Raw genomic sequence first — 57,671 nt, forward strand, 5'->3', positions numbered from 1 at the left:
CCACCCAGCTGGTACCCCTGCTTCTGATAAACATAGGCGATAGCACGGATGTAATTGCCCCAGTGCAGCAATCCATGACGCACCGGTTCGTTAAGATCGATGACTTCACATTCATCCGGATAGTTGATGGAATAGGCTTTAATCAAATTATCGTCACGCAGACGATAGGCAACCCAGGTACGAAACTGCAATGCGCAGGGCAATACCAGCCCTTCGTTGTAATCGGTAAATTCCCCAATCAGATTGACCCGCCCCGGGGCACTGCTGTACCCCTGCGGGGAAGTTGCAAACAGTGTTTCAAACTGTTCAAAAAGTTGCACAGGGATCATGGCCGCGCCTCCTTGGAATAATGTGTTTGGCTGACGTCACGCAGCAGTTTGGCCGCAGTTTCCGCAGTTAAATCTCGCTGGCTTTCAGCCAGCATCTCATAGCCCACCATAAATTTCTTCACTGTGGCCGAACGCAACAGGGGTGGATAAAAATGGGCGTGCAGGCGCCAGTGTTGTTTGTCCTGCAAATCCTGAGGCGCATTGTGCCAGCCCATTGAATAAGGGAAGCGACACTGGAACAGATTGTCATAGCGAATAGTCAGCTCTGACAGAATGGCCGCCAGCGTCTGTTGCTGTGATTCGTCCAGCTGTCCCAGATCTGTCAGCGCGCATTTGTTCAACAGCAGCGTTTCAAATGGCCATTTGGCCCAGTAAGGCACTACAACCAGCCAGTGTTCATTCTGGGCGACAATCCGACTTGTGTCGGCCAATTCCATCTGTACATAATCATCCAGCAAACAGCTCGCCTTCTCACTGAAATATGCCGCCTGGTGCGTATTCTCGGTTTCAATTTCAGATGACCTATGATGATGGGCCCAGATTTGTCCATGGGGATGCGGTTGTGAACATCCCATGACTGCGCCTTTGTTTTCAAAGATATGAATACAGGGATAGATAACTGACAGCTCGCGGTAATGCGTTACCCAGGTATTCACCAACAGCGAGATGGCCTCAGGAGTCATATCCGCCAGAGTTTTGCCGTGATCCGGTGAATAACACACTACCCGGCACTCGCCGCACACCGGCTCAGCCTTGGCCAGTATCCCCCGCTGGGCGGGTAGCTCTGGCGGCATGTGGGGCAATATGGCACCAAAATCATTGGTAAATACAAAGGTACTGTCGTATTCCGGATTGGCTTCGCCGTTGGCTCGTTGATTACCCGGACACAAAGGACAATCCGCGTCATAAGCCGGGATATCGTCCTGTGGCAGAGTCTCTGTCGCGCCCAGCCAGGGGCGGTTATTACGGTGTGGCGACACCAGTACCCACTCGTCCAGTAATGGGTTGTACCGCCGGTGAGGAAATTCAAACGCCTTCATCATCTATCCTTTCAGATACCCATGGGGTAGTTGAGTTGCCAATGCCACACATCGGTGACCATTGCAGTCAAATCTTTGTGGGCCTGCCAGCCCAGTACCTGCTGCGCCAGTTCGCTGTTGGCATAGGAGCACGGCACATCACCCGGACGGCGCTCGACAAATTCACAGGGGATCGCTTTGCCCGATACTTGCCTGAAAGTCTCTATCAACTGGGTCACCGAGTATCCCTGACCAGTCCCCAAATTGCAGGCAAAGTAGCCTTCCAGCCTGGCCTTCAGCGCCATCACATGACCGCTGGCCAAGTCCATCACATGGATATAATCGCGCACCCCAGTGCCATCCGCAGTGGGATAATCGTTACCAAAAACGCTCAGCAAACTGCGTTTACCCACGGCCACCTGTGCTACATAGGGCATCAGATTATTGGGTGTTCCCAATGGGTTCTCTCCCAGCTCACCGGACTCATGCGCCCCCACCGGATTGAAATAGCGCAGCGCCGTTGCCTGCCAGCGACTGTCAGCCTGACAAAGATCCGCCAATACCTGTTCAACCATCACCTTACTCCAGCCATAGGGATTGGTGGCGCGCAGCGGATGATGCTCATCAATCGGAATGTAGTCAGGCTCGCCGTACACAGTCGCCGACGAACTGAATACGATTCGTCTGACACCAGCACTGTCCATCGCCTGCAGCAATGACAGCGTACCGCTGACATTATTGTCGTAGTAATTCAGAGGCTCGACGGTCGACTCACCGACGGCTTTCAGCGCAGCGAAGTGAATCACAGCCTCACAGCCGTAGTGCTCAAGAGTCTGGCGCACCAGTGCGGTATTTCTGATATCCCCTTCAACAAAGGCAGGCGTCACGCCGCTGATTTTATTTATCTGCGTCAGTACAGCCTTGCTGGCGTTGGACAGGTTATCGAAGATCACTGGTTGGAAGCCCGCATCCAGCAGCGCCAGACAAGTGTGACTGCCGATATATCCCATCCCTCCGGTTACCAATACCTTCACCGTGTCCCCCTAAATTTGACCAGAAAATGACAACAGAATTTAATTTATATTATAAATACCATAATAAGCAAGTTCGTTGACAATGTTTTTACATTTCCCGGCAGCCTCTCCCTTTATCCTGCTTTGACCGACGCCGGAAACAACTCCATCCACACGGTAAACGACTCCCCCGGCTCCAGCAGCGCCGTGCCAGAGTCAGTCAAACCGGCCTGCTGTCGGTTGAAGCCATCGATACTCATACTCTGGGGCTCAACACAGAAGTAATCCTCAGCATCTGGGCAATAGACCTGCAGAAACCGACAGCTGTTGGACGTGCGCATATCCAGCTGCACTCCTGCACCAGGCCAGATAATCCGGCAGGGGCTTTTAAAACCGCTGAACAGGTTATCCAGACCGCTGCCCTGCAGCGCCATCCCCTGGTCGGTCTGCAACTGAGGCGATACCGGAATTTTGCCCTCCGGCATCATGTTGTCATCCACCAGCCACTGCTCCTCACAATCGGCGATCAATCTGACATCCGGTGTCATACAAAAATAGGGATGAAAGCCTGCACCCACCGGCATCAGTTCAGTTCCCTGATTGGTGATAACCATCTCAGCCCGCAGACTGCAGCGACTCAAAGAAAAACGTTGAAAGCACAGGTAGGAAAAAGGCCATTGTCCTGGATCGTCCTGATGATGACTTATCAGGATCTGACTGCCGCTGAGGTGCTCAAGCGTCCAGCTCTGCTGCCAGCCAAACCCGTGTATTGCATGTGACTCAGGAGGCAGATTGGCCTGCAGGCTAACTAGGCCTCCCTGCCAGGCAAACTGCGCATCCTGAATACGGTTACAAAACGGCAGCATGGGAAAACAACCCGTTGCCAGCGGCGTGTTGTCTTTATTCCAGCGACGTAAAATGGGTTGCCAATGACCGTCTATCAGCGCATCAAAGGATGCAATGCTGCCCCCCAGCGCAGGCAACACTGACAGCCTGAGAAACTCATTGGAAATACTTACCAGTTCAGACATTCCGCTCCCTCATTTTTATTGCATTATTTATAGTATAATTAATATCAATTAAACGAGTTTGCCCAAAGTGTCAATAACAAACCGATAACATTTGAAGAGTGGAGGTCAGTCAACGGCAGAAAATGAAACCGCGCAGTACCATCGTCGACAAGAAGAAAGGGGCTGACCGCAGCGAAAGTCCTGCGGACAAAGCACCAGTAAAAACCGGGAGTTGGCAGCACATACGGCAATGCCAACAGCAGAAAGAAGCCAAGGAACAACGACAAGGAAAAAACAGATCACGTTACATGAATAAACACTCGGCAAACCAGAAAAACCAGGGGCGATAACCCGACAGAAAACCGGAAGCAATCTCAAGGCGAAAAGCAGTTGCCCGCAAGTCCCCTGGTCCCCTGAACCTGAAAAACCAGCAAGTCGCCGGCCTGAGGTTGGCTTGCCAAGGTCTCGGCATCAAGTCCCGTACTGGCGGAGGAAACAAACAGCAAATCCAGTTTTGCACCACCAAAAGAGACACAGCTGCATTGACTGGTGGGCATGGGAATAATCAGATCTATCTGACCATCAGGGCGATACCGTACAACCCGCGCACCACCCCACTGGGCATTCCACAAACAGCCTTCGCTGTCGATGACAGAGCCATCGGGATGGATCCCCGCTGGCGTCGAGGCAAATACTTCCCCCTCCCCCATACTGCCATCAAACAAGTTGAACGCATGCCTGAATATCAGGTTACGGGCCGAATCAGCACAGTAAATCCAGCGGTTGTCGGGACTCCAGGCCAGACCGTTGAATATCTCAAATCCGCTGAGCATCTCCTGGCACTGGTAGCCGCTCAGGCGATAAAGACTGCCGGATGACTTTACTCTGGTATCCTGCTCTATCATAGAGCCACACCAGAAACGTCCGGCCGCATCGACCCGTCCGTCATTCAGGCGCAATCCAGCGCTTTCTGTTTGCAGCCGGTATAACCAGCTCAGTTTACCGCTATCGACCTCGTACAATGCCACGCCCCGGTCAAAGGCCGCGATCAGAGTACCCGGCTTATCTGTCAGTCCAAAACTGCACAGCCGATAGGGTAAAGAATACTGGGTTAATGCCCGCCTGGACGGGCAAAAGTTTGACAGGGTGCGGGCTTCAATATCGGTCCACCACACCCTTTGCTGCGACGCATCCCAGGTAACGCCCTCTCCCAGCAGATTGCCTGTGGGTACCGAATAGAGAAAACGGACTGAGATGCTCAAGGCATTACCACCAGGCAGAATATTCGGCGATGAGGATCAGCGCCACAGCGACCCCGGCAATGTTATATCCCTTTGAGGTAACGAAATTTACATCTGCCAGCTCAATCGCCTTAGGCTGAACTTTATTCTGCTCAACCAAAGAGACCAGGATGGCGAGCAGACCACAAAGGATAAATACCAGCCCAACCCTATCCATGAATGGCAACTGCGGCCACCATAGCTTGAATCCAAAAGACAGTACCGCCGAGCCAAGCGCTGCGGCAAGACCACCATTGGCGGTGGTTTTATTCCAGAACATACCGAGCAAAAACAGCACCACGATGCCAGGCGTAAAGAAGCCGGTAAATTCCTGAATATACTGGAATGCCTGATCGAAATTACCCAGCAGCGGCTTGGCCGTCACCAGCGCGATCACCAATGACAGCAAACTAACCAAACGGCCTACCTTCACCAGATGAGCAGGATCATGCTGTTTGTTGCCCAGTTTGTTGTAGATATCCATGGTAAAGATGGTCGCAATACTGTTGGTCATCGAGGCCACGGACGACACGATGGCAGCAATAACGGCGGCAAAAATCAACCCTCTGATCCCCTGGGGCATCAGCAACATCAGCTCAGGATAGGCCCGGTCCGGACGTTCAAGCCCGGGCAGCAGCAAATAAGCAGCGATCCCCGGCAACACCACAATGATCGGCATCAGCAGCTTGAGAAACGCCGCAAACGCGATACCTTTTTGCCCCTCTCTCAGACTCTTGGCGGCCAGTGTCCGCTGGATAATGTATTGATTAAAACCCCAGTAAGACAGGTTCATCACCCACATACCGCCCACCAAGACCGACAACCCCGGCAAATCCACGTAATGAGGATGATCGGGCGCCAGAATCATGTCGAACTTTTCCGGAGCGCGGGTCATCAGATTATTCAGACCACTGATAACTCCCTCTCCATCACCCAGCATGCTGAGCGTGGTGAAGGTCAAAAACAGACCACCGAAAATCAACAACACCACCTGGATGATATCGGTGAAGGCCACCGCTTTCAGACCTCCGTAGAGTGAGTATGCGATGGAGAACAGACACAGGAACAGCATGGCATAAAACATATCCACACCAGCCATGGTGTTGACCGCCAGCGCCCCCAGCCACAGCACGGAGGTGAGGTTGACAAACACATACACCCCAAGCCAGAAAATCGCCATGGTCAGCCTGACCCGCCCATCGAAACGATATTCGAGAAACTGTGGCATGGTGTAGATTTTCTTCTTGAGGAAAATGGGCAGAAAATATTTACCCACAATGATCAGCGTAATAGCCGCCATCCATTCATATGACGCAATGGCCAGACCAATCTGGTAACCGGAACCGGACATACCGATAATCTGTTCAGCGGAAATGTTGGCGGCAATCAATGAAGCGCCAATCGCCCACCAGGGAAGGGTATTGCCCGCCAGAAAATAGTCATTGGCGTCTTTCGTATGTCCGGCCTTCTCGCGGGAAACCAGCATGGCGATAGTAAAAAGTGTCACGACATACAGCGCGAACACTGATAAGTCTACTGTGGTCAGTTCCATATACTCCCCCAATGAGCATATTTTTGTTGTTGTGAAGCGCACGTGCCATTGGTCACGCCGCAGGATTAACCATCAGCTCAAGACCGCCCGATAAATCGCGGAATAACCACTGATGCAGGTTTCCTGGTCGTCGATACAGACAACCGGCAAATTTTTAATTTTCATTGTTGTTTCAAAAAGTTCGCATAAGGGACGACGACCTATCAGCACTAACGAATCCAGCTCATCAAGCTGCCATTCTTGCGCCATGATAGCGGCCCTGACATCGCTGCCGATAAGCAGGCCGGACAGATACGAAGTCGCCTGCCAGGGGGTGAGTTTCCCCAGGATCTGCAAGGTTCTGACCCCAAATAAGCCATGCACAAACTGACCGTTTTCACTCTCCAGCGTCAGCCTGGCAGCCATGCTGAACACCTGCTGATCTATCTCGTCACTGCGCTGCTGCACCAACACACTGCGTTCACTCAGCAGCTCAAACAGTTCTCCGGTGATGGCAGTTTTAACCATGCGGATAAGCCCATCTTCAACCAGCACCCATTTGGTATGAGTGCCCGGCAAGCACAGCAGATGTTTGCCTTTGGTATGCTCTTGCGCCAGCTGTAACCAGCCCAGCACGTGGATTTCCTCCCCGCGCATCACATCCAGATGTTGACTGTCGTCGGCGCAGCACACTCCGGGGATCACATATACCCGATGCCCACCGGCAGAAAAACTCACGCTATGACCGGCGACATCCACTGGCGAGACAGGACAATACACATAGGGCGCTTCATGCCAACCAAGATTGGAACCTATGTGGCCGGACATCATCACGGGCAGACAACCATATTCAGCGCGCCAGTGCGCTATCACAGAAGTTAAAATCGCCTCAAACTGACGTTCAGCCTTGGCCACCCCCGGACCAACTGCGGTATCCAATATCTGCAACCGTTGCTGTCCCTGCCTGCATAAATAGGCTCTGAGACAACTGGCTCCCCAATCGACCAGAATGACCTTATCAGCCGCTGTCACTTATATTCTGCCTCCGTCGATCACCATGCACTGGCCGGTGATGAAGCCGCTGTCCTCGGATGCCAGAAACAGAGCCAGCCTGGCGATATCTTCAGGGAGTATGCGCTTTGGCACTGCGACCATTTCCATCAGCTGCTGCTCCTGCTCTGGCGACAACCATTGATTCAACTGGCGCTCAGTCGCCACCCAACCCGGGACAATGGCATTAACCCGTATTCCGTCAGCGCCGAAATCCCGGGCCAGGGCCTTGGTCAATCCGGCAAGGCCTGCTTTGGCGGTGATATAACCAGCCATATTGCGCTCACCTATGTAGGCCAGATTGGAACAGAAGTTCAGGATCACGCCGCCATTGGCCTTCATCAGTGACACTGCAGCCTGCGCAGCGAAAAACGCCGGATGCAGATTGATGCTCATACAGTGCAGCCAGTCTGACTCTGTCAGCGTGGCCGAATCCTGACGGCTGTCGTTACCAACGTTATTAATCAGCACATCCAGTTGTCCAAACTGACCACCTACCAGCGCTATTTCACGCTGCAACGTTTTGGTATCAGTCACATCCACAACTGCAAACCGAAGTTGCCGGTCAGCCGCAGGAGTCAAGGCCTGCGCCAGCGCTTCACCTGCGGCCTGATTCGTGTCCACAAAGGCGACATTGGCGCCCTGCTCAATAAAGGCAGTCACCAGCGCGGCGCCAATCCCGGTTGCGCCGCCCGTTATAAAAACCCCTCGCCCGTCCAACCGATAATCGAGCTGTGAGATGGTCATAAATCTGCTCCTAATCAATAGCCCCAAAAGAAAAGCTGTAACAGCTTAGTCACTTTTGCAACTATTTCAGCCAATTAATCCTGATTGATTAGGTTATTTCTCCACTCATTCCCCTGCGGCAATGTTCAACACCATGGACCGCCCTTCTACTCAACCGTTGTTGTCCCGCTTCCGGGTACAACAGGCAGGATGATTTATCCTGCTCAAATCTATTTATAATATTTATACTACACTTAACATAAAGTCAACATAGCGACTTACCCCACACCAATGGGTGTTTTTTGCCTTGGATGGGATTTTCCGATTGCCACGCGGTTAAAACTGGGTAGGATGAATTACTTGATGAACAGAATTTATGTGCTTTTTTCGCCCCTGGCACATTGGCTATTTACGTGATTAATAAGAAATATGATGAATCTACGTGAGAAACATAATTTAACCCATCAGCTGACCCACGATCTCGGGATTGAGATTGTTAAGGGTAATTATGCGATTGGCAGTGGACTCCCTTCTGAAGCAGAGATCTGTTCTATTTACAGCGTAAGTCGCAGCGCTACCCGTGAAGCAGTAAAAATGTTGTCGGCAAAGGGCCTGATCACCTCTCGCCCCAAACAAGGCATTCGGGTAATGCCTGAACATAACTGGAACTTGTTTGATACTGATGTTTTGAGCTGGATATTAAGTTCCAAACCGTCAATTCAGTTGCTGCATGAGTTCACTCAGATGCGGGTAGCCATCGAACCGCAGGCGTGTGCGCTGGCAGCCCTGCAGGCGAATGCCGAGCAGCTCAGACACATTGAACATGCGCTCAACCGGATGCGTGATGCCGATAACGGCCTGGATGATCCACTGGAAGCGGATATCGCGTTCCATACCGCCATCCTTGAGGCCAGCGGCAATCGGTTCTTCTATCAGCTGACCAATTTCATCGCCACAGCTTTGCAGGTGAGTATTCGCTATACCAACAGAATCAAAGGGGTCCCCGGAGCAGATGTGCTGAAACATCAGCATATTCTGGAAATGATCAAGTCCCGGGATGCCAATGCAGCCTATCAGGCTTCAAAAGAAATTCTGGATGAGGCAATTCTGTTGATTGAATCCCAGTTTGTTGAGCGCACAGCCCCCATGCCGGCAATGTCTGAGTAGAGAGCCTGGCTTGCCTTACACCAATAAAAAGAGCCGCAGTCAGCGGCTCTTTTTATTGGGTTCGGCAGACGCAGTTATTGCTGCTCAGTCTCGATATCTTCATTGCTGAGATCCAGAATCTTCTGCAACTCCTGACGGGCATATCTGTGCTCTACAAAATCATAAATGTTGGTAGCCAGTGCCAGTTTGAAATAGTTGCTCGCCTCGTCAAGGTTTCCTGCAGCGATTTCCCATTTGGCCAGATAGAAATAAGCCTCACACAGACGCTCTGTGTACTCGTTTATATCAATAACCCCATCTGCAGCCGCATCAAACAGCCCGGATTTATCGAGTCTTGCCAGATAAAAATCAACAATCGCGCTGGACCAGGCACCATCCGGCAGATTATTTCGCTGCTCGGCAAGATTTGCCAATGCTGCCTGAGGATGACTCTCGCTGTCCACCAGATATAACCACAGCGCCCGATATCCATCCTGGGGTTGCAGTTGATAGAAGGTGCGTAAATCCCCTACCGCCAAATCCTTGCGGTCACCATAGTAAAGGGCGATACCTCGGTTAAGGAAGGCATAATCGTAATCGGGAGCAAGTTCCAGCACGCCATCAAAAGCCTCGTAGGCACTCTCATACTCTCCTTCCTGAGTGTAATAAATCCCCAGAAAGTTGTAAGCATCGGCCAACTGTGGCTCAAGCTTCAATGCCTGATGAAAATCAATTCTGGCCAACAGGCGCAAACCAACGCTGTCATAAATGACGCCCCGCTCATACAGAAAACGAGCCCTCTGCTCCTGCGACAACTCCATACTGCCCAGAATCTCGTTGAGTTTGGCCAGTGTCACTTCTTTCTTATATTCAGGCATGGGCGGTACTACCACCATCTTGCCCTGCAGATCAGGGCGTTCGGCGGTACTGCTGCAACCTGTACCAAGCAGGCTCAACCCCAGCGTCATGGCAAGCAATGCAAAGGGAAACTTTGATTTCATCCTTAATACCTATATGCGTAAGTCCCGCCAACTCCCCGACCACTGGGTACAGGTTAAGCGGATACTGTATCGCTCCATAATAGCAACCCACTGCTCCAGGCGCCATCGACAAAAGTCACTGTATTGCTTTGTTATTTAACAAAAACAAAAAGGAGACCCGCAGGTCTCCTTTATTAGCAGTATGAATAATTAACTTATTCAGCCGCTGGCGCTTTGGTATTGGCTTCTTTGATAGACAGACGCACACGGCCCTGACGATCTACTTCCATTACCTTAACGTCTACTTCCTGGTTCAGTTGCAGATGGTCAGATACGTTGGTTACACGTTCTTCAGCAATCTGAGAGATGTGAACCAGACCGTCTTTGCCTGGCAGGATGTTAACGAAAGCACCGAAATCTACGATACGGATAACTTTACCCTTGTAGATACGACCGACTTCAACTTCAGAAGTGATCTCTTCGATACGACGGATCGCTTCACGGGTAGCATCACCGTTGGTAGAGGCGATCTTCACAGTACCGTCATCTTCCAGTTCGATAGTGGTACCGGTTTCTTCGGTCAGCGCACGGATTACCGCACCGCCTTTACCGATAACATCACGGATCTTCTCTGGGTTGATCTTGATGGTGGTAATGCGTGGTGCGTGATCAGAGATGTCTGCACGTGGCGCTTCGATAGCCTGATCCATCACATTCAGAATGTGAACACGGGCACCGTAAGCCTGCTGCAGCGCAATTTCCATGATCTCTTTGGTGATACCTTCGATCTTGATGTCCATCTGCAGTGCAGTCACACCTTCACGGGTACCGGCTACTTTGAAGTCCATGTCGCCCAGGTGATCTTCGTCACCCAGAATGTCAGACAGTACGACGAAGTTGTCGCCTTCCTTCACCAGACCCATAGCAATACCGGCTACAGAAGTCTTGATAGGTACACCGGCATCCATCAGCGCCAGAGAAGTACCACACACAGAAGCCATGGAAGAAGAACCATTGGATTCGGTGATTTCAGATACCACACGTACTGAGTATGGGAACTCTTCAGAAGTCGGCATTACCGCGTTAATACCGCGCCATGCCAGCTTGCCGTGACCGATTTCGCGGCGCTTTGGCGAGCCAACCATACCGGTTTCACCCACAGAGTATGGCGGGAAGTTGTAGTGCAGCATAAAGCGATTGGTGCGCTCGCCCATGATAGAGTCGATCTTCTGCGCGTCACGCTCGGTACCCAGAGTACAGGTAACCAGTGCCTGAGTTTCACCACGGGTGAACAGGGCAGAGCCGTGAGTACGTGGCAGCACGCCAGCCATCACAGACAGGGCACGAACCATATCAGGCTCACGACCGTCAATACGTGGCATACCGGCGATGATACGGCTACGAACAACCTGCTTCTCCAGGCTGCCCAGCAGATCAGCGGCTTCACGCACGTCCAGCTCAGGATTGGTTTCCTGCAGCTTTTCGATAGTGGCTTTCTTGATCGCGCCAACCGCTTCGTAACGCTGTTGCTTGGCAATGATCTGGTAAGCCGCAGTCAGATCTTCTTCAGCCAGTTCTTTGATCTGGGCAACCAGAGACTGATCCTTTTGAGGAGCTGACCAGTTCCACAGTGGCTTACCCGCTTCAGCGGCAAACTCTTTAATGGCATTGATAACAACCTGCTGCTGATCGTGACCGTAAACCACAGCGCCCAGCATCACTTCTTCTGGCAGCGCTTTGGCTTCAGATTCAACCATCAGTACCGCAGCCTGAGTACCGGCAACCACCAGATCCAACTGAGAACCAACCAGTTCAGCAGCACCTGGGTTCAGGGTGTATTCACCGTTTACATAACCAACACGGGCAGCACCCAGCGGGCCATTAAATGGAATACCTGAAATCGCCAGCGCAGCAGAGGTACCGATCATGGAGATGATGTCGGGCTCAATCTGTGGGTCAACAGACACTACAGTGATGATTACCTGAACTTCGTTGGTGAAACCATCAGGGAACAGTGGGCGGATTGGACGGTCGATCAGACGTGCAATCAGAGTTTCGTCTTCAGATGGACGGCCTTCACGCTTGAAGAAACCACCAGGGATCTTACCGGCTGCGTAAGTTTTTTCCTGATAGTTTACAGTCAGAGGGAAGAAGTCACGGCCTGGATCGGCTTCTTTCTTGCCAACCACAGTCACCAGAACAGTGGTGTCGCCCATGCTGGCCAGAACGGCGGCATCGGCTTGACGGGCAATAACGCCTGTTTCCAGGGTGACAGTATGCTGACCATACTCAAAACTTTTTACGATAGGATTCACTTGACCCATTCCTTAATTTAATGACCTTAAATACGCGCGTAAGTATACTGCAAGTGCCTGTTACAGATAAAGGGCTCCCGGGGTTCGGGGCACGCTTATTTTTTGTTCCCGCTGCCGTCTGCAACATGGGCATAATCGCAGTTAAGCCAACCGGTCACAGACACCAGCCGGAGCCTTCAGATTGTTCGCGGACACAAAAAAAGCCACCCTGAGGGTGGCTTTGAAATAACAAAAAAGGAGGCAGATGCCTCCCTCTTTTGAGCGAAACGCGATTAGCGACGCAGACCCAGCTTCTGGATCAGTTCTGCATAACGTGCAGCTTCGGTACGCTTCAGGTAAGCCAGCAGCTTACGACGAGCAGAAACCATACGCAGCAGACCACGACGAGAGTGGTGATCGTGGATGTGTTCTTTGAAGTGGTCTTGCAGGTGGTTGATCTGCGCAGTCAGCAGAGCTACCTGAACTTCAGTAGAACCAGTGTCGTTTTCACCGCGGCCGAATTCAGCTACGATTTTTGCTTTCGCTTCAGTACTTAGTGACATGAGTCTCTCCAAAAATATAAGTATGTCTTCAGCCGATCACTAACTCAGCCGAAGGAGCGGTATTTTAGCCACATTCGCCAGTTGGCGCAAGCCGTTATTCCTGTGGGCCTTGGTGCAATACAATCAAGCGTTTGGGAGCAAGCAGACCATCATCGTTCATCTGACCGACGCCCACGAAGCGACGCTCATCCCCCAGAGTAATACGCACCAGGGTGTCAGGTTTAAGCCCGCTGACCTGCACCGGATTACCATTCATCAGATAACCGGCAGCCGCATCGGCCACATTGGCCTCAGGCAGATCCGCAACGGCTGTGTCCATCGGCAGCAGCATAGGGTCGAGCAATTCCTTCGGCGGGATGTCTTGCTCACGGGCCTGCTCCAGCAAGGCTTCCAGCTGTTCCAGCGTCACCATTTTTTCATAGGGGTAACCGGCCACCGCGGTGCGGCGCAGCATCACCACATGGGCGCCACAACCCAGCATCTCACCCAAATCATCAATGATGGTGCGAATATAGGTGCCTTTGGAGCAGTGGATATCCAGTGTCAGCTCATTGCCTTCAAGCTTGATAAAGTTCAGCTCAAATACAGTGATTGGCCGCGCCTCACGGGGTACTTCTTTGCCTTCACGGGCATACTTGTACAGCGGCTGCCCCTGATACTTGAGCGCTGAATACATGGATGGCACCTGCATGGTGTCACCCCGGAAATGCTCCAGCGCATCCAGCAGTTGCTGCTCGGTAAAATTCACCTCACGGGTTTGCACCACTTCACCATCGCTGTCGCTGGTATCAGTACGCTCACCCAATTTGGCCGTCACCAGATAACGCTTATCGGCATCCAGAAGGTGTGAAGAGAACTTGGTCGCCTCCCCCAGACACACGGGCAGCATACCGGTTGCCAGCGGATCCAGCGCACCGGTGTGGCCTGCTTTAGCAGCATTGTAGATGCGCTTGACCCGTTGCAGCACATGATTGGAGCTTTCGCCCGTGGGCTTATCGATCAGCACTATGCCATCGACGAAGCGACCTTTGGGACGACGCGCCATCAGTCCTGCTCCCCCTGGGTATCCTGATCCTGCTCATCCTGGGTGCCAAACTTTTCTGCCTTGGCTTTGTCAGACTGGATCACCTGAGACACCAGGCTGGACATGCGCATACCTTCCACCAGAGAAGCGTCATAGACGAACCTCAGCTCAGGCATCACCCGCAGTTTCATGCGACCGGCAACCAGAGTACGGATATAAGGCGCCGCCACTTCCAGTGCTGCCAGCTTATCTTCAATAGCCTCTGGGTTGTCTTCAAAGAAAGTGACAAACACCTTGGCATAACTGAGATCCCGGGATACGTCCACGTCGTTGACAGTAACCATGCCGACGCGGGGATCTTTCATTTCGCGCATCAACACCATCGCCAGCTCCTGTTGCAGCTGCTGGCCAATACGACGGGTACGACTGAATTCTTTTGCCATAATAATCACCAAAGGGCGGCCACACCGGCCCCGGGAAACAGCGAATGACATTCACTGCAACCCGGTACAGGTATCGACCGCCCTTATCAAATACTAACGATTACAGGGTACGTGCAACTTCAACGGTTTCGAATACTTCGATCTGATCGCCTACGCGAACGTCGTTGTAGTTCTTCACGCCGATACCACATTCCATACCGTTACGAACTTCGTTGACGTCATCCTTGAAGCGACGCAGAGATTCCAGTTCGCCTTCATAGATAACCACGTTGTCACGCAGTACACGGATTGGCGCGCTGCGCTTCACGATACCTTCAATTACCATACAGCCAGCAATAGCGCCCAGCTTAGGTGACTTGAACACATCACGAACTTCTGCCAGACCGATGATCTGCTGCTTAACTTCAGGAGACAGCATGCCGCTCATGGCCGCTCTCACTTCGTCAATCAGGTCGTAGATCACGCTGTAGTAACGCAGATCCACAGCTTCAGCTTCAATGGTCTTACGCGCCTGAGCATCAGCACGGACGTTGAAGCCCAGCATGATAGCGTTGGACGCCGCGGCCAGAGTTGCATCGGTTTCAGTCAGTGCACCAACACCACGGGCGATGATGTTCACTTTCACTTCATCGGTAGACAGCTTGGTCAGAGAGTCTGCAATCGCTTCCAGAGAGCCCTGTACGTCGGCCTTCAGGATGATGTTCAGTTCCTGCACTTCGCCTTCAGTCATGTTGGCGAACATGTTCTCCAGCTTGGCCTTCTGCTGACGTGCCAGTTTCACTTCGCGGAATTTACCCTGACGATACAGAGCAACTTCACGGGCTTTACGCTCGTCGCGAACAACAGTGGCTTCATCACCGGCAGAAGGTACGCCGGACAGACCCAGGATCTCTACCGGAATAGATGGACCGGCTTCAGTAATTGACTTACCGTTTTCATCCTTCATGGCACGGATCTTACCGTACTCCAGACCGCACAGTACGATATCGCCCTGACGCAGAGTACCTTCCTGAACCAGTACAGTGGCCACAGGACCACGGCCCTTGTCCAGCTTGGATTCAATCACCACACCGGCAGCCATACCTTCACGGCGGGCTGTCAGTTCCAGTACTTCAGCCTGCAGCAGAATGGCTTCCAGCAGCTCGTCTACACCGGTACCTGCCTTGGCAGAGACGTAAACGAACATGTTTTCGCCGCCCCACTCTTCAGACATCACGTTGTGCTGAGCCAGTTCGCTCTTCACACGCTCCGGATCGGCTTCTGGTTTGTCCATCTTGTTCACAGCCACAATCAAAGGCACGTTACCGGCCTTGGCGTGCTGAATCGCTTCGATGGTCTGCGGCATTACGCCGTCATCGGCGGCCACAACCAGAATAACGATATCGGTGGCCTTGGCACCACGGGCACGCATTGCGGTAAACGCGGCGTGACCCGGAGTATCAAGGAAAGTCACCATGCCGTTGTCGGTTTCTACATGGTAAGCACCGATGTGCTGGGTAATACCACCGGCTTCGCCAGCGGCAACCTTGGCGCGACGGATGTAGTCCAGCAGCGAGGTCTTACCGTGGTCAACGTGACCCATGATGGTCACAACCGGTGCGCGTGGCTCCAGTTTCTCATCATCATCACGGTCAGCCAGCACCTGATGCTCCAGCTCGTTTTCACGCAGCAGAACAACTTTGTGACCCATTTCCTCGGCAACCAGCTGAGCAGTTTCCTGATCCAGCACCTGGTTGATAGTGACCATGGTGCCCATCTTCATCATCTGCTTGATGATTTCAGTGGCTTTTACGGCCATTCTCTGAGCCAGATCGGCAACAGTCACGGTTTCGCCGATACGAACTTCACGGTTCACGGCAGCCACAGGCTTGTTGAAGCCATGGGCATTGGACTTAGGTGCAGTCTTACCCTTGATGTGACGTTCACGACCTTCACGGGCATCTTTACCGCCACGTTTCTTGGCCTGTACTTTGCCACGACCACGGCGACCACGTTTCTCTTCGTCCATGTCGCTGCGATCTTCAGCAGCCTGGGCAACTTTAGAGGTAGTCACATGGTGGTCGTCGCTGTGCTCAGCCTGCTGACGAGTATGCTCTTCCTCTTCCCAGCGCTTGGCATTTTCTTCAGCCAGACGACGGGCTTCTTCAGCAGCCTTGGCAGCTTCTTCATCCTGCTTACGCTTCAGAGCTTCTTCCTGAGCGCTCTTGATGCGCTGAGCTTCCAGACGAGCTTCACGGGCTTCTTCTGTCTCTGGCTCATCTTTCTTCACTGCACTCTCCGCCTTTGGCGAGGCCTCAGCTTTGGCCTTGGCTTCTGCAGCTTTGGCAGCCGCTTCAGCTTCTGCGCGGGCCTTGGCTTCTGCCTCGGCCTTGGCTGCGGCATCTGCAGCAGCTTTGGCTTCTGCTTCCGCCTTGGCCTGAGCTTCCGCTTCAGCTTGCAGCGCAGCAGGATCACGCTTCACGAAAGTGCGCTTTTTGCGTACTTCAACTTTAACGTCTTTAGACTGACCACCGCCGGCATTCACGCTCAGGGTAGATACTGTCTTACGTTGCAGCGTCATCTTGGTCGGTTGACCATCGGCGCCATGCTGCTTTTTCAAAAATTCAATCAGCGCCTGCTTTTCAGCTTCGGTGACAGCGTCGTTGCGGGACTTGTTAATGCCCGCCTGAGAAAACTGCTCAATCAGTCGCTCAACGTCTTTGCCTACTTCCGAAGCCAGTTTTTCTACTGTGGTTTCTGTCATCAGTTAACTCCCCCTGTTGATCGACTTATGCTTCTTCGCCGAACCAACAGATGTTGCGGGCAGCCATGATGAGCTCACCAGCCTTGTCTTCTGTCAATTCTTCAATTTCGATCAAATCATCAATGCCTTGTTCGGCCAAATCTTCGAGTGTTACAACGCCTTTGCTTGCCAAAATGTAAGCCAGGTGACGTTCCATACCTTCCAGAGCCAGCAATTCATCGCTTGGCTCAACACCGTCCAGCGCCTCTTCCAGTGCCAGAGCACGGGTAGAGATAGCGGCTTTGGCGCGCTCGCGCAGAGCTTCAACGGTGTCTTCATCCAGACCATCAATGTCCAGCAGCTCGGACACCGGCACGTAGGCGATCTCTTCCAGAGAGGTAAAGCCTTCGTCTGCCAGTATCTGGGCAAAATCATCGTCGATATCCAGTGCACCGGTGAACAGGTCAACCACCTTGGCACTTTCGGCCTGGTGCTTGGCGTTCATGTCTTCCACTGTCATTACGTTCAGTGTCCAACCGGTCAGCTGAGTGGCCAGACGAATATTCTGACCGTTACGGCCAATCGCCTGCGCCAGAGAATCGGCTTCCACCGCAATATCCATAGAGTGGTTGTCTTCATCCACGATGATAGAAGCCACATCAGCCGGTGCCATGGCATTGATCACAAACTGCGCTGGATTATCATCCCACAGCACGATATCAACACGCTCACCACCCAACTCGTTGGATACAGCCTGAACCCGGGCACCACGCATACCTACGCAGGCACCGATAGGATCGATACGCTTGTCGTTGGATTTCACCGCAATTTTTGCACGGCTGCCAGGATCGCGGGCTGCGCCCATGACGTTAATCATTTCATCAGCGATTTCAGGAACTTCCACACGGAACAGTTCGATCAGCATCTCTGGCTTGGTACGGGTCAGGAACAGCTGAGCGCCGCGGGCTTCCGGACGTACTGAGTACAGCAGTGCACGGACACGGTCACCAGGACGGAAGCTTTCACGGCTGATCAGATCTTCTTTGTACAACACGCCATCGGCATTGTTGCCCAGATCAACCACTACGCTGTCGCGGTTGCTCTTCTTCACTACACCGGTGATCAGCTCGCCTTCTTTATCCGCAAACTGCTCAACCACCTGAGCACGCTCGGCTTCACGTACTTTCTGTACGATAACCTGCTTGGCGGTCTGGGTTGTGATACGGTCAAACACCACTGACTCAATCTGATCTTCAACATAGTCACCCAGTTGCAGCTCAGGATCTTCAAAGCGTGCAGCGTCCAGAGTGATCTCGCGATATGGATTTTCCAGCGGCTCACCAGTGTCTTCTACCACCAACCAGCGGCGGAACGTCTCATAGTGACCGGTCTTACGGTCGATAGCGACGCGCACGTCGATATCGCCTTCATATTTTTTCTTGGTAGCAGTTGCCAGGGCGTATTCCAGCGCCTCAAAAATTTTCTCGCGCGGTACGGCCTTTTCGTTGGACACCGCTTCAGCAACCAGCAGAATCTCTTTATTCATCGTCTTGCCTCGTTCACCTTTAATCCATCAAAACTTCGCAATCACATTGCCTTTGCGAATGTTATCAATGGCTACGACTTTTTCTTTACCATCCACGGTCAAAGTCAGCATCTGTCCTTCGACTTTGGTGATGGTGCCTCTCATGTTACGACTACCATCAACCGGCATAGTCAGTTGTACTTTGGCCTCTTCACCAACATACCGGGCGTACTGTTGCGCATTGAACAGCGGACGATCTACCCCGGGAGAAGAAACTTCAAGTGTGTATTCGTGGGAGATAGGGTCTTCAACATCGAGAACAGCACTGACCTGACGGCTGGTTTCGGCACAATCTTCGATGTTAATCCCATTCTCACTGTCGATATAGATTCGCAGCGTCGAATGCTTACCCGCCTGGAGATATTCGATGCCCCACAGCTGGTAGCCCAGAGATTCCACAGGCCCTTTAAGCGTCTCCGCCAGTCTGTTTTCCAATGTTGCCAAAGTTGACCCCCAAAAAAACAAAAAAGGGCTATAAAGCCCCAGTACTTCGCCGCTCACTTCACGGCCAATGTCGAAGTCCAAATAACAAAAAACCCCGTAATCACGAGGTCATTGCTTTAAGAACCTGTATTCAGTAACTAATCTATCAAGACAAGTAACTGGGAGCTGGTTGCGGGGGCCGGATTTGAACCGACGACCTTCGGGTTATGAGCCCGACGAGCTACCATGCTGCTCCACCCCGCGTCAACTGGGTGCAAGTATATTGGCTTTCACCTCAACTTGCAATCGCCAAGCCCATTCAAAATAGTATGAACTCAGTGATTTTATGATGGTGCCGAGAGCGGGACTTGAACCCGCACGACCGTTAGGTCACAGCCACCTCAAGGCTGCGCGTCTACCAATTCCACCACCTCGGCAAAATCGTTATCAGTCCGGAATTTTATCCTGTGACTGCTTGGCTGGCTGAGGAGCAGTTTGAGTTTGCTCGGCAGCATTGCCTAAATCATTCCACGAATCAACTGACTTGGCGTGGTTTGCACTCAGGTTACCAATAACCAGACTCAGTACAAAAAACGCGATAGCCAGAATCGCAGTACTCCGGGTCAGAAAGTTACCTGAACCACTGGAGCCAAACAAAGTACCGGAAGCACCGGCACCGAAGGATGCGCCCATATCGGCACCCTTGCCTTGCTGAATGAGGATCAAACCAATCAGGGCGATCGACACCAGCAAGTAGACAACAATCAGTACATTGTACATATTACGCGCTCATTGCTATGGAACACAGACTTAAAAACTCGCTCGAGTTTAAACTGGCTCCGCCAATCAGTCCACCATCAACATCAGGTTGGGCGAACAGGTCTGCAGCATTACCTGGGGTTACACTGCCACCGTAAAGAATTCTGATATTTTCCCCAATAAATGGAGACACTTCAGAGAGACGCTTGCGAATAAACGCATGTACTTCCTGTGCCTGCTCTGGGGTTGCGCTCTTACCCGTCCCTACTGCCCACAAAGGCTCGTAAGCGATAATCGCATTATCAAAAGCCATGGTACCGTTCTTTTCGATGACCACATCCAACTCTTCAGCAATCACCTCAAAGGTACGTCTTGCTTCACGTGCCGGACCGGATTCACCCACACACAAGATAGGGGTTAAACCGTGCTTCTGTGCTGCAGCAAATTTTTCTGCAACTATGTCACTGGTTTCGCCGTACATACGACGACGTTCAGAATGACCGATAATAACATATCGGCAACCGGCATCTTTCAACATCTTGCCGGACACTTCACCTGTATAGGCACCAAAATCGTGCTGACTCAGGTTCTGAGCACCCATTCTTACCAGGCAACCATTTAAAGCTTCTTTATTCGCTTCCAGTAACTGCCTGACACTTTCAAGGTAAATCGAAGGTGGACAAAGCACCACTTCCGCTGAATCATCTTGGAGCTTGGCAGCGAACTTCTTGAACAGGTCTTGCGCCAACTGCGCATCGCCATTCATTTTCCAGTTGCCAGCAACCATTGGACGTCTGAGTGCCATCTCTGTCTCCTCTGAAAGCGGCGTGAATAATAGCGAACCGATCCTGAAGTTACAATACCCAAAATCGTAATTTTTAGCATAAACGGCGAGAATGCTTACTTTTTACTCTCACAGCTAAAACATTGTGCAATTTAAAAATAAAAGGCGGCGCGGATTGCTCGGCACCGCCCGATAACGAGTCCAATCAGGCACAAACCCGCTTGACTGTATCTGCGATCATGTTGGCCAGTGCAGTCACCTCTGTGGCATCGGCGCCTTCTACCATCACCCGCAGCAATGGCTCTGTACCAGACTTGCGCAGCAACACCCGTCCGGTTTCACCCAGCTGAACTTCGGCCTGCTCTTTGGCGCCGATGACTTCAGGATGCAGCAGTGGATCATCCTTGCCTTCAAAGCGCACGTTGACCAATACCTGAGGGAACATGGTCAACCCGTCCACCATAGCTTCAAAAGGTTTGCCCTGACGTTGCATGGCTGCCAGCACCAGAATACCGGCGACAATGCCATCCCCCGTGGTGCCATGGTCTAAATCCAGGATATGACCGGAATTCTCACCACCGATGCGCCAGCCCTTTTCTTTCAGCAGCTCCATCACATAACGGTCACCTACTTTCGAGCGGGCGAACGGAATGTCACGGGCTTTCAACGCCAACTCCAGTCCCAGGTTGGACATTTGTGTGCCAACCACACCGCCGGTCAGCGTGCCGCGGGATTGAGCTTCGCAGGCCAGGATATAAAGGATCTGATCGCCATCAATAACATTGCCATGACGGTCAACCATCATGATGCGGTCACCATCGCCATCCAGGGCAATACCCAGATCGGCCTGGTGCTCGGTCACGGCAGCACAAATCGCCCCCATTGAGGTGGCACCGACTTTGTCATTGATGTTGATACCGTTTGGTGTCACACCGATGGAAATCACCTCAGCCCCCAGCTCTCGAAACACACTGGGCGCAATGTGATAGGTCGCGCCATGGGCACAATCAACCACAATTTTCAGTCCTTCCAGCGTTTGGTCGGCAGGGAAGTTACCTTTGCAATACTCGATGTAGCGGCCAGCGGCATCATCGATACGAGACACTTTGCCAAGCAGACGTGACTCCACGCACTCCATCGGTTTTTCCAGCTCGGCTTCAATGGCAAGCTCGACTTCATCGTCCAGCTTGCTGCCGTCAGTAGAGAAGAATTTGATGCCGTTATCGTAATAGGGATTGTGCGAAGCACTGATCACTACGCCGGCTTCTGCACGGAAGGTGCGGGTCAGATAAGCGACAGCCGGAGTTGGCATGGGCCCCATCAACATCACGTTCAGCCCCGCGGCAGATAAGCCGGCTTCCAGTGCCGATTCAAACAAATACCCCGATATCCGGGTATCTTTGCCAATAATCACTTTGCGGGTGCCGGTACGGCTCAATACCCGCCCTGCGGCCCAGCCCAATTTGAGAGCCAACTCGGGAGTCATAGTGCCGGATCCGACCTTGCCACGGATCCCATCAGTTCCAAAAAACTTTCTCATTTCTAATCCTTACCACATCAAAAAAGCAAATCCATTTGCGCTGGCGTCGGTTCAGCGCGTTAACCGGCGACAGACATTAAATACTTTCACTGCATCCACTGTCTGCTCTACATCATGAACACGGATGATATGAGCACCTCGATGCAGGGATTCCAAAGCACCGGCCAGACTGCCAGCCATGCGCTCCACAGGGGCACGCCCCAGCAAGTTGCCAATCATACTCTTTCTGGACAGGCCAATCAGCAAGGGCAAGCCAAATTCGTGGAAACTATCCAGATTGGCCAACAGCTCATAATTGTGTTCCAGCGTTTTGCCAAAACCAAACCCCACATCAAGCAGCAGACGCTCTTTCGTTATCCCCGCGGCTTCACATGCCTCAATACGTTCGTCAAAAAATGCCTTCACATCTTTAATGATATCTTCATAGCAAGGGGCGTCCTGCATGGTTTCGGGCTGCCCCTGCATATGCATAAGGCAGACTGGCACACCGAGTTCAGCTGCTGCTTCAAGAGCGCCGGGTGCCTGCAATGCCCTGACATCGTTGATAAGATGCGCACCGGCAGCCACTGCCTGACGCATGACTTCAGGCTTACTGGTATCAACAGAAATCCACACATTGTGATTGGCGGCCACATACTCGACCAACGGGACAACCCGCTTAAGCTCTTCCTGCAGAGAAACTTCCGCCGCCCCCGGGCGGGTTGACTCCCCCCCGATATCAATAATGCCAGCTCCCTGAGTCACCATTTCATCGGCATGACGACAGGCCGCCTCAAACGCCGCAAACATGCCGCCGTCAGAGAAAGAATCCGGGGTAACATTCAATATTCCCATCACCACCGGGGTATCAAGCACCAGGGTATGTCCGTGGGCAAAAAGCTGATACAAGAGCAAACTCCTTTATAACTTTGGTCTATCGGTTCAGGCCAGCCGTCAGTTGGCCTGAAACAAAAACAAGAAAACCCCTTCCGGGGTTTTCTGTCAATCATGAACTATCGGACTATTTAGCCACAGACTCATCGGCACCGCTGATTTCAGCATCCTGCACAGGGGCATCGCTGGCTTTTACCGCCTGTCCACCCTGAGAGCTGGAACCATTACTGCCACTATGGTTGTCGTCCTGCCAGTCTGCAGGAGGACGAACTTCACGACGTGCCATCAGATCATCAATCTGAGGAGAATCAATAGTTTCATACTTCATCAGTGCGTCTTTCATCGAGTGCAGAATATCCATATTTTCCACCAGGATCTGCTTGGCGCGCTGATAGTTGCGGTCAATAATCACTTTGATTTCATTATCGATAATCGCAGCAGTCTCATCCGACATATGCTTGGCTTTGGCCATTGAGCGACCGAGGAATACCTCGCCCTCTTCTTCTGCATACAGCAATGGTCCCAATTTGTCGGAGAAGCCCCACTGAGTCACCATATTGCGGGCAATCGAGGTGGCGTACTTAATATCCTGCGACGCACCGGTCGACACAGCCTCTTCACCAAAGATCAGCTCTTCCGCCAGACGACCACCATAAGCCACTGAGATTTGGCACTCGAGCTTACGACGGCTCTGACTGACCGCATCCGCTTCCGGCAAGAAGAAGGTCACCCCCAATGCGCGGCCACGGGGAATGATGGTCACTTTATGCAGGGGGTCATGCTCCGGCATCAGATAACCTACAATCGCGTGCCCGGCTTCGTGATAGGCCGTCATCATCTTGTCTTCTTCAGACATAACCATGGAGCGGCGCTCAGCCCCCATCATGATTTTATCTTTGGCACGCTCAAATTCTTCCATGCCGACCAGTTTACGGTTGCCGCGAGCAGCAAATAGTGCCGCTTCGTTCACCAGGTTGGCCAGATCAGCACCGGAAAATCCAGGTGTACCACGGGCGATCACGCTGGCTTTAACATCTTCACCGATGGGTACTTTGCGCATGTGAACTTTGAGGATCTGCTCACGGCCACGCACGTCCGGCAGACCGACCACAACCTGACGGTCGAATCGACCAGGACGCAACAGTGCGGCGTCAAGCACGTCCGGACGGTTGGTTGCGGCGATAACGATAATCCCCTCGTTACCTTCAAAACCATCCATTTCTACCAGCATCTGGTTCAGGGTTTGTTCACGTTCATCGTGACCGCCGCCCAAGCCGGCACCACGCTGACGACCTACCGCATCGATTTCATCGATAAAGATAATGCACGGAGCGGACTTTTTCGCCTGCTCAAACATATCGCGCACACGGGAAGCACCCACACCCACAAACATTTCAACGAAGTCAGAGCCGGAGATAGTGAAAAACGGTACCTTGGCTTCACCGGCAATGGCTTTGGCCAGCAAAGTCTTACCTGTACCCGGAGGACCAACCATCAATACACCAGTGGGAATACGACCACCCAGACGCTGGAATTTGGTGGGATCACGCAAATAATCCACCAACTCTTTCACTTCTTCCTTAGCCTCATCACAACCGGCTACATCCGCGAAAGTGGTTTTAATCTGATCTTCACTCATCAGCTTGGCTTTGCTCTTGCCAAAGGACATGGCGCCTTTGCCACCGCCGCCCTGCATCTGCCGCATGAAGAAAATCCACACGCCAATCAGCAGCAACATTGGGAACCAGGAGATAAATATCTGAGTCAGGAAACCGGATTCTTCGGCTTCCTGGCCTTTGACTTTCACCCCTTTGTTCAACAGATCGTTGATCAGGTCACGATCATAGATGGGCATGATGGTAGTGAATTTCTCACCACTGCGCATGGTGCCAACTATGGTCCGCTGATCCGCCTTGAATTCAGCAGTGGCAACTCGGTTGTTTTCCACATCCTGAACAAAGGTTGAATAGTCCATCTTCGACGCTGAGGACGAAGTGGGGGAAATACCCTGGAAAACCGACATCAGCACTACTGCGATGACGACCCAGAGAATCAGGTTTTTTGCCATGTCACTCAAGTTCTTAGACCTCATTAAAGTCCTGCGATGATAGTCGCTAGGTTACTACAACTTATACCCGGTCGCCACCAGATACACCTCCCTTGAACGGGGACGTGACGAATCCGGTTTGCGGGTCTTGACAGTTTTAAAAGCCTCTTTCACGGCCTTCATATACTCGTCAAAGCCCTCGCCCTGAAACACCTTCACCGCAAAGCTGCCGTTAGGTGCCAGTACCTGATGACACATATCCAATGCTAGCTCAACAAGATACATTGCGCGCGGCTGGTCAACCCCACCACTGCCACTCATATTGGGTGCCATATCTGACAATACGACATCCACCTTATCTGCGCCCACCCGGTTAAGCAGCGCATCCAGTACTTTGTCTTCGCGGAAATCACCCTGCAGAAAATCGACACCAACGATTGGGTCCATCGGTAAAATGTCACAGGCGATAACCTTGCCCTGCTCCCCCACCAACTTCACAGCAATCTGCGACCATCCGCCAGGCGCAGCCCCCAAATCCACCACCGTCATACCGGGTTTAATCAGCTGATCTTTCTGTTGTATCTCTTCCAGCTTGAAAGCCGCGCGGGAACGCAGCCCACGCTTTTGTGAGAGCTTTACATAATGATCATCAAAGTGTTCCTGCATCCAACGGGTGGAGCTGGCCGAACGTTTTTTACCTGACATCGATTTCCCAAAACAAAATGAGAGTTACACCTAAGCCTATATGAGGGTAGAATACCCGTTTTTCAACGGTAACTCAGCAAAAGTTGGTATAAATGAACCTGACCACCAAACAAAAACAGTACCTCAAAGGACTGGCGCACAATTTAAAGCCAGTGGTACTGCTCGGGGCCAACGGCCTGACTGAGGGCGTACTGGCTGAAATCGACAATGCACTGTCGCACCATGAACTGATCAAGGTGAAAGTGCCTACTACTGACCGCGAAGTTAAACTCGCGATTGTCGATGCCATCGTCCGCGAAACCGGCGCAGTCAATGTCCAGCTGATTGGTCACAACGCTGTGCTGTATCGCCAGTCAGAAGAGATGAAAATCGCGCTGCCAAAAGCACGCTGATAGTCATCCCTGCCACAAAAAAAGCCGCTCTACTACTTAACAGTAATGAGCGGCTTTTTTGTACCTTATCCAGCTGAAATCTAGATTAAATATATTCCACGCTGACGATTTCAAAATCAGTTACACCACCGGGTGTCTGAATGCTGACCTCATCACCTTCATTCTTGCCGATCAGACCACGGGCAATAGGAGAATTCACTGACAGCAGATTGTCTTTGATATTGGCTTCATCATCGCCAACAATACGATAGGTGACTTCTTTTTCAGTATCCAGATTCATGATGGTCACGGTAACGCCGAAAATCACCTTGCCGGTGTTTTCCATCTTGGTGACATCGATAATATGCGCATTGGACAGTTTACCTTCGATATCACGGATACGGGCTTCGCACAGTCCCTGCTCTTCACGGGCAGCGTGGTACTCAGCGTTTTCCTTCAGATCCCCCAACTCACGGGCTGCCGCAATGGCTTCCGTGATCTGTGGACGGCGCTCAAACTTCAGCATATCAAGCTCTTTTTGCAAACGCTCGGCACCAACAACTGTCATAGGAACCTTATTCATAATTCTCTTTCGTCTCCTGTCAAACAAAAGCAGCCCGTGCAGGCTCAAGGCCCGCACAGCTAAAATACCGGATGATTTTGCGCCTGAATGCGCACTGGACACCACAACTCAGAAATTGGTAACAGCTTACCTAAGCCTGCTCAGATTCGCTATAGCAGAAACCGAAAAAAAATTTACCGTGCATGACAGGCGTTTCACTGACATGAAGTGGCAACAGCGTCCCTATTGCGTCTGTCGTCGCCAGCCATTATAAGTGAGTATTCGCTCAAATAGGGGACGTAATCCATGTCACCCACCCAGCGCGGTATTTCCCTGGCGCTAGCCGGGATCCTGATCCTCAGCTTCGACAGTTTGCTGGTGCGTCTGACCGACACCACGCCTTGGGATCTGTTGTTCTGGCGCGGCAGTATGCAAGCGCTGAGTTTGCTGTTGGTACTTATACTGTTCAATCGTGAGGAATTGACCACCCGCTTGCTGCCACCTTCACTCAGTACTTTGGCTGTCGGCACGCTATTCACTGCATCCACAGTATGTTTTGTGCTGTCACTGGATCATACCCAGGTGGCCAGCACTCTTGTCATCGTCAATACCGCACCACTGTTTACCGCAATAATCGCCTTTGTCGTGCTGAAAGACAGATTGCCGCTGCATACCATAGTCGCTATCGGCGCCGCCGTCGGCGGGGTATGGCTGATTTTTGCCTATGCCCCCGTGCCGGGACAGATTGAGGGTGATCTGTACGCACTGGTCACCGCCATATCAACCTCGGTGTATCTGACTATCATGCGTTCAACTCTGGGCCGTAATGCTGCCAGCTATCTGATTTGTGCAGGCGTGATGATAGCGCTGTTTGCGCTATATCAGGGTGCCAGGCCAATGGACGTTCCCTTTGCGCAGTTGAAATATGCCCTGATCCTCGGTGGCATTGTAGTGCCTGCATCCTATTTGTGTATCTCGCGGGCTCCCAAGTATATTCCCGCCGCGCAAACCAGTTTGATCCTGCTGCTGGAGATCCTGCTCGGTCCGTTGCTGGTTTACCTGTTCATCGGCAATGAACCCTCAGTGAACGATCTCATCGGTGGTGGCCTGGTACTGGGCACCCTTATTCTCCATACGCTTTGGGAAGTCAGACTCAGTCGCCGGCGACTTCAGGCTCAAGCGACAGCCCCAGGATCAACTGACTGATCACTGGATTCAATGTCTGATGGGACGGGTAACACAGGCCTATGCGCCGGTACATGCGCGGGCCATTGAACCGCACCAGCTCAAGTCTGGGTTCATCTTCAACCAGGCCATCGGGCAGGAAGCTGATGCCAAATCCCGCCAGCACCAGCGACATCACCTGTGACTTGTGTTCGGCTTTCGCAACCAGATTCAGCGACATATCGGCACAAGCCAACAAGCCAATCGTTTGCTGATGTGCCTCACAGGGCGGACATTCAATAAAGTCATAACCATTGAGATCGGCAGGCTCTACCAGCGTTTTTTGTGCCAGCTCATGCCCTTTGGGAACACAGAGTACATAGTCCTCACTCCACAACGGCATAAACACTTCATCTTCCCGCTTCAGAGCATCCAAAGTCAGCCGACAATCCGCCGCGCTGTGGTAGTCCACCAACTCCAGATCCAGTCGCTCCACCGCCTGATTGACCCGGCTGAGCAACCTTGCCAGGCGTCTTTGACTGAGATCCGGCATCACCGCAATCCGCAGTTTTTGCCTCGCCGCTTTTTGCCTGAACAACGAAGGCAGCGCACCGGCCTCTTTTACCAATTTCACCGCCAGCGGGTAAAGGTAGTGAGCACTGTCCAGCGCAACCACTCCCTTTTTGCTGCGCTCAAACAGCGCGCCGCCCAGCTCTTCTTCGAGCTGTTTTAAACCGGCTGACAGGGAAGGTTGACTAACATGGCAACGCTGCGCCGCCAGCGTAATATTGCGCTCTTCAAAAATAGCGATAAAAAATCTGAGTAAACGTAAATCGACCACAGCAGATACCCTCAGGGTTATTCATAGGCGCAGACTATCACAACCAATCAAAATATGTATTTTTCCTATATGACTCACCTCCCTATACTGCGTCCATTCAGGTCCGGCCGGCCCACCTATTCATCTGCTTAGCCAAGAGAGAAACTTATTATGAATAAACCACTGGTTGTCATCACAGGCGCATCATCCGGCATTGGCGCCGCCATGGCCCGCGCATTCAGTCAGGCCGGACACCCTTTGCTGTTACTGGCCCGTCGCCTCGAGCCAATGCAGGCGCTGGCACTGCCCAACACTCTGTGTCTCAGCCTGGATGTCACCGACGGTGAAGCATTCAAAGCCGCCATTACCGAAGGTGAGTCCAAATTCGGTAAGGTCGGCTGCCTGATCAACAACGCTGGCGTAATGTTGTTGGGTCTGGCGCACGAACAGGACCCGGGCGAATGGAGCCGCATGTTGAATATCAATGTGATGGGCGTCCTCAATGGCGTTCATGCGGTGCTCGCCGACATGAAGGCCCGCAATACCGGTACTATCATCAATGTCAGCTCCATCGCCGGTCGCAAAACCTTCCCCAATCATGCCGCTTACTGCGCCACCAAATTCGCCGTTCATGCACTGACCGAGAACATTCGTGAAGAAGTGGCCATGGACAACGTCCGGGTCATCACCATTGCCCCTGGCGCGGTGGAAACCGAGCTGCTGAGCCACACCACCAGCGAAGCCATCAAGGCCGGTTATCAGGATTGGAAAACTGAAATGGGCGGCGTGATTATGCCGGAAACTATCGCCCAGGCCGCCTTGTTTGCCTGGCAGCAACCGCAAAACGTCTGCGTACGGGAAATTGTGCTGGCTGCCACCAAACAGCAACCCTGAACAGCCAAACCTTACCCCGGAGATGAGCAGCGGTAATCCGCCTGCTCATCGCAGCTGTATCTTTCGATTAGAGCAGCAACTTTCAGTCAATTATTCCGCTATCCGGTGAAAACAAGCGGTCTAATATTTGTGCGTTACCCGACAATTTAAACAACTGAATCATAAATTTACCTAAAGCTTGGAGTATTCGACAGTTCCTCTTCCAGCATTTTTTTAACCTGTAGCGCAAACATCTTTCAGGGAAATGATATGGATACCAACTCCCACGGCCTGTTGTCCGTTGCCGCTGTCACCACTATGGATAAAGTGATGAACCGGCAGATCCGTTGTTCGCTGTCGCTGGCGAACGCCACTGCGCTTACCGAACCTCCTCAGGTGCCGGACACTCCCATTGAAACCCTGTATGTTCATATCCCCTTTTGCCATACCCTGTGCCGCTATTGCTCGTTTCATAAGGTGAAATTTGACGAGTCCCTGGCCCGTGCATACTTCGTGGCCCTACGTCAGGAAATCACCGCAGTATTGCGAATGGGTTACCGTTTCAATCGGGTTTATCTGGGAGGGGGCACGACTACGATTCTGGAAGATGAACTGATAAAAACGATAGAGCTTATCCGCTCAATGACACCAATCCGGGAAGTCACCTGTGAAAGTGACCCTTTCTATTTCAGGCAGGGCAATCCCGAGCATTTGCGGGGCTTAATCGACCGGATGTCAATAGGCGTACAGAGCTTTGAAGACCGAATACTCAAAGCCACCGGGCGATTTGAAAAATTTGGCTCAGGGCGAGAGCAGGCTGACTACATCAGCCAGGCAATTCAACTGTTCCCGACCGTCAATCTGGACATGATGTACGGCTTTGCCGGACAGACACCGGATTCGGTATACCGGGATCTGGAGCAGGCAATGGCACTGGCTCCGGAACAAATTACCACTTATCCACTGACCCCGGGGATAGGTAAAAATCGTAAAAAGTGTGCGCCAATTATGGGACCCGACAGATATCTGTGGCATCAGTTTATCAGCGTGCGTCATTGCCTGGGACAATCCTTCGACCAGCAATTCCCCTGGAACTTCAACCGTCGTCAGCCTGGTCTGACAGCGCACAAGTATGTGCTTGATGGTGAAGATTGCCTTGGCGTTGGCAGCGGTGCGTTCGGGCGCTTCGGGCAACGCTTTTTTGTGTCCAGTTTTGATATTCACGATTACATTGCCGGTATCCATGCCAACCCCAACCTTCCCGGGATCAGATTTGAAAAACAGCTGGATAGCAAGGCGCTGCGACGCCATGAACTGATGATAATGATGGGCCACGGTTATCTCGATGCCGCTCAATTCAAAGCACATTCAGGCCAGAATCTGTGGCAGGCATTGCCACTGGAGATGGCATATCTTATGGCCTGTGGTGCACTGGCTAAACAGGGAATAAATTACCGGGTCACTGAATTTGGCCAGTTTCTGGCATTGAAGATGTTCGCTGGCTTTCTGTCGGGAATGGATTACCTGCGTGAGCAGGCAAGCGCAGGCTGCCACAGATACGCAACTTAACATCAGCGAAAGCGGCGACATTCAGCCCAATCTGCCACCATAAGCAGTCAATTTAAACGCCAGTCGTACCGACAAAAAAAGAGGGCATACCTGAGTATGCCCAAGACGATGGTCTTGCCGCCAGCAGACCATCGGGTGTCATTTCAAGCTTAGTCCGTACCCGCTGCAGCGCCACTAAATTCACAAATTTATTATGTTTTTGCTCAAGCCTTGGACACTTGAACGGTTGCCGCCCCCGCATCACATCTGGCCTTGTCAGGCGTCACATTGCCTGGCAGGAGGTTAACGCTAGAATAGCGCTCTACCCTACCAGCTGAAGATCATAATGACTCAAAAAATCATCATAGATACAGATCCCGGCATCGATGATGCTATGGCAATTTTGTTTGCAGAAGCTCACCCGGACATTGAACTGCTGGCGCTGACCACAGTATTTGGCAATGCCACTATCGAAAATGGCACTAATAATGCGCTGTATCTGAAACAGAAATTTAACTGCAACTATGACGTCGCTCAGGGCGCAGACAAGCCGCTGACACGCCCGCCCGTCGGTCCAACAGTAATTGTTCATGGGGAAACCGGATTCGGGCATCTGCACGCCGGACCAATGGATCTGGACAAAGTCGACGCCCGTCCGGCTTACCAATACATCATTGACCAGCTAAAGGCACATCCGGGGGAAATTACTCTGGTTGCCGTTGGCCCACTGACCAATCTGTCGCTGGCACTGCAGGCCGAGCCACAAATCACCCAATGGGTAAAGCAGGTGGTTATTATGGGCGGCGCCTTTGGCGAAAATGGTCACAGAGGTAACGTCACCCCCTTTGCCGAAGCCAATATCCATGACGACCCTCATGCCGCAGACAGCGTATTCACTGCCGACTGGCCTGTCATCATCATAGGGCTGGATGTCACCGAAGAAAGCTTCTTTTCCGCAGATTACCTTGAGCAACTTAAAGATGATGCTGGCGAAGCGGGCCGCTTCCTGCACGAAGTCAGTCGCTACTACCTGGAGTTTTACTCAGACAAGCTGGGACTGGCCGGCTGCCATGTGCATGACCCTTCAGCGGTGGCATATGTCATTAACCCGGCGCTGTTCACGCTGCGAAATGGACCGGTGCGGGTGGTGCTGGATGGTTGCGCAGAAGGCATGACACTGCAAAAGACAGATACCCGCCTTCATGGCCACGACGAGTGGGAACATGCACCAAAACAACAGGTTGCAATCCAGGTTAACGATACGGCCTTGCTGGAATTATATCGCCATACTTTGGTGGAGTATGGCAAATCCTGATGCGGATGTGCTGGCATTAAGATAACAGGTGATTAAACACTAACCCCGGCGCTATACTGAATCGTCACACTTGATGATGGAGAAAGGTATGCTGACCAAGCGCAAAGCAGTTTTATCCCTGTTGTGTAGCCTGATGATGGCTGCCACAATCCAGGCGGCACAGGAACCCGAGCAAAAGGCTACTGATGCTGCCAAACGTAAAGGCGAGCAACAACATCAGGCAGAAGTCGCCACGGTTAAAGGGCTCAAGCAGCAGGAAATACAGGCCCATGAAGCGCATAAACGCAAGGGTGAGCAACAGTATTTGAAAGAACTGCAAAAAACCAAACCCGCGGTCAAAAAGGACAACTGACGACGGCTTAATCTGTGGTTTTACAGAAAGACACAAGGCGCCATTGGCGCCTTGTTTGTAAGGCTTGCGGCTGGAGCAGACGGTCCAGTTGCATTGCTCAACGTAGAGGGCTAGATCGCCATCGCCTGAGTATTGATTTGAGAAGTCAGCAGCCACACCGACAGCAGTAGAAAGACGGCCCCCATCACCTTGTTCTGCCATATCCTGAATCCGGGATGATTAAGCAGCGCCTGTCCCAAAGTCCCCACCAGCGCGACCAGCAACAGGTTAAAACTGAGCCCGGCCAGATTCAGCAGCAACCCCAGTGCCAGCATCTGTTCACCGGATGACGCGGCAATGTTGGATGACACAAACTGTGGCAGAAACAGCACAAAAAACATCAGCGCCTTGGGATTAAGCAGGTTGCTGATCACCGCCTGGCGATATAACTGCTTACCCAGATTCTTGCGCACTTGCGGCGCTTCGGTTTCACCTGTGTCAGTAGTCCGCAGACACCCCCACCCCATCCATGCCAAATACGCAGCACCTATGTACTTGAGCGCTTCCAGCGCCAGCGGGCTCATGGCTACCAAAGCCGAGACTCCCATCGCCGCTAGCAAAGTCAAAATAATACCGGATGTCGCATTGCCGATACTGGCCCACACGCCAACCCGGCGGCCATAGCTGAGGCTGGCCGAGGTGATCAGCAACATATCCGGGCCGGGGATCAACAGCAGTGCCAGCACAGCTGTCAGATAAAGGGGTAACACTGATACATCAATCATTCATCTAACAACATGAAGAAAATTCAGGTTGCGGATTGTAGAGAGATAAACCGATGGGGGCAAGGTGCCTGTCTCACACTCAGGCACCTTGCTGGTATGGTTCGGCAATTATTGCGCGGCGGACTGAGTACCTTGCGTCTCAGATTTTGACTCGGGCTGAGCGGGCAGCCGGGTTTCAAACAGATCAGGACTCTTGGCAGCCAATTTCAGTACCGGCTTTTGCAACATCAGACTGTTGGGATAAGTGATTAAATCACCGTTGTCACGGACGATAAGCACATGAAACAGGGCAATTTCGCGGATCTCACCACTGATATCCTCGTCTTTATCCACAACTTTAATGCGCTCGCCAATGCGATAGGGAAACACAAAGAAAATCAAAATGCCGGCGGTCAGGTTACTGAGAATCGACCACTGGGCAATCAAGGCCACCCCCAGCACGGCAAAAATGGAAGAAACGAACAGACTGACGTCCTGATAACCGAGCCCAAAAGTCACTGCAATCAGGGACACGGTCACAAACAGCAATAAACCCGTCAGGAAACGTACCACCAGGGCCACCCGGGCCGGACCGACATTGCGAAAGCGTGCCAATTGCCCAACCCAGACTTTGAGCTGACGCTGGGCCAGATAGAAACCAGCAATATAGCAAAGCACCAACAACCATTTTTCCATTAATACCACTCCATAAATTACTGTGACTGCTGCGCCTAGAGCATAAGCTGACCGACAGATAGAAAAAAGGCCGCAATTGCGGCCTTTTCACAAATTGAACCTGAGATTATCGCTGGTTCACACGCTCGTGCAACTCCTGCACTGAGTTGACCTTGCTGCGGTCATCGGAAGTCGATGCCATACAGGTCGCAAATGCCGCATTCAGTGTAGTGGTGTACTGCACCTTGTAGCGCAGTGCGCCGCCACGCAGCTGACGGGAGTCTTCAATCGCCTGACGACCTTCAGTGGTGTTGACGATGTAGGTGTACTCACCGTTCTTGATGCGATCCAGAATATGTGGACGACCTTCGTGTACCTTATTCACCAGACGTGGATTGATACCGGCTTCACCCAGCACCACAGCCGTGCCATGGGTGGCATCCAGCTCGTAACCCAGTTCCACCAGTTTGGCGGCCAGGTCGGCAACGCGGCCTTTGTCACTGTCGCGAACAGACAGCAGCGCGCGGCCCTTCTTCGGAATATCCTTCACCGAACCCAGCTGCGCCTTGGCATACGCCTCGGCAAAGGTATCACCCACACCCATCACTTCACCGGTAGAGCGCATTTCAGGGCCAAGCAGCGGGTCAACACCCGGGAACTTGTTGAATGGCAACACTACCTCTTTGACTGAGTAGTATGGTGGGATAACTTCCTGGGTGAAGTTTTGCTCCTGCAGCGACTTACCCGCCATCACACGGGCCGCAATCTTGGCCAGCGGCACACCGGTCGCCTTGGACACGAACGGCACGGTACGGGCAGCACGAGGGTTAACTTCAATCATATAGATTTCGTTATTCTTCACCGCGAACTGCACGTTCATCAGACCGACTACACCCAGCTCGAATGCCAGCTTGCTGACCTGCTCGCGCATCTCATCCTGAATGGCTTTGGACAGAGTGTATGGCGGCAGTGAACAACCAGAGTCACCTGAGTGAACACCGGCCTGCTCGATGTGCTCCATGATGGCGCCAACCACGACTGTTTTGCCGTCGCATACGGCATCGATATCCACCTCAGTGGCATCATCCAGGAAGCGGTCCAGCAGAACAGGAGAAGCGTTGGATACACTGACCGCGTCGTTGAAGTAACGGCGCAGATCCTGCTCGTCATAAACGATTTCCATAGCGCGGCCGCCCAGCACGTAGGATGGACGCACCACCAGTGGGTAACCGATACGCTCGGCTGACAGTACTGCACCTTCCACTGTGGTGACGGTATCGTTCTCAGGCTGCTTCAGGCCCAGACGCTGCACCGCCTGCTGGAAGCGCTCACGGTCTTCAGCGCGGTCGATGGCATCAGGGCTGGTACCGATAACAGGCACACCTGCAGCTTCCAGCGCGCGGGCCAGTTTCAGTGGCGTCTGGCCACCGTACTGCACGATGACGCCTTTTGGCTGTTCAACCCGCACGATTTCCAGTACGTCTTCCAGGGTTACCGGCTCAAAGTACAGGCGGTCGGAGGTATCGTAATCGGTCGATACTGTCTCTGGGTTACAGTTAACCATGATGGTTTCAAAGCCATCTTCGCGCAGCGCCAGCGCCGCGTGCACACAGCAGTAATCGAACTCGATACCCTGACCAATACGGTTTGGACCACCGCCCAGCACCATGATCTTGTCACGGCTGGATGGATTGGCTTCACACTCTTCCTCATAGGTCGAGTACATGTAAGCGGTGTCAGTAGAGAACTCAGCGGCGCAGGTATCCACTCGCTTGTAAACCGGGTAGATTTCAAAGCGGTGACGGGTCTTGCGCAGTTCGTTCTCACTGATGCCCAGCAGTTCAGCCAGACGCGCATCAGCGAAACCTTTACGCTTGAGCTGACGCAGCAAGTCGGCATCCAGGTTGGCCCAACCCAGTTCACGCACCTTGTTCTCTGACTTAATCAGATCTTCAATCTGCACCAGGAACCAGGGGTCAATGTTGGTCAGCTTGAAGATGGCATCCATGGACAGGCCGGCGCGGAACGCATCAGCGATGTACCAGATACGGTCTGCACCAGGCTCTTTGAGCTCGTGGCGAATTTTCTGCAGAGCGTCGCTATCGTCAACATTAACAATCGGATCCAGACCATGACGGCCTACTTCCAGACCACGCAAGGCTTTTTGCAACGACTCCTGGAAAGTACGGCCAATGGCCATCACCTCGCCCACAGACTTCATCTGAGTGGTCAGACGGTCATTGGCACCGGCAAACTTTTCGAAGTTGAAGCGTGGCACCTTGGTTACCACATAGTCGATGGCAGGTTCGAACGAGGCTGGGGTCTTACCGCCAGTGATGTCGTTGGACAGCTCATCCAGGGTGAAACCCACGGCCAGCTTGGCGGCAATCTTGGCAATCGGGAAACCGGTTGCCTTGGAGGCCAGCGCAGATGAACGGGATACCCGCGGGTTCATCTCGATGATCACCATACGGCCAGTCTTGGGGTTGATACCGAACTGCACGTTGGAGCCACCGGTTTCCACACCGATTTCACGCAGTACCGCCATGGAGGCGTTACGCATGATCTGGTATTCCTTGTCGGTCAGGGTCTGCGCCGGGGCCACAGTGATAGAGTCACCTGTGTGTACACCCATTGGGTCGAAGTTTTCGATGGCACACACGATAATGCAGTTATCGTTGCGGTCACGGACCACTTCCATCTCGTACTCTTTCCAGCCGATCAGCGACTCGTCAATCAGCAGCTCTTTGGTTGGCGACAGATCCAGACCACGGCTGCAAATCTCTTCAAACTCTTCCTTGTTGTAAGCGATACCGCCGCCTGAACCACCCATGGTGAATGACGGGCGGATAATGCAGGGGAAACCCACTTCATCCAGCACGCCAAAGGCCTCTTCCATATTGTGGGCAATGCCAGCGCGGGGACATTCCAGGCCGATGGACTTCATGGCCTTGTCGAAACGTGAGCGGTCTTCTGCTTTGTCGATGGCATCGGCAGTGGCGCCGATCATTTCGACATTGAACTCGGCCAGTACGCCCTGACGTTCCAGTTCCAGCGCACAGTTCAGTGCTGTCTGGCCGCCCATGGTAGGCAGAATGGCGTCCGGACGTTCTTTGGCGATGATGTTACGCACCACTTCCCAGTGGATAGGCTCGATGTAAGTGGCATCGGCCATTTCCGGGTCAGTCATGATGGTGGCTGGGTTGGAGTTCACCAGAATCACACGGTAGCCTTCTTCGCGCAGGGCTTTACAGGCCTGTGCACCTGAGTAGTCAAACTCACAGGCCTGGCCGATTACAATCGGACCGGCACCCAGGATAAGGATACTTTGAATGTCTGTACGTTTTGGCATGGCTTACTTCTCTGCTCCGAATTCTGTTACTTGGCGGTCTGACGGTACTGTTCGATCAGTTCGATAAAGTGGTCGAACAAAGGCGCGCAGTCGTGTGGTCCTGGGCTGGCTTCAGGGTGGCCCTGGAAGCTGAACGCAGGTTTGTCAGTCAGATGGATACCCTGCAGCGAACCATCAAACAGTGACTTGTGAGTCACCTTGATGTTGGCCGGCAGCGTGGCTTCGTCAGCAGCAAAACCGTGGTTCTGGCTGGTGATCATCACAGTGCCTTTGTCGATATCGCTTACCGGGTGGTTGGCACCGTGGTGACCGAACTTCATCTTCAGCGTTTGAGCACCACTGGCCAGAGCCAGCAGCTGATGACCCAGACAGATGCCGAATACAGGGATGTCGGTAGTCAGGATTTCTTTAATTGCATTGATGGCATAGTCACATGGCGCCGGGTCACCCGGGCCGTTGGACAGGAACACACCATCGGGGTTCATCGCCAGCACTTCACTGGCCGGAGTTTGCGCCGGTACTACAGTGACATCACAGCCACGGTCAACCAGCATGCGCAGAATGTTGGTTTTGACGCCATAGTCGTATGCCACGACTTTAAATTTCAGCTCATCCGCTGGAGTATCGGCAGGTAATCCGCCTTCCAGACGCCAGCTTCCTTTACGCCACTGATAAGCAGACTCAGTGGTCACTTCTTTGGCTAAATCCATGCCTTTCAGCCCCGGAAATGCCTTGGCAGCTTCCAGCGCTTTGGTTTCGTCCATGTCGCCAACCAGGATACATCCGGCCTGAGCACCTTTTTCACGCAGAATACGGGTCAAACGACGGGTATCGATATCAGCAATGCCCACCACTTTATTGGCTTTTAGGTAATCACTGAGGGATTGCTGATTGCGGAAGTTGCTGGCGAGAAGGGGAAGATCCCGGATGATCAGACCACAGGCATGAACGCTGCTGGATTCTGTATCTTCTGAATTGGTTCCGGCATTACCAATATGGGGGTAGGTTAACGTTACGATTTGGCGGGAGTAGGAGGGATCGGTCAATATTTCTTGATACCCTGTCATGGAAGTGTTAAAAACGACTTCTCCAACAGCGATTCCATCCGCTCCAATTGCGGTACCTCGGAATACGGATCCATCTTCGAGTACGAGTAAGGCAGACTGTGTCAACGCGACCTCCGAAAAGACAAGCCACTGAAAATGTTAATTTTTTGAATAGTTAAAATACCAAATTCCGCCTTATTTGCGAAATTTTGACAAATTCCGAGGATTATACCTCGCGTTTTTAGATGCGTCTACAGCAGCACTTTCTAAACTGGAAAAAAATTCCAAAAAAAACCGCCTGACGGCGGCCTTTGTTAACTTAACCCTAACACCTGCTGCATATCGTACAGCCCGGCATCCTGATCGACTAACCATAAAGAGGCACGCATTGCACCATTAGCAAAGGTCATACGACTCGACGCTTTATGGGTAATCTCCAGTCGCTCACCAATATCGGCAAACATGGCAGTGTGTTCCCCCACCAGGTCGCCGGCACGGATAGTGGCAAAACCTATGGTTTCGCGGTCACGCTCGCCGGTAATGCCCTCGCGGCCATAAACTGCGCACTTTTCCAGATCACGCCCCAGCTTATTGGCGATTACCTCACCCATTTTCAGTGCAGTGCCGCTGGGCGCATCTTTCTTGAATCTGTGGTGACCTTCAATAATCTCAATATCCGTGTATTCGCCCATGACTTCAGCCGCCAGTTCCAACAGCTTCCACATCAGGTTAACCCCGACAGACATGTTGGGCGCCAGCACTACCGGCGTCTGCTCAGCGAACGCCGCAATCTGCTCCTTCTGCGCGGCATTGAAACCTGTGGTGCCAATGACAATGGCTTTCTGGTGGCGGACACACCAGTCCAGGTGCGCCAGCGTGCCTTCAGGCGAAGTAAAATCAATCAGTACATCAAAGCGCTCGGCGACCTCATCCAGACTGCTGACCAAAGACACGGATTGATTCCCAATACCCGCCAGCTCTCCGGCATCACAACCAAGCAGACTGGAATCCGGGCGCTCAATCGCGGCCCCCAGAATAATGCCCGGGAAATTCTGCGTTGCTTCAATTAAGGTGCGTCCCATGCGACCGCCAGCACCGACGATAGCAACCCGGGTATGTCCGCTCATACTTTACTCCCTGAAAATCACTGAAATCTTTTCAGCGATTCTACCTAAACTCAGCCTTTGATTGGGAAAAATCTCAATGAGCAAATTTCAGCCATAAAAAAACGCCGGCCAGGCCGACGTTTTTGTTGAAATCGAGGTACTTAAACCTGCTTACAGAACATCCAGCAGTTCGACTTCAAATACCAGAGTGGAGTATGGAGGGATAGAGGCACCGGCACCACGCTCACCGTAAGCCAGGTGCGAAGGCACATACAGCTTCCACTTGGAACCGGCTGGCATCAGTTGCAGCGCTTCGGTCCAACCGGCGATCACGCCGGATACCGGGAATTCAGCAGGCTGACCACGAACCACAGAGCTGTCGAACACGTCACCGTTGATGAAAGAACCATGGTAGTGGGTGCGTACAGTGTCATTGTAGGTAGGTTTGGCGCCGTTACCTTCAGTGATGATTTCGTACTGCAGACCAGATTCTGTGGTAAATACACCGTCACGCTTGGCATTTTCAGCCAGGAAAGCTTCACCTTCGGCAGAAGCGGCTGCCGCAGCTTCTTCCTGCGCCAGCTGCAGACGACGGCTGATCTCAGTGAAGGCGATCTGCATATCCTGCATGGAGACCACGCTCTCCTTACCGTCGAACGCATCAGCCAGACCAGCCTGTACAGCAGAGATATCAATCCCTTCAAAAGAGTTGGCTTTCAGCTGCTCGCCCAGTTGACGACCCACGCCATAGCTGGCTTGCTGTTCTACTGTGGAGAACTTCTCAGACATAATAGGTTACTCTCTGTTAGTGATAAGTTTTGCGGCGCGAATTGTATCACATACTGACCCGCGCGCGCAGGCACTGATTTTTCAGTGATTGCTGATACGCAGCAGCAACGGCCATTGTCCATACAGCTCATTCCCTTTTGCCTTATTTCCCTATTACCCCTCTCAACCGGTAACTCAGGGCAAGCGACACACAGGCAAGCTATTGGTTCTTGCTTTAAGGTAAATCGCCTGAGCCTGAGATTGCTGCGCCGACAAATCCTCAATGCGACTGTCGTGGGAGGGATGGGTTGACAGAATTTCCAAAGGTTGACGGCCCGACACCCGCGCCATATTTTGCCACAGGGCAATGGCCGCCTGAGGATTAAATCCGGCCCGCGCCATCAATTGCAGTCCAATGATATCCGCCTCGGTTTCCTGATCCCGGCCAAACGGCAAACTGATCCCGACCTCTGCGCCCAATCCCAGCGCTGCCATCACCATATCCCTGTGCTCGACCTCGCCCATATCCAGCGCCCAGTCGATCGCTTTCAATCCCCAGTTTTTCATCTCGCTGCGCGAAGCCTGCTCATTGCCATGGCTGGAAAGCACATGGGCAATTTCATGACCTATCACAGCCGCCAGTTCATCCGGGGTGTTGGCGACCCTGAGCATACCTGTGTAAATCCCGATATACCCACCGGGCAGCGCAAAGGCATTGACCTGAGGCGAGTCAAACACCACCACTTCCCAGTGTTGCCCGCTGGCCTGAGGCAATGCCTCCAGCAGCCTTGAAGTAATGCAATCCACATAGGCATTGAGTGCCGGATTGCGATTGATGGGCAAATTTTGCTTCATCCGGGTAAAACTCGCCTGGCCCATCTGCGCCATGTCGGTATCAGAAAACAACAGGGTTTGATTGCGCCCGGTAGGCGAAGTGTGGGTATCGCAGCCACTGAGCAGCGCCACTGCCAGCGACATCATCACTGCGGAGATAATTTTTTTCATAGAGACTCGTTTACAACTTCCTGTCTCTTTATATGTGGGCGACATCCCTTCACTCCAAGGACTGTCGCCCGGAATTTATCATTTTGGTGCTCGGCACACTGTCCTGGACTGCTGTCTGGCCGCCTGATACAAGGGCTTGGCAGCCTGCTGCTGCGCGTTGAGTTCCTTGATTCTGGTGCTGTGAGATGGGTGAGTCGAAAGCATTTCCGGCGGTGCACCACTGCTCGCTTTAGCCATGTTGTGCCACAGGGCGATTGACGCCTCCGGGTCAAATCCGGCCCGGGCCATTAATTCCACGCCCATGATATCAGCCTCTGTTTCCTGCTCACGACCATAGGGCAGAGTGAAAAACACATTGGTGCCCAGCGCCGCCAATTGAGTAATGGTTGCGGCACTTTCTACGCCGTACGCGGCCAGTCCAATATTGAGCAGTTGCAATCCGGTTCCCGTCATTTGTGAACGAGACACCTTTTCGTTGCTGTGATGAGCCAGCACATGAGCGACTTCGTGGCCCATCACTGCCGCCAGTTGATCGGCATTTTCAGCGACGCCAAGCAATCCGGTATAAACCCCAATATAACCGCCGGGCAGAGCAAAGGCATTCACCTGAGGTGAATCGAACACCACCACTTCCCACTGCTGAGGTGGCAGCACGCCGGAGATCCTCTCAGCGACACAGTTGACATAGGCATTGAGCGCCGGGTCCTGACTGACTTTTTCCTGCTGCTTAAGTTGAGCAAACGACACCTGTCCCAGCTGGGCCATTTCCGCTTCACTGTGCATCAGCATCTGGCTGCGACCTGTGGGTGACTGATGAGTGGCACACGCAGTCAACAGCAGCACACCGGCGGCAATCGCAGGCGTGATTATTCTTTTTAGCATTCTGCTTCTTTGTTTCTCACTGGGCATAGCACGTCCCCGCATTCTGGTATTGCGTTGGCATCAGTTTACACAGACTGTGATGCCGACAAAACCACACCAGCAGACTCAACATGTCACCTCCAGTTCTTTTATGCGTTATCCGACCATAATACAGGCAACATCACCGACAGTGGATAGCTGGATTACAGCGGTGCTGTCATCAGGCAGTTTTGCCCGAATGTATTACTGTTAAAGTATCCGCAACAGCAGGCTTGCATAAATGGGACGCCCCTCAGCAGAAGACAGTAAACACTACAGCAGCGACAGAGAGCAGCCGGTGTCGGGCCTGAGCGCAATGGATTTTATCGATCACGGCAGCGATGTCTGTATTGAGTTTCAGACGCCACTGGGCCAAAAGACCCAAATTGAGACCCAGTTTATTGGCTACGACAACAAAAGGCACATCTATTACAGCCTGCCAAGAATGCCTCCCGCTGATATGGAGTTGTATTTACAACCACAATTCTGGGCATTTGTAACGACAACCTCAGAGCGTGGAGAGGGCGCAATCGTCAAATTCAGGACACAAATTGAGTTTGTCATCACCCAACCTGTCAGCCTGCTGGTATTGAAATTACCGGAGCAGGCTATGCTGTTCCAATTGCGCAAGGAAATGCGTTATCAGCTCAACATCAAGGTCGCATTGTTGATGGAAAAACGCAAACTGGAAGTTGAGCTCAGGAATATCTCCGCCAATGGCTGTGGCTTCAGCTACCGTGGCATTGCACCGGTGCTGGAGTCCGGTGCGGCTTATACCATTGAAGTCTGCTGTCCAAATACCAAAGAAACCTTTTTACTTCAGGGCATTATTCGCAATCACAGGGTACATCGTGGGCGCCAGGAGTATGGTCTGCTATTTACCGGCGAAGGGGGAAAAACAGGACGAAGTCTGTTGTCAAAACTGGTTTTCAATGGTGCCAAACTGGTATTCCAGAAACCCAGGCCCCCTGACAACAAACTGGCCAATGGATGATAAAAAGCCCGGCGCTCTGGCCGGGCTTAATTTTACATCGAAAGATGTTATCGGGATCAGTTATTCAGATCCTGGAAGAACTTCTTCACACCATCGAAGAACCCTTCAGCCTTGGGGCTGTGCTTGCGGGATTCACCTGTCAGGGTCGCCTCAAATTCGCGCAGCAATTCTTTCTGACGCTCATTCAGGTTAACCGGGGTTTCCACCACCACTTTACACAGCAGATCGCCCACTGCATGGCTGCGTACTGACTTCACGCCTTTACCGCGCAAACGGAACATACGACCAGTCTGAGTCTCGGTTGGGATCTTCAGGCTGACTTTGCCATCCAGGGTAGGCACCTGCACTTCACCGCCTAAAGCCGCTTTGCTGAAGGAAATCGGCACTTCACAGTACAGGTTGTTGCCATCACGCACAAAGATAGGGTGCTCGCGCACGCTTACCTGTACATACAAGTCCCCTGGTGGTGCTCCGAATTCACCGGCTTCGCCTTCACCCGCCAGGCGGATACGGTCACCGGTATCCACACCCGCCGGGATTTTAACCGACAGGGTTTTGGTCTTCTCGACACGGCCTTCGCCATGACACTTACTGCAGGGATCTTTGATGATCTTGCCGCGACCATGACAGGTTGGACAGGCTTGCTGCACCGCGAAGAAGCCCTGACGCATCTGCACCTGACCACTGCCGTGACAGGTACCACAGGTGGTCGCCGACGTGCCGGGTTTGGCGCCCGAGCCGTCACACACATCACAGCTTGCCAAAGTAGGGATACGCAGCTCTTTGGTCAGGCCGCGAACCGCTTCTTCCAGTGACAGTTCCAGGTTATATCTCAGGTCTGCACCACGGGCTGCCTGACGCTGGCCACGACGACCGCCGCCAAAGATATCACCAAAGACATCACCGAAAATATCACCGAAATCAGCACCGCCGCCGAAGCCACCGCCGCCGCGGTTAGGATCAACACCGGCATGACCAAACTGATCATAGGCTGCTTTCTTATCTGAGTCGGTCAGGATTTCGTAAGCTTCCTTCACTTCTTTGAAGTTGGCTTCAGCTTCTTTATCCCCTGGATTGCGGTCAGGGTGATATTTCATCGCCAAGCGCTTGTAGGCCTTTTTGATATCCCGTTCGCTGGCGTCGCGGCCAACGCCCAATACTTCGTAATAATCTCGCTTTGACATAGTCTTCGCTTTCTCTGAGCTGACAGTTAATTTTGACTTCGGGAGACGTAACAACGGGCGTTAGGGGATTCCCGTAACGCCCGCTGGACGAATAATTAAGGACTAACCCTCAATTATTTCTTGTCGTCTTTAACCTCTTCAAACTCGGCATCAACAACATCGTCAGCAGACGCTTTGCTCTGACCGGCTTCAGCCTGGGCACCGCCCTGAGCTGCCTGTGCCTTGGCCTGGGCAATTTCCATCAGCTTGGAAGAGGCTTCGATCAGCTCCTGAGAGGCTTTCTCGATGGCTTCTTTGTCGTTACCTTTAGTAGCGGTGTCAACTTTCGCCATGGCTTCTTCAATCTTGGCCTTGTCATCAGCCGCCAGCGCGTCACCGGCTTCGGTGATTTGCTTCTTGGTGGCGTGTACCAGACCATCAGCCTGGTTACGGGCAGTTACCAACTCTTCGAACTTCTTGTCTTCGTCCGCGTGGGCTTCTGCGTCACGTACCATTTTTTCGATTTCATCATCTGACAGACCAGAAGAAGCCTTGATGGTGATCTTCTGCTCTTTGCCGGTTTTCTTGTCTTTGGCAGACACGTTCAGAATACCGTCAGCGTCGATATCGAAAGTGACTTCAATCTGTGGCATGCCACGTGGTGCTGGCTCGATACCTTCCAGGTTGAACTGACCCAGAGACTTGTTGGCGCTGGCCTGCTTACGCTCACCCTGCAGCACGTGAATGGTCACGGCGCTCTGGTTGTCATCAGCAGTAGAGAAGGTCTGCGATGCCTTGGTAGGGATCGTGGTGTTCTTCTCAATCAGCTTGGTCATTACGCTGCCCATGGTTTCGATACCCAGAGACAGAGGCGTCACGTCCAGCAGCAGTACGTCTTTCACGTCACCGGCCAGTACACCACCCTGAATTGCCGCGCCCATGGCCACAGCTTCATCTGGGTTAACGTCTTTACGAGGCTCTTTACCGAAGAAGTTGGTTACTGCTTCCTGAACCTTAGGCATACGGGTTTGACCACCCACCAGAATCACTTCGTTGATGTCAGACACAGACAGGTCAGCATCAGCCAGTGCGACTTTCAGCGGCTCCAGAGAGCGCTGGATCAGGTCTTCAACCAGAGATTCCAGCTTGGCACGGGTGATCTTAACCACCAGGTGCTTAGGACCAGTCGCATCTGCAGTGATGTATGGCAGGTTAACTTCAGTCTGAGTGGTGCTGGACAGTTCGATCTTGGCCTTTTCAGCAGCTTCTTTCAGACGCTGCATCGCCAGTGGATCGTTGCGCAGATCCATGCCCTGCTCTTTCTTGAATTCATCAGCCAGATAGTTGATCAGACGGTTGTCGAAGTCTTCACCACCCAGGTGAGTGTCACCGTTGGTTGCCAGTACTTCGAAGGTCTGGTCGCCATCATTGCTGTCGATTTCAATGATGGAGATATCGAAAGTACCGCCACCCAGATCGTATACCGCAACAATGTTGTCGCCCTGCTTCTTGTCGATACCATAGGCCAGTGCCGCAGCAGTTGGCTCGTTAATGATACGCTTCACGTCCAGACCCGCGATACGACCGGCATCTTTGGTAGCCTGACGCTGCGCATCGTTGAAGTAAGCAGGTACAGTGATAACCGCTTCAGTCACTGGTTCACCCAGGAAGTCTTCAGCAGTTTTCTTCATTTTCTTCAGCACTTCAGCAGATACCTGAGGTGCAGCCATCTTATTGCCACGGGACTCAACCCAGGCGTCGCCGTTGTCAGCTTCGATGATTTTGAATGGCATGATGTTTACATCACGCTGCACTTCATCATCAGTAAAGCGACGACCAATCAGACGCTTGATCGCAAAGAAAGTGTTGGTTGGGTTGGTCACTGCCTGACGTTTTGCAGGCTGGCCTACCAGAGTTTCATCTTCTGTGTAGGCAATGATAGAAGGAGTAGTGCGATCGCCTTCAGCATTTTCCAGTACGCGCGCTTTACCGCCATCCAAGATAGCAACACAGGAGTTGGTTGTGCCCAAATCGATACCGATAATTTTACCCATGGGGTCCTCCAAAAAACTTTTAACGCTTAATTCTGTTCAATGATGGTGATATGGGGATGGTTTTTCCGGCTTTCAAGTCCTGCTCTCCATGCTGCCATATCGCTCTTAACTCCCTATATTGGGATGCCATTTTCAAAAACAAGGGCAACTTAAAAAATTTTGATCTTTTTTTCGTTGGCTAACTTTTTCACATTGTATAATGCATACAACTTTCAGACGTACCGACCCTGTCCCTTGGGTATCGGATGGAACTTCTCAATTGAAAACTTCAAATCTGGCCTATGCCTACGGTCTGGGCGCCGTGCTGTGCTGGTCTACTGTCGCCACTGCATTTAAGCTGGCACTGCAACATTTCACCCCGCTGCAATTGGTGTTGGTGGCGGTATGTACTTCCATCATCACGCTGGCGGTCATTCTTGGAGTGCAGGGCAAACTCAGGCTATTAAAAAGCCAATTCAGGACCCGCCCCCTGTTTTATCTGCAAACCGGCATCATTAATCCCTTCCTGTACTACATGGTACTGTTCCAGTCCTACGCCCTGCTGCCCGCGCAGCAGGCGCTGGCACTGAATTACACCTGGGCGATTTTGTTGCCGCTGCTGGCAGTGCCTTTACTTGGGCAGAAGCTCAGGGGCGCTGACATTTTGGCGGCCATTACCGGCTACATTGGCGTATTGGTGATCGCCACCGGCGGCAACCCGCTGTCGATGCAGTTTGAAAATCCGCTGGGGGTTGCCATGGCCCTGGTGTCCACCTGTCTGTGGAGTCTGTACTGGATTATCAATACCAAAGATGAAGGCGAGCCAGTGGTCAGTCTGATGCTGAGTTTCATAGTCAGCCTGCCCTTTATTCTGGGCATGGTGCTGGCAACCGATACGCTGCCAACCCTGAATCCACAAGCGCTGGCGGCCGGTATCTATGTCGGTCTGTTTGAAATGGGCATCACCTTTGTGCTGTGGCTGATGGCGCTGAAAAAAGCCGAACGTGCCGCCAACATCAGCACCCTGGCGTTTCTGACGCCCTTGCTGTCTATGTGTCTGATTGCGCTGGTACTGAAAGAAACCATCACTGCTTCAACCATAGCCGGAATGGGATTGATTCTGGCGGCGCTGGTGTTGCAGAAATTACTTAAACCCCGTGCGCCCAAGGTGGAAACCGCCTGACACGGGTACAACCACCAAGGTTAAACATAAAAGGCCGATGGAATTAGCATCGGCCTTTTTGCTTTGCGGCAAAATAAATTGTTTATTCAGATGGGTATTCTGCTCGCAGGCGGCTCGGATACCGCTCTACGCCAGATAAAAATAGCCGATAGCCACCAGCAGTACACCACCAATGTAGGTAACAAACAGCTGATTGGCACGCCTGTGGCGCTGCGCCAGCACCCTGATATGCGGGTTAGTGCACTGTTGCAGCATGCGCGCTCCCTTGGGCGAGATAAACATCAACGGAAATTGCCAACGCCCATGAACGCCAAGATCGTGCCACAAGCCCGGCTCAAGCGCTTTAACGGCCTGATAATACCGATACTCACTGTATGCCGCCCACAGCATCAGGAGTAACCAAAGCCATCCCAGTATAGTGATCAACATTGCCGATAATCCCCTGTATCAACTCATCGCTGTTATGGCTCCCGCCTGCAGCCGTTGTCTGTTCCATGACTCAGATTCCGCTTTCGTGTTGATCATAGTCCAATGCAGGCAGGAGAAACCAATGACTGTCAGCTCCAGACCCTGCCAACTTCCCGTTCATCCTGATAGGATTTCCCCCGGAATGCGATTCAGCTCATCATTTTCACGTTGTATCAACCAATTATGTGAAGCAGCTTGCTGTCTCATGCAGGCAAAATACCTTAGGGTTAAAGTGAACAGCTAATACAGTGACAGGCTAAAATGGCCTGCCACTCATAGATAGAACAGGAATTGCTGATGTCTGATACCGAACAAGCCTTTTATGACCGCGCCACTGAGATGATCAAATTGGCCAACAAGCAAAACCAGAATACCGAAATTAAAACCGGTGAAGTCAGTGCTTCCTTCATGTACGCAGTCGCGCGTTACAACGCCTGGTTTGGCTCAACCAACTTTGAAACCAAAGAGCAAATGGTGTCCAAGAAGCAAGAGATGATGGATTACTATGTTGAGCGCTACAAAGAGATGCTGGAGTCCAATATGAATGACTATATTGAGCATTTCGATCACTACCGCTCCACGCAGAAGTAATCACTGAAGATACCCAGACGCCCTGGCTGCCAATGTGTTGCTCAGGGCGTTTTCATGATGACAAACAATAACCTAAGCCATTAACGGCCGTTAACATCCACCTCGCCGACGCCAACATCCACATGCAGGCTACCCTGTCCCCGGGTCTGTGCACTGTAGCTGGCGCTCACCATTGCCCGTTTTACCTCCACTTCCCGGCCGTTGACTGAATAGCTGACATCACCCACCCCGGAATTCAGTTCAATATCGCCATACTCATGACTGTGATTGATTTCGACCTCACCCACGCCCAGATCAATCATCAGACTGTTATCCATACCCGAAGTTTGAATACGCCCAACCCCCATATCCATCTGGATCTTTGCAGATGCCGGTAGAGAAATACGCCAATGTTCCTGTACATCTTCACTGTCGCTGATGCGCAGAGCCAGGCTGTTGCCGGCATTCAGACGAACATCCAGCTCAATATCACTGACATCCTTTTCGCTGCCGAAAAATAAAAATCCAGTCTTCTTGCCAGTCAACTCAACCTCAACCACTACCTGCTGACGGTCGGAGGCAATGATTTCAACTTCGCCGACACCAACATCCAGTTGCAGCATTTCTCCCTGATAGTCGAATGATTGTGACAGCAGTTTATCATCGGCAAATGCCTGGGTGGCTAACAGTAAACCGGTAAGTACCACAACGGTGATGAACTTGTTCATATTGCTTCTCCATGTCATATCTCTTTACTTATCTCACACCAAAGCAAAGACAGTGCCAATGGAAAACATTGTTTAATTATCAATAGATTAAAGATAACTCAAAGATATTTAACAGTGGACTTCACCGCCGTTTCAGACCTCAGGGCGGTGAATTTAACGTGCAAGTAGTGAATATCGCCAACGATAACGGCAACAATAACTCTGCACGTTATGGACAGGGCTTATCCTGACTCAAGAAAAGGCGTTACGCTACGGGCTGCTGATAACCAGGCATGATGATACGCCCATCCAGACAAGCGCAAATTTCCAGCCCGTTCAGCCGTGCCAAAAACCACTCTCGACCCACCAGCTGACCATTTTCAAATCCCGGCTACATGGCAAACTCATCACTTTCCGGGTCAGTCAGCTTGCAGCTGATTTGGGTGTAAATCGCCCCGATGCCACTGATGTCAACGTCAGAGACTCGCCGGATGCGATTTGAACATGCGCCTCAAAGCAGGTGTTGCAGGCCTCAAACTGCACCTTGTTATGCCTTAATGACAGCTCATCTATACCATTGATATATGACTTGTAATCTTCACCTGTCAGCTCGCACAACACATGGTTGAGCTAAAAATAACGATTTCTGGGCGTCAATTGCTCCAGCGCCAAATCTCCGGGAGTGATTGTGGGCAGAATGCCGGTTGCCAACACCTGAGACTGCTCAGCCTCCGCCGCCTCCTTAAATTCAGCGAAAAATCCGTCCGGTTCTCCTGAGCCTGACTCAGCCCCGAGCCGCTAACCTCCCCGGGGCTGAGGTTAGCCTCCAGATTGAACAGCGCCAGTTCATGGGTAAAAAAGAATCGTCCAGACAGGACAGCACTGAGCATGCCTTAGGGCCGGGCTTGGTATCGGCTCCCTCCGGTTTCAAATTTGTCCTGCTGTGACATGGCTTTCAGCGCCTGCGCATCTTCAAGCCAGTGCTGCTTGAACAGGCGTTTGTCATGATGAGACTTGTTGGTATTACTGAAGTCCTTTTCCATACCGCCTACCCTGTATTAGCCCGCAATGTGCGATCAGATTGTTAATGGGCTATCCCCAATGCTGCGTAAACACTTACCAGGCTTTCGTACCAACCTCCCGGCAATAACAACAGCATCATCTGTGTGAACCAAAAATCACTGAACAGTGCAGGTCAAAAGCTTATACTTGGCGTTTTTATCCGGAGTTTGTCATGACCCCCGCCACTGTCCAGGCCAAAAAAGCCAAAATCCCCTTTGAAATGCACGAGTATGACCATGATAAAGATGTGCACGCCTTTGGTGATGAGGTGGCACAAAAGCTTAACCTTGATGCCGCGCAGGTGTTCAAAACCCTGCTGGTCGCCGAGTCAGCGACCTCAGCCCCCGTCGCGGTGGCGTTGGTGCCTGTCAGCCATCAGCTGGATCTCAAAGCTCTGGCCAAGGAGCTGAAACTCAAAAAGCTGACCATGGCTGGTGTGGAACCGGCACAAAAGAGTACCGGTTATCTGGTTGGTGGCATCAGTCCGCTGGGGCAAAAAAAACGCCTGCCAACAGTGATTGATGAGAGTGCCAATCAGTTTGATACCATCTATGTCAGTGGTGGAAAACGCGGACTGCAGTTAAGTCTCAAGGCGTCTGATCTGGCCAAAGTGCTGAATGCCAGATTTGCCGACCTCAAACACGTTTAACTTTGGACCGTTGCAATTCCCTCTAGCGCTTCAAGTCGCTGCGACTCAATGGCTGAGTAGTGGATTCCGACACAGAATTTTGCATTCGCCGGTCAGCGGGGTTATAACCAACAGGTGAATGGATTCATACAAGGAGGGGCTATGGATGAGCCCGGCAAGTTACTGAGTCTCAGCCAGGCACGATGGCTTAAGCTGTCTGGCATCGTTATCGCGCTGGTGATCTTTACTGTGCAGCGTTTTACCGGCAACGAGTACACTCACCTTTTGGTGTTGCTGTATTGTCTGTTTTTACTGCCAGCCATCGCACTGGACAGAGCGGTGCAGGAGCGTTACTTCCCGTATATACAGCCCTTCATCGCAGCCCTGAGAGCGGTAACCATAGTGGTCACCGTGATGATGTTGGCACTGTATCTTTATGCCATGATGACGCCGCTTGGCGATCCCATCACTCTACCGGAGCACCTCAGATATCCGGGAGAATTGCAGCCCTCAGATTGAAATCAAAAAGCCGCTGACAACAGCGGCTTTGGGTTATTGATTCCGGGCTGATTAACTGCGGGCAGTGTAGTCGCCCCAGGCCAGCCACTTAAAGGTGGTCAGGGCTTCCAGCCCCATCGGGCCGCGGGCATGCAGCTTTTGGGTCGACACCGCCACTTCCGCGCCCAGACCAAACTGGCCGCCATCGGTAAAGCGGGTGCTGGCATTCACATACACAGCAGCGGAATCCACCTGTTCCATAAAGCGGCTGGCAGTGTGAATGTTGTCCGTCAGAATCGCCTCTGAGTGACCACTGGAATGCCGGCGAATATGGGCAACCGCCTCATCAAGACTGGCCACCACTTTCACGCCCAGCGTCAGCGACAGCCACTCAGTGCTGAATGACTCATCATCGGCGGCATGCATGTCAACCTTCAATCCAGCAGCCAGCTCACGGGTTTTATCACAGCCGTAGAAACGTACGCCCTGCGCCGCCAGCTCAGTCAGTGCCGAAGGCAGAACCTGTGCGGCCACCGCTTCATGTACCAGCAAAGTATCCAGCGCATTACACACGGTAGGACGCTGCACCTTGGCATTGATAATCACCGGATTGATGCGGCGCAGATCGGCCTGCTCATCAATAAACATATGACAGATACCAATACCGCCGAGGATCACCGGAATCGTCGCCTGCTCAGCACACAAACGCTGCAGCTTCTGGCCGCCACGCGGTACGATCATGTCGACATACTGATCCAGCTTAAGCAGCCCGGTGACCAGCTCACGGTCCGGATTATCAATAAGTTGCACAGCATCCTGTGGCAATCCCTGCTCAACCACTGCGCGGCGGATAGCCGAAGCCAGTGCGCGATTGGAGTTCACGGTTTCTTTGCCACCACGCAGGATCACCGCATTACCGGTTTTCAGCGCCAGCACAGCAATATCCACGGTGACATTAGGGCGGGCTTCATAAATCACCCCAATAACCCCCAGCGGTACCCGACGACGGGCCAGACGCATCCCATTTTCCAGTACCCGGCTGTCGATTTCGCTGCCAACCGGGTCGGCCAGCGCAATCACATTGTCGATATCGCCGATCACCCCCTGCAAGCGGGTTTCATCCAGCAGCAGACGGTCAACCATGGCATCGTTCAGACCGGCAGCTTTGGCGGCGGCCACATCCAATTCATTGGCGGCCAGGATCTCTTGCTTGTGCGCCTGCAGTGACGCGGCAATGGCAGTCAGCAATTGCTGCTTGTCCCGCGCAGTCAAATTGGCCAGGCTGTAACTGGCTTCACGGGCCTGCTGACCCAGCTGCTGCAGATACGCCTGCTTGTCCATCTGTTGTACTGTCATTGCAATACCACCATATCGTTTCTGTGTACCACGGCATCACCGTAGTCATAGCCCAGCAGGGATTCAATATCGTCAGAATGTTTACCGGCAATGGCCTGCAGCGCTTTGGCGTGATAACGCGCCAATCCACGGGCAAATACCCGACCATTGACATCAGTCAGCTCAACGGTATCGCCGCGCTCAAATTCACCTTCCACCGCAACCACACCTTTTGACAGCAGACTGCGGCCTTTATTGGTTACCGCATTGACGGCGCCGTCATCCAGTACCAGCTGGCCACTGGGCTTGGGACCGGCCAGGATCCACTGCTTACGGCTTTCCAGTGGGTGTTCAATAGCGCAGAAGTGAGTGCCTACCGACTGCTTGCACACCAGCTTTTTGATGACATCTGGGTGCTGGCCGGAAGCAATCACAACTTCAATACCGGCGCGACGGGCAATATCTGCCGCCTCCAGCTTGGTGGCCATGCCACCGGTTCCCAGACCGGATACTGAGCCCCCTGCCAAACGGCGCAGACTGTCATCGATATTGGCCACTTCGGGGATCAGTTTGGCATCAGGGTTATTGCGCGGATCGGCATCAAACAGACCTTTCTGATCGGTCAGCAGAATAAGTAAATCCGCATCGCACAACAACGCTGCCCGGGCAGACAGGTTGTCGTTGTCACCGACTTTGATTTCCGCCGTCGCCACCGCATCATTCTCATTGATGATGGGGACAATTCCCTGATGCAATAACGCATTAAGAGTATCACGGGCATTGAGATAGCGTTCCCGGTCGTGCAAATCGGCACGGGTCAACAGCAACTGGCCCACGTTAAAACCGTAAATGCCAAACAGCTGTGACCAGGCCAGGATCAACTGACTCTGACCGACAGCTGCGAGCAGCTGCTTACTGGCCATGGTATCCGGCAACTGAGGGTGGTGCAGATGTTCTCGTCCGGCAGCAATGGCCCCGGAGGTACACAACACCACTTCCACACCGGCTTTCATCAGATGCGCCATCTGACGGGTTAATTCCGCCATCTGTGCTTTATCCAGGCTGCGACTGCCTGAAGTCAGCACACTGGTACCCAGTTTCACCACCACGCGGCGGTAGGCTATCTCACTTGCGTTCATTCTGTTTAAGCTAAAAAAATTCGAAGGATCCTTATACCCAATCCCCCACAAAATTAACAGTGCCGCGCGCCCGCTTGTGATGAATATCCGTCATAAATGAGCAGGATTTCATCTTATACCGACTTCGTTAATAGTCTGGTCAATTCAGAGCGCGTCAGGGATTCTGGTTCAAGGCGCATTGATTGACTAAGGGCGGTTCCCTTTAAGAGCAATGCAACACAGAAGCCAAATGCCTGACACGCTCACGCAGTGGGGGGGGCAATGCACTTGATACGGTGTTGAGTCATCTTGACATAGCACCACTATGACTTCGCCAGCTCGCAAGCCACAAGGATGGTGAGAAAGGCGTCAGCCATACGCTCTCGAACGAGAGACAGGATGTCGAACTGGCTTTGGTACAAGGAGGTATCAAAGTGCGAATGTCATTAACGCACGACTGCATGGATGCAGGAGGTAGAGCAACGCAAGAGCAGTTGCCGTGGAGCGATTAATGACCTTGTCTCAAGCGCATTGAACTCCCGCTTAAACAGATCAACGGTTAAATGAAATTGGTATTACTCTGGTATTGCGGTGAATAAGCCGGTTATGGATGGATGCGATATCTGAGGCTGAAAGATATTCCGGGCACAAAAAAAGCACGTCCGCAGACGTGCTGTTGAGTTTGCCGGACTCTATGGTTGTCAGGTAAAGGCGAACTTGGCAATAAACAGTGCCGCCATAACGACCACACCGGCAGTCAGGTCGCGGTAACGACCACTGGCCAGCTTGATCGCCGCATAGGCGATAAAGCCAAATGCGATACCTGTGGCGATGGAGTAAGTCAGCGGCATCAGAATACACACCACTACAACCGGAGCGGCTTCAGTCAGATCTTCCCACTCAACATGTACCAGACCTGACATCATCAAAATGGCCACATAGAACAGGGTACCTGCGGTCGCATAAGGAGGCACCATACCCGCCAGCGGCGAAATAAACAGCGCTGACAGGAACAGCAGACCAACCACCACAGCGGTCAGACCGGTACGGCCACCAGCGCTCACGCCTGCGGTACTTTCGATATAACTGGTAGTGGTTGACGTCCCCAGTGCGGCACCGGCGATAGTAGCAGTGCTGTCAGCCATCAAAGCGCGGTTCAGACGTGGCAGACGTCCCTTGTCATCCAGGAAACCACCGCGCTGGGCAACAGCAACCAGAGTGCCTGAGGTATCAAACAGGTCAACAAACAGGAAAGCGAACACAACGGTCAGCATGGAAATTTCCAGCGCGCCGGACAGGTCCATCTTCATAAAGGTTGGAGCAATAGAAGGTGGCGCCGACACCAGACCGTTATACTCAACGCCGCCGAACAGTACACCCAGCACTGTGATGGACAGAATGCTGATGATTACCGCGGCCTTAAAACCACGCTGCACCAGGGCGATGATGATGACAAAGCCCAACACCGACATCAATGCAGGGAAAGAGGTGATGTCGCCCAGAGTCACCATGGTCGCTGGGCTGGCAACCACAATGCCGGAACTTTGCAGGCCGATCAGCGCCAGGAACAGACCAATGCCGGCAGCAATGCCCAATCGCAGCGACATGGGGATGGAGTTCACAATCCACTCACGAATGCGCACCAGCGACAAGGCCATAAAACAGATACCCGACAGGAACACCGCGCCCAGCGCAGTTTCCCAGCTATAGCCCATCTCGCCGACCACAGTGTAGGTAAAGAAGGCGTTCAGCCCCATGCCCGGGGCCAATGCAATAGGGTAGTTGGCGACCACACCCATGATAATACAGCCAATCGCGGCTGCCACACAGGTGGCCACAAATACGGCACCATGATCCATACCGGCATCAGCCAGCATCATAGGGTTAACAAACAGGATGTAGGCCATGGTCAGGAAGGTGGTGACACCGGCGATCACTTCCTGTTTCAAAGAGGTTTGGTTTTGCTTGAGTTTGAACAGTTTTTCCAACATGGAAGCTGGTTCCTATAGCGGGATACAAACAGGGTGGGTAAGTGACCCGGCAATTGCCGGTTTCCCTTCCATGAAAAGCCACTCACGATTGCGGCGGGATTATAGGAATTTCAAGCACATCAGACCAGCAAGCTGGCGCTCACCACAGAGAACATATTGTTCCATATAAAGAACGATCGACATGATTTTTTAGACGATGCTGGTATATCCTTCACTGATGTTAACCAGACGATCATTTTCTTCTTGTCGCAGGACGCAAATCGTAAACAAAAAAAAGCCTGCTCAATGAGCAGGCCAAGACATATTTACAACTTTACTGGAAGGGAATAGGTTACCGCGCCAGCGAGTAATCGGGCTATCGATGCGAAAGACAGCCCATTTCAGTAAAGCCGTTGGTCTTAAAACACACCAAATGGTGATACAAAGGTTGATGGATGATGGAAACAGGTTCCTGGCCCAAAGGCCTCAAAGTGGCATCGGATAAATGCCACCCTGCAGAAAACGGGTGTCAAACCAAGTAGTTTGCCAATAAATAGAAGTCATCGCCTGATAAGCCATGATTGAAATACTCCGAATCAAAAGTTGTAATAAAAAAACACTCTAGCGAAGCTTGGCTCGGTTCCCTGGAGCTAGAGATTCTCGGTTCCGTGGAGACAACTTATCATTCATTTCCTTGGAGAAATTCCGTAAGGAGGTGAACTAGAGCTGGCGGCCACCTTGGCTCAACCAACGCTGCATATTCTACATTTCTGTATTTTTATTACAATAGGCAGGCGAAAAAATTTTCTAAACTTCATGTTTTGGTAATTTAATTACAGAAAATAGCTTATTTCATCGATTGCCTGAGGCTCACCAGCTTCCTCGCTCAAGCCGCCACAACAATAAGCCACCCTGTAATCGCACTCAATTGGCAACAAACGCTGCCACCCAGCCAGGTCAGCCACCATGCCGGGCTGCGGAGTCTGTGGTACACTCGGGCAAGACATAAAGTCCTTAATGAGGGAATCTTTCGTGACAAGCATTAACCAGTTATATCCTCAGCCTCTGTGGCAATGGTTCGAGCAAATTTGTGCCATTCCCCACCCTTCCAAGCACGAAGCCGCACTGAGCGCGCATATCCAGGCGTGGGCCAAAGAACAAGGTCTGGCGGTTACCGAAGACAAAGTCGGCAACCTGATCATTCGCAAGCCAGCGACCGCCGGCATGGAAAACCGCAAGACAGTGGTTATCCAGGCACATATCGACATGGTGCCACAGAAGAACAACGACAAAGTTCATGACTTTGAAAAAGACGCCATCGAGCCATGGATTGATGGCGACTGGGTTAAAGCCAAAGGCACCACTCTGGGCGCCGATAACGGCATTGGCATGGCTTCCGCCCTGGCCATTCTGGCCAGTGACGATATTAAGCATGGCCCACTGGAAGTGCTGCTGACCATAGATGAAGAAGCTGGCATGACCGGCGCTTTTGGTCT

53 protein-coding genes and 2 tRNA genes (2 of these 55 only partly in view) are annotated in these 57,671 nt (G+C 52.3%); 13 read left to right on the forward strand and 42 right to left on the reverse strand.

Going from position 1 to position 57,671, the window contains the following annotated elements; translation table 11 throughout:
- The 8 genes from galK to ACRRUX_RS01730 all read right to left on the reverse strand — a co-directional run.
- Positions 1 to 329 carry the 5' end (the start) of a galactokinase gene (galK, locus tag ACRRUX_RS01695; RefSeq protein ID WP_432526527.1) on the reverse strand. 844 nt of this gene lie to the left of the window's left edge, so 329 of the gene's 1,173 nt are visible here — the first part of the coding sequence; the start codon lies at positions 327 to 329; the stop codon falls past the left edge of the window.
- On the reverse strand, positions 326 to 1,369 hold the full coding sequence (locus tag ACRRUX_RS01700) for a UDP-glucose--hexose-1-phosphate uridylyltransferase (RefSeq protein ID WP_432526746.1): 1,044 nt from the start codon (positions 1,367 to 1,369) through the stop codon (positions 326 to 328). The genes galK and ACRRUX_RS01700 overlap by 4 nt, the downstream gene beginning before the upstream one ends.
- 11 nt (positions 1,370 to 1,380) lie before the next feature.
- On the reverse strand, positions 1,381 to 2,382 hold the full coding sequence (galE, locus tag ACRRUX_RS01705) for a UDP-glucose 4-epimerase GalE (RefSeq protein ID WP_432526529.1): 1,002 nt from the start codon (positions 2,380 to 2,382) through the stop codon (positions 1,381 to 1,383).
- A 113-nt stretch (positions 2,383 to 2,495) separates the two neighbouring features.
- Positions 2,496 to 3,392 (reverse strand): aldose 1-epimerase, encoded by an 897-nt coding sequence (locus ACRRUX_RS01710; RefSeq protein WP_432526531.1) that lies wholly within the window; start codon positions 3,390 to 3,392, stop codon positions 2,496 to 2,498.
- A 353-nt stretch (positions 3,393 to 3,745) separates the two neighbouring features.
- Positions 3,746 to 4,633, reverse strand: a complete 888-nt coding sequence (locus ACRRUX_RS01715) for an SMP-30/gluconolactonase/LRE family protein (protein WP_432526533.1) — start codon at positions 4,631 to 4,633, stop codon at positions 3,746 to 3,748.
- Positions 4,634 to 4,637: 4 nt separating this feature from the next.
- Positions 4,638 to 6,203 (reverse strand): sodium/sugar symporter, encoded by a 1,566-nt coding sequence (locus ACRRUX_RS01720; RefSeq protein ID WP_432526535.1) that lies wholly within the window; start codon positions 6,201 to 6,203, stop codon positions 4,638 to 4,640.
- A 72-nt stretch (positions 6,204 to 6,275) separates the two neighbouring features.
- Complete coding sequence (locus tag ACRRUX_RS01725; protein ID WP_432526537.1) at positions 6,276 to 7,214, reverse strand: 2-dehydro-3-deoxygalactonokinase; 939 nt, start codon at positions 7,212 to 7,214, stop codon at positions 6,276 to 6,278.
- Positions 7,215 to 7,979, reverse strand: a complete 765-nt coding sequence (locus ACRRUX_RS01730) for an SDR family NAD(P)-dependent oxidoreductase (RefSeq protein ID WP_432526539.1) — start codon at positions 7,977 to 7,979, stop codon at positions 7,215 to 7,217. It lies immediately after the preceding gene.
- Positions 7,980 to 8,390: 411 nt separating this feature from the next.
- On the opposite strand from ACRRUX_RS01730, the gene ACRRUX_RS01735 reads away from it, so the two are divergent.
- Positions 8,391 to 9,125, forward strand: coding sequence for a FadR/GntR family transcriptional regulator (locus tag ACRRUX_RS01735; RefSeq protein WP_432526747.1), 735 nt, complete (start codon positions 8,391 to 8,393; stop codon positions 9,123 to 9,125).
- A gap of 74 nt (positions 9,126 to 9,199) precedes the next feature.
- On the opposite strand, the gene nlpI is transcribed toward ACRRUX_RS01735, so the two are convergent.
- From nlpI to rlmE, 16 genes are all read right to left on the reverse strand, one after another.
- Complete coding sequence (gene nlpI / locus ACRRUX_RS01740; protein ID WP_432526541.1) at positions 9,200 to 10,105, reverse strand: lipoprotein NlpI; 906 nt, start codon at positions 10,103 to 10,105, stop codon at positions 9,200 to 9,202.
- A 194-nt stretch (positions 10,106 to 10,299) separates the two neighbouring features.
- Positions 10,300 to 12,399, reverse strand: a complete 2,100-nt coding sequence (pnp, locus tag ACRRUX_RS01745; protein WP_432526543.1) for a polyribonucleotide nucleotidyltransferase — start codon at positions 12,397 to 12,399, stop codon at positions 10,300 to 10,302.
- A 272-nt stretch (positions 12,400 to 12,671) separates the two neighbouring features.
- Positions 12,672 to 12,941 (reverse strand): 30S ribosomal protein S15, encoded by a 270-nt coding sequence (gene rpsO, locus ACRRUX_RS01750; protein ID WP_432526545.1) that lies wholly within the window; start codon positions 12,939 to 12,941, stop codon positions 12,672 to 12,674.
- Positions 12,942 to 13,035: 94 nt separating this feature from the next.
- On the reverse strand, positions 13,036 to 13,986 hold the full coding sequence (truB, locus tag ACRRUX_RS01755) for a tRNA pseudouridine(55) synthase TruB (RefSeq protein ID WP_432526547.1): 951 nt from the start codon (positions 13,984 to 13,986) through the stop codon (positions 13,036 to 13,038).
- Complete coding sequence (gene rbfA, locus ACRRUX_RS01760) at positions 13,986 to 14,408, reverse strand: 30S ribosome-binding factor RbfA (protein ID WP_432526549.1); 423 nt, start codon at positions 14,406 to 14,408, stop codon at positions 13,986 to 13,988. The genes truB and rbfA overlap by 1 nt, the downstream gene beginning before the upstream one ends.
- Before the next feature lie 100 nt (positions 14,409 to 14,508).
- A complete protein-coding gene (gene infB / locus ACRRUX_RS01765; protein ID WP_432526551.1) occupies positions 14,509 to 17,151 on the reverse strand; it encodes a translation initiation factor IF-2 in 2,643 nt (880 codons plus the stop codon).
- Positions 17,152 to 17,176: 25 nt separating this feature from the next.
- Positions 17,177 to 18,676, reverse strand: a complete 1,500-nt coding sequence (nusA, locus tag ACRRUX_RS01770) for a transcription termination factor NusA (protein WP_432526553.1) — start codon at positions 18,674 to 18,676, stop codon at positions 17,177 to 17,179.
- 27 nt (positions 18,677 to 18,703) lie between these two features.
- Positions 18,704 to 19,159: a ribosome maturation factor RimP gene (gene rimP, locus ACRRUX_RS01775; protein ID WP_432526555.1), complete on the reverse strand. Its 456-nt coding sequence runs from the start codon at positions 19,157 to 19,159 to the stop codon at positions 18,704 to 18,706.
- Positions 19,160 to 19,325: 166 nt separating this feature from the next.
- Positions 19,326 to 19,402, reverse strand: a tRNA-Met gene (locus ACRRUX_RS01780).
- Positions 19,403 to 19,488: 86 nt separating this feature from the next.
- Positions 19,489 to 19,575 (reverse strand) — tRNA-Leu (locus tag ACRRUX_RS01785).
- A 10-nt stretch (positions 19,576 to 19,585) separates the two neighbouring features.
- The gene (gene secG, locus ACRRUX_RS01790) at positions 19,586 to 19,918 is read right to left on the reverse strand and encodes a preprotein translocase subunit SecG (protein WP_432526557.1); all 333 of its coding nucleotides are present in this window, start codon (positions 19,916 to 19,918) and stop codon (positions 19,586 to 19,588) included.
- A 1-nt stretch (position 19,919) separates the two neighbouring features.
- Positions 19,920 to 20,702: a triose-phosphate isomerase gene (gene tpiA, locus ACRRUX_RS01795; RefSeq protein ID WP_432526559.1), complete on the reverse strand. Its 783-nt coding sequence runs from the start codon at positions 20,700 to 20,702 to the stop codon at positions 19,920 to 19,922.
- A gap of 184 nt (positions 20,703 to 20,886) precedes the next feature.
- Positions 20,887 to 22,221: a phosphoglucosamine mutase gene (gene glmM / locus ACRRUX_RS01800; protein WP_432526561.1), complete on the reverse strand. Its 1,335-nt coding sequence runs from the start codon at positions 22,219 to 22,221 to the stop codon at positions 20,887 to 20,889.
- 51 nt (positions 22,222 to 22,272) lie between these two features.
- Positions 22,273 to 23,109: a dihydropteroate synthase gene (gene folP, locus ACRRUX_RS01805; RefSeq protein WP_432526563.1), complete on the reverse strand. Its 837-nt coding sequence runs from the start codon at positions 23,107 to 23,109 to the stop codon at positions 22,273 to 22,275.
- 112 nt (positions 23,110 to 23,221) lie between these two features.
- Positions 23,222 to 25,186: an ATP-dependent zinc metalloprotease FtsH gene (ftsH, locus tag ACRRUX_RS01810; protein WP_432526565.1), complete on the reverse strand. Its 1,965-nt coding sequence runs from the start codon at positions 25,184 to 25,186 to the stop codon at positions 23,222 to 23,224.
- Between the two features lie 30 nt (positions 25,187 to 25,216).
- Positions 25,217 to 25,846 carry a 23S rRNA (uridine(2552)-2'-O)-methyltransferase RlmE gene (gene rlmE / locus ACRRUX_RS01815; RefSeq protein ID WP_432526567.1) on the reverse strand — a complete coding sequence of 210 codons (630 nt, stop codon included), beginning with the start codon at positions 25,844 to 25,846 and terminating at the stop codon, positions 25,217 to 25,219.
- A 92-nt stretch (positions 25,847 to 25,938) separates the two neighbouring features.
- On the opposite strand from rlmE, the gene yhbY reads away from it, so the two are divergent.
- Positions 25,939 to 26,238, forward strand: a complete 300-nt coding sequence (yhbY, locus tag ACRRUX_RS01820; protein ID WP_432526569.1) for a ribosome assembly RNA-binding protein YhbY — start codon at positions 25,939 to 25,941, stop codon at positions 26,236 to 26,238.
- A gap of 85 nt (positions 26,239 to 26,323) precedes the next feature.
- Here yhbY and greA read toward each other — a convergent pair whose 3' ends face one another.
- Positions 26,324 to 26,800, reverse strand: coding sequence for a transcription elongation factor GreA (gene greA, locus ACRRUX_RS01825; RefSeq protein WP_432526571.1), 477 nt, complete (start codon positions 26,798 to 26,800; stop codon positions 26,324 to 26,326).
- A 285-nt stretch (positions 26,801 to 27,085) separates the two neighbouring features.
- Here greA and ACRRUX_RS01830 point away from each other — a divergent pair, with 285 nt between their 5' ends.
- A complete protein-coding gene (locus ACRRUX_RS01830; protein ID WP_432526573.1) occupies positions 27,086 to 27,985 on the forward strand; it encodes a DMT family transporter in 900 nt (299 codons plus the stop codon).
- Here ACRRUX_RS01830 and ACRRUX_RS01835 read toward each other — a convergent pair.
- Entirely contained in the window at positions 27,933 to 28,784 is an 852-nt protein-coding gene (locus ACRRUX_RS01835; protein ID WP_432526575.1) for a LysR family transcriptional regulator, read from the reverse strand. The two genes, ACRRUX_RS01830 and ACRRUX_RS01835, sit on opposite strands and share 53 nt — an antisense overlap.
- 150 nt (positions 28,785 to 28,934) lie before the next feature.
- Between ACRRUX_RS01835 and ACRRUX_RS01840 the strand changes: the two genes are divergently transcribed.
- The 4 genes from ACRRUX_RS01840 to ACRRUX_RS01855 all read left to right on the forward strand — a co-directional run bounded on the left by ACRRUX_RS01840 (position 28,935) and on the right by ACRRUX_RS01855 (position 32,851).
- Complete coding sequence (locus ACRRUX_RS01840) at positions 28,935 to 29,657, forward strand: SDR family oxidoreductase (RefSeq protein ID WP_432526577.1); 723 nt, start codon at positions 28,935 to 28,937, stop codon at positions 29,655 to 29,657.
- Between the two features lie 249 nt (positions 29,658 to 29,906).
- Complete coding sequence (locus ACRRUX_RS01845; protein WP_432526579.1) at positions 29,907 to 31,205, forward strand: coproporphyrinogen III oxidase family protein; 1,299 nt, start codon at positions 29,907 to 29,909, stop codon at positions 31,203 to 31,205.
- 325 nt (positions 31,206 to 31,530) lie between these two features.
- A complete protein-coding gene (locus ACRRUX_RS01850; RefSeq protein WP_432526581.1) occupies positions 31,531 to 32,499 on the forward strand; it encodes a nucleoside hydrolase in 969 nt (322 codons plus the stop codon).
- Positions 32,500 to 32,587: 88 nt separating this feature from the next.
- Positions 32,588 to 32,851: a hypothetical protein gene (locus ACRRUX_RS01855; protein ID WP_432526583.1), complete on the forward strand. Its 264-nt coding sequence runs from the start codon at positions 32,588 to 32,590 to the stop codon at positions 32,849 to 32,851.
- 110 nt (positions 32,852 to 32,961) lie between these two features.
- Here the strand turns inward: ACRRUX_RS01855 and ACRRUX_RS01860 are convergent, their stop codons facing one another.
- From ACRRUX_RS01860 to ACRRUX_RS01895, 8 genes are all read right to left on the reverse strand, one after another.
- Complete coding sequence (locus ACRRUX_RS01860) at positions 32,962 to 33,615, reverse strand: LysE family translocator (protein ID WP_432526585.1); 654 nt, start codon at positions 33,613 to 33,615, stop codon at positions 32,962 to 32,964.
- 108 nt (positions 33,616 to 33,723) lie between these two features.
- Entirely contained in the window at positions 33,724 to 34,290 is a 567-nt protein-coding gene (locus ACRRUX_RS01865; RefSeq protein ID WP_432526587.1) for a mechanosensitive ion channel domain-containing protein, read from the reverse strand.
- A gap of 106 nt (positions 34,291 to 34,396) precedes the next feature.
- The gene (gene carB / locus ACRRUX_RS01870) at positions 34,397 to 37,621 is read right to left on the reverse strand and encodes a carbamoyl-phosphate synthase large subunit (protein WP_432526589.1); all 3,225 of its coding nucleotides are present in this window, start codon (positions 37,619 to 37,621) and stop codon (positions 34,397 to 34,399) included.
- 26 nt (positions 37,622 to 37,647) lie between these two features.
- Positions 37,648 to 38,793: a glutamine-hydrolyzing carbamoyl-phosphate synthase small subunit gene (carA, locus tag ACRRUX_RS01875; RefSeq protein ID WP_432526591.1), complete on the reverse strand. Its 1,146-nt coding sequence runs from the start codon at positions 38,791 to 38,793 to the stop codon at positions 37,648 to 37,650.
- Between the two features lie 188 nt (positions 38,794 to 38,981).
- Positions 38,982 to 39,794, reverse strand: a complete 813-nt coding sequence (dapB, locus tag ACRRUX_RS01880) for a 4-hydroxy-tetrahydrodipicolinate reductase (protein ID WP_432526593.1) — start codon at positions 39,792 to 39,794, stop codon at positions 38,982 to 38,984.
- 150 nt (positions 39,795 to 39,944) lie between these two features.
- Positions 39,945 to 40,562 carry an FKBP-type peptidyl-prolyl cis-trans isomerase gene (locus ACRRUX_RS01885; RefSeq protein WP_432526595.1) on the reverse strand — a complete coding sequence of 206 codons (618 nt, stop codon included), beginning with the start codon at positions 40,560 to 40,562 and terminating at the stop codon, positions 39,945 to 39,947.
- 174 nt (positions 40,563 to 40,736) lie between these two features.
- Positions 40,737 to 41,546, reverse strand: a complete 810-nt coding sequence (locus ACRRUX_RS01890) for a M48 family metallopeptidase (protein ID WP_432526597.1) — start codon at positions 41,544 to 41,546, stop codon at positions 40,737 to 40,739.
- 78 nt (positions 41,547 to 41,624) lie between these two features.
- Positions 41,625 to 42,428, reverse strand: a complete 804-nt coding sequence (locus ACRRUX_RS01895) for a M48 family metallopeptidase (RefSeq protein WP_432526599.1) — start codon at positions 42,426 to 42,428, stop codon at positions 41,625 to 41,627.
- Between the two features lie 259 nt (positions 42,429 to 42,687).
- On the opposite strand from ACRRUX_RS01895, the gene ACRRUX_RS01900 reads away from it, so the two are divergent.
- Positions 42,688 to 43,440, forward strand: a complete 753-nt coding sequence (locus tag ACRRUX_RS01900) for a PilZ domain-containing protein (RefSeq protein ID WP_432526601.1) — start codon at positions 42,688 to 42,690, stop codon at positions 43,438 to 43,440.
- 56 nt (positions 43,441 to 43,496) lie between these two features.
- On the opposite strand, the gene dnaJ is transcribed toward ACRRUX_RS01900, so the two are convergent.
- Together dnaJ and dnaK are read right to left on the reverse strand one after the other, a co-directional pair.
- On the reverse strand, positions 43,497 to 44,624 hold the full coding sequence (gene dnaJ, locus ACRRUX_RS01905) for a molecular chaperone DnaJ (protein ID WP_432526603.1): 1,128 nt from the start codon (positions 44,622 to 44,624) through the stop codon (positions 43,497 to 43,499).
- 113 nt (positions 44,625 to 44,737) lie between these two features.
- Positions 44,738 to 46,657, reverse strand: coding sequence for a molecular chaperone DnaK (gene dnaK / locus ACRRUX_RS01910; protein ID WP_432526605.1), 1,920 nt, complete (start codon positions 46,655 to 46,657; stop codon positions 44,738 to 44,740).
- 259 nt (positions 46,658 to 46,916) lie between these two features.
- On the opposite strand from dnaK, the gene ACRRUX_RS01915 reads away from it, so the two are divergent.
- Positions 46,917 to 47,819, forward strand: a complete 903-nt coding sequence (locus tag ACRRUX_RS01915) for a DMT family transporter (RefSeq protein ID WP_432526607.1) — start codon at positions 46,917 to 46,919, stop codon at positions 47,817 to 47,819.
- A 126-nt stretch (positions 47,820 to 47,945) separates the two neighbouring features.
- On the opposite strand, the gene ACRRUX_RS01920 is transcribed toward ACRRUX_RS01915, so the two are convergent.
- Positions 47,946 to 48,248, reverse strand: a complete 303-nt coding sequence (locus ACRRUX_RS01920) for a hypothetical protein (protein ID WP_432526609.1) — start codon at positions 48,246 to 48,248, stop codon at positions 47,946 to 47,948.
- A gap of 336 nt (positions 48,249 to 48,584) precedes the next feature.
- Here ACRRUX_RS01920 and ACRRUX_RS01925 point away from each other — a divergent pair, with 336 nt between their 5' ends.
- Positions 48,585 to 48,878: a DUF3144 domain-containing protein gene (locus ACRRUX_RS01925; protein ID WP_432526611.1), complete on the forward strand. Its 294-nt coding sequence runs from the start codon at positions 48,585 to 48,587 to the stop codon at positions 48,876 to 48,878.
- Positions 48,879 to 48,958: 80 nt separating this feature from the next.
- On the opposite strand, the gene ACRRUX_RS01930 is transcribed toward ACRRUX_RS01925, so the two are convergent.
- Positions 48,959 to 49,585: a hypothetical protein gene (locus tag ACRRUX_RS01930; RefSeq protein ID WP_432526613.1), complete on the reverse strand. Its 627-nt coding sequence runs from the start codon at positions 49,583 to 49,585 to the stop codon at positions 48,959 to 48,961.
- An 872-nt stretch (positions 49,586 to 50,457) separates the two neighbouring features.
- On the reverse strand, positions 50,458 to 50,607 hold the full coding sequence (locus tag ACRRUX_RS01935; RefSeq protein WP_432526615.1) for a hypothetical protein: 150 nt from the start codon (positions 50,605 to 50,607) through the stop codon (positions 50,458 to 50,460).
- Positions 50,608 to 50,798: 191 nt separating this feature from the next.
- Between ACRRUX_RS01935 and ybaK the strand changes: the two genes are divergently transcribed.
- Together ybaK and ACRRUX_RS01945 are read left to right on the forward strand one after the other, a co-directional pair.
- Positions 50,799 to 51,275: a Cys-tRNA(Pro) deacylase gene (gene ybaK / locus ACRRUX_RS01940; RefSeq protein ID WP_432526617.1), complete on the forward strand. Its 477-nt coding sequence runs from the start codon at positions 50,799 to 50,801 to the stop codon at positions 51,273 to 51,275.
- 141 nt (positions 51,276 to 51,416) lie between these two features.
- On the forward strand, positions 51,417 to 51,773 hold the full coding sequence (locus ACRRUX_RS01945; RefSeq protein ID WP_432526619.1) for a hypothetical protein: 357 nt from the start codon (positions 51,417 to 51,419) through the stop codon (positions 51,771 to 51,773).
- A 51-nt stretch (positions 51,774 to 51,824) separates the two neighbouring features.
- Here ACRRUX_RS01945 and ACRRUX_RS01950 read toward each other — a convergent pair whose 3' ends face one another.
- The 3 genes from ACRRUX_RS01950 to ACRRUX_RS01960 all read right to left on the reverse strand — a co-directional run bounded on the left by ACRRUX_RS01950 (position 51,825) and on the right by ACRRUX_RS01960 (position 56,196).
- Positions 51,825 to 53,093: a glutamate-5-semialdehyde dehydrogenase gene (locus ACRRUX_RS01950; RefSeq protein ID WP_432526748.1), complete on the reverse strand. Its 1,269-nt coding sequence runs from the start codon at positions 53,091 to 53,093 to the stop codon at positions 51,825 to 51,827.
- Positions 53,094 to 53,104: 11 nt separating this feature from the next.
- The gene (gene proB, locus ACRRUX_RS01955) at positions 53,105 to 54,226 is read right to left on the reverse strand and encodes a glutamate 5-kinase (protein ID WP_432526621.1); all 1,122 of its coding nucleotides are present in this window, start codon (positions 54,224 to 54,226) and stop codon (positions 53,105 to 53,107) included.
- Between the two features lie 680 nt (positions 54,227 to 54,906).
- A complete protein-coding gene (locus ACRRUX_RS01960; RefSeq protein WP_432526623.1) occupies positions 54,907 to 56,196 on the reverse strand; it encodes an NCS2 family permease in 1,290 nt (429 codons plus the stop codon).
- A 1,011-nt stretch (positions 56,197 to 57,207) separates the two neighbouring features.
- On the opposite strand from ACRRUX_RS01960, the gene ACRRUX_RS01965 reads away from it, so the two are divergent.
- Positions 57,208 to 57,671 carry the 5' portion of an aminoacyl-histidine dipeptidase gene (locus ACRRUX_RS01965; RefSeq protein ID WP_432526625.1) on the forward strand. The gene runs 997 nt beyond the window's last position, so only the first 464 of its 1,461 coding nucleotides appear in the window; it begins with the start codon at positions 57,208 to 57,210; the stop codon falls past the right edge of the window.

Source organism: Shewanella sp. GXUN23E (assembly GCF_050865035.1).
Taxonomy (GTDB): domain Bacteria; phylum Pseudomonadota; class Gammaproteobacteria; order Enterobacterales; family Shewanellaceae; genus Shewanella.

What these genes read in the sequence shown, in the direction of transcription:
- ACRRUX_RS01700 (WP_432526746.1), bottom strand. Translation starts at nt 1,369, where the DNA reads ATGAAGGCGTTTGAATTTCCTCACCGGCGGTACAACCCATTACTGGAC.
- ACRRUX_RS01710 (WP_432526531.1), bottom strand. Translation starts at nt 3,392, where the DNA reads ATGTCTGAACTGGTAAGTATTTCCAATGAGTTTCTCAGGCTGTCAGTG.
- ACRRUX_RS01720 (WP_432526535.1), bottom strand. Translation starts at nt 6,203, where the DNA reads ATGGAACTGACCACAGTAGACTTATCAGTGTTCGCGCTGTATGTCGTG.
- ACRRUX_RS01730 (WP_432526539.1), bottom strand. Translation starts at nt 7,979, where the DNA reads ATGACCATCTCACAGCTCGATTATCGGTTGGACGGGCGAGGGGTTTTT.
- ACRRUX_RS01735 (WP_432526747.1), top strand. Translation starts at nt 8,391, where the DNA reads ATGAATCTACGTGAGAAACATAATTTAACCCATCAGCTGACCCACGAT.
- nlpI (WP_432526541.1), bottom strand. Translation starts at nt 10,105, where the DNA reads ATGAAATCAAAGTTTCCCTTTGCATTGCTTGCCATGACGCTGGGGTTG.
- rpsO (WP_432526545.1), bottom strand. Translation starts at nt 12,941, where the DNA reads ATGTCACTAAGTACTGAAGCGAAAGCAAAAATCGTAGCTGAATTCGGC.
- truB (WP_432526547.1), bottom strand. Translation starts at nt 13,986, where the DNA reads ATGGCGCGTCGTCCCAAAGGTCGCTTCGTCGATGGCATAGTGCTGATC.
- rbfA (WP_432526549.1), bottom strand. Translation starts at nt 14,408, where the DNA reads ATGGCAAAAGAATTCAGTCGTACCCGTCGTATTGGCCAGCAGCTGCAA.
- infB (WP_432526551.1), bottom strand. Translation starts at nt 17,151, where the DNA reads ATGACAGAAACCACAGTAGAAAAACTGGCTTCGGAAGTAGGCAAAGAC.
- nusA (WP_432526553.1), bottom strand. Translation starts at nt 18,676, where the DNA reads ATGAATAAAGAGATTCTGCTGGTTGCTGAAGCGGTGTCCAACGAAAAG.
- secG (WP_432526557.1), bottom strand. Translation starts at nt 19,918, where the DNA reads ATGTACAATGTACTGATTGTTGTCTACTTGCTGGTGTCGATCGCCCTG.
- tpiA (WP_432526559.1), bottom strand. Translation starts at nt 20,702, where the DNA reads ATGGCACTCAGACGTCCAATGGTTGCTGGCAACTGGAAAATGAATGGC.
- glmM (WP_432526561.1), bottom strand. Translation starts at nt 22,221, where the DNA reads ATGAGAAAGTTTTTTGGAACTGATGGGATCCGTGGCAAGGTCGGATCC.
- ftsH (WP_432526565.1), bottom strand. Translation starts at nt 25,186, where the DNA reads ATGAGGTCTAAGAACTTGAGTGACATGGCAAAAAACCTGATTCTCTGG.
- rlmE (WP_432526567.1), bottom strand. Translation starts at nt 25,846, where the DNA reads ATGTCAGGTAAAAAACGTTCGGCCAGCTCCACCCGTTGGATGCAGGAA.
- yhbY (WP_432526569.1), top strand. Translation starts at nt 25,939, where the DNA reads ATGAACCTGACCACCAAACAAAAACAGTACCTCAAAGGACTGGCGCAC.
- greA (WP_432526571.1), bottom strand. Translation starts at nt 26,800, where the DNA reads ATGAATAAGGTTCCTATGACAGTTGTTGGTGCCGAGCGTTTGCAAAAA.
- ACRRUX_RS01830 (WP_432526573.1), top strand. Translation starts at nt 27,086, where the DNA reads ATGTCACCCACCCAGCGCGGTATTTCCCTGGCGCTAGCCGGGATCCTG.
- ACRRUX_RS01840 (WP_432526577.1), top strand. Translation starts at nt 28,935, where the DNA reads ATGAATAAACCACTGGTTGTCATCACAGGCGCATCATCCGGCATTGGC.
- ACRRUX_RS01845 (WP_432526579.1), top strand. Translation starts at nt 29,907, where the DNA reads ATGGATACCAACTCCCACGGCCTGTTGTCCGTTGCCGCTGTCACCACT.
- ACRRUX_RS01850 (WP_432526581.1), top strand. Translation starts at nt 31,531, where the DNA reads ATGACTCAAAAAATCATCATAGATACAGATCCCGGCATCGATGATGCT.
- ACRRUX_RS01855 (WP_432526583.1), top strand. Translation starts at nt 32,588, where the DNA reads ATGCTGACCAAGCGCAAAGCAGTTTTATCCCTGTTGTGTAGCCTGATG.
- ACRRUX_RS01860 (WP_432526585.1), bottom strand. Translation starts at nt 33,615, where the DNA reads ATGATTGATGTATCAGTGTTACCCCTTTATCTGACAGCTGTGCTGGCA.
- ACRRUX_RS01865 (WP_432526587.1), bottom strand. Translation starts at nt 34,290, where the DNA reads ATGGAAAAATGGTTGTTGGTGCTTTGCTATATTGCTGGTTTCTATCTG.
- carB (WP_432526589.1), bottom strand. Translation starts at nt 37,621, where the DNA reads ATGCCAAAACGTACAGACATTCAAAGTATCCTTATCCTGGGTGCCGGT.
- dapB (WP_432526593.1), bottom strand. Translation starts at nt 39,794, where the DNA reads ATGAGCGGACATACCCGGGTTGCTATCGTCGGTGCTGGCGGTCGCATG.
- ACRRUX_RS01885 (WP_432526595.1), bottom strand. Translation starts at nt 40,562, where the DNA reads ATGTCTGAGAAGTTCTCCACAGTAGAACAGCAAGCCAGCTATGGCGTG.
- ACRRUX_RS01890 (WP_432526597.1), bottom strand. Translation starts at nt 41,546, where the DNA reads ATGAAAAAAATTATCTCCGCAGTGATGATGTCGCTGGCAGTGGCGCTG.
- ACRRUX_RS01895 (WP_432526599.1), bottom strand. Translation starts at nt 42,428, where the DNA reads ATGCTAAAAAGAATAATCACGCCTGCGATTGCCGCCGGTGTGCTGCTG.
- ACRRUX_RS01900 (WP_432526601.1), top strand. Translation starts at nt 42,688, where the DNA reads ATGGGACGCCCCTCAGCAGAAGACAGTAAACACTACAGCAGCGACAGA.
- dnaJ (WP_432526603.1), bottom strand. Translation starts at nt 44,624, where the DNA reads ATGTCAAAGCGAGATTATTACGAAGTATTGGGCGTTGGCCGCGACGCC.
- dnaK (WP_432526605.1), bottom strand. Translation starts at nt 46,657, where the DNA reads ATGGGTAAAATTATCGGTATCGATTTGGGCACAACCAACTCCTGTGTT.
- ACRRUX_RS01920 (WP_432526609.1), bottom strand. Translation starts at nt 48,248, where the DNA reads ATGTTGATCACTATACTGGGATGGCTTTGGTTACTCCTGATGCTGTGG.
- ACRRUX_RS01925 (WP_432526611.1), top strand. Translation starts at nt 48,585, where the DNA reads ATGTCTGATACCGAACAAGCCTTTTATGACCGCGCCACTGAGATGATC.
- ACRRUX_RS01930 (WP_432526613.1), bottom strand. Translation starts at nt 49,585, where the DNA reads ATGAACAAGTTCATCACCGTTGTGGTACTTACCGGTTTACTGTTAGCC.
- ACRRUX_RS01935 (WP_432526615.1), bottom strand. Translation starts at nt 50,607, where the DNA reads ATGGAAAAGGACTTCAGTAATACCAACAAGTCTCATCATGACAAACGC.
- ybaK (WP_432526617.1), top strand. Translation starts at nt 50,799, where the DNA reads ATGACCCCCGCCACTGTCCAGGCCAAAAAAGCCAAAATCCCCTTTGAA.
- ACRRUX_RS01945 (WP_432526619.1), top strand. Translation starts at nt 51,417, where the DNA reads ATGGATGAGCCCGGCAAGTTACTGAGTCTCAGCCAGGCACGATGGCTT.
- ACRRUX_RS01950 (WP_432526748.1), bottom strand. Translation starts at nt 53,093, where the DNA reads ATGGACAAGCAGGCGTATCTGCAGCAGCTGGGTCAGCAGGCCCGTGAA.
- proB (WP_432526621.1), bottom strand. Translation starts at nt 54,226, where the DNA reads ATGAACGCAAGTGAGATAGCCTACCGCCGCGTGGTGGTGAAACTGGGT.
- ACRRUX_RS01960 (WP_432526623.1), bottom strand. Translation starts at nt 56,196, where the DNA reads ATGTTGGAAAAACTGTTCAAACTCAAGCAAAACCAAACCTCTTTGAAA.